A 56662-nucleotide genomic window follows, 5' to 3' on the forward strand; every position below is an offset into this window, starting at 1 on the left:
CGCCGAGTAAACCGAGCATCTGCCGCCGTGAAAGTGCCGCCATCACTGACCTCGATCCCATCGGCCCCTGATTCGACAAGATCCTGACGTTAACCCCAACTTGTGTCAACAGTCACATCTCGCCCGAACGGAATCAAGCTACCCGTTGTCGATAACGGCGACGTAGCAAATAAAAGGTGGGATGAAGGGGTCATTCGCGCTGGTCGACACGGTGTGCCGGAGTGGTGGACACGGTGTGCCGGAACGTGCATTTCGGTGTGTCGGAGTGGTGGACACGGTTCGGTGGGGTGGGGTGGGGTGTGGGGCTAGGGGGTGGTGGCGGTCCAGTGGTCTTCTAGGGGTTTTAGGGAGGTTGGTTTGCCGTAGAGGCGGAACCTTGCGATTCCGCCGTCGGGGTGGCTTTCCAGACGGACGTATGACACCTCTTGGTCGGTTTTGATTCGGAACCTGTGGTCGGTGTCTGGTTGGACTTTGGTCTCGGGCAGGAGTGGGGACCAGGATTTTCCGTCGGGGGAGCCTGAGAGGGCGATGCGGTCGGGTGAGTTGCCGCGATAGTGCTTCGTTGAGATCTCGGCGACGACGGGTACGGCGGGGCATGCGAGTTTGATGGTGGCCCAGTCGTGGGCGGGGGAGCGGCGTCGGGCGGTCTCCCAGCCGTCGGCCATGAATCGGGATTCGCCTGGTTGCAACATGTTGGACGGTGGTGAGAAGAAGCCATCGCTGCTGGAGATGACCGTTCCGCCGTTTCGCAGCGCCACTAGGTCGAACGGGATGTCCAGCAGATCCCGTGGATCTGGCACTACGTTGCCGAATACGCGAAGCCGGGCAACGCCGCCATCCGGGAAGATGTTCAACCGTACGTGTGTGACTCGCCACGGAACGTCCACATCGAACACGTTGTCCGAGCCGCCTTTCAGCGGCGACGGCTGAACCAAAGGGAACCATGACTTCAGGGAGTCCGGGCCGGGGTATCCGGAAGCGCAGGTTCCCTCGACGGAACAGGACTCCGGGTAGTTACCGAGGAAATGCGCTGTGTCCACGTTGATGGACCGTACGATCCCCGCGGAACCGAGCCGGACCAGCACCCAGTCGTGGCCTGGGGCGCGGCCGAAGCGGCGGCGGGTTTCCCAGCCGTCGTATTGCTGGCCCTTCGGGGTGAAGGTGTGCGGCTGGAAGGTCGCAGGCGCTGGGTTGAGCAGGTTTTCCTTGTCGGCGAAGAATTCGTCGCTCGCCGCCATCACTGTTCCGTTTGCTGCCAGGTCAGACATTCTTGCCCTTCTTCGATCGGTACAGCTCCCAGTCGCCATGGGCGGTTATGTCGATCAACGCGCCGGAGTAGCCGCGGCGCAGCAGCATCGCGAATGAGCTGCTGCCGTCGGCCATTTCGATGACGCCTAGTTCCAATGCCGGTGGTTCCGCGGGCAAGAGCTTGTCTCGCAAGACATCCAGCGGTACATCGTACAGTTCGCCCGCTACCGACGCGCCGCCGTGGGATACTGGGTGCAGGGCTGGGCAGACGTCGTCCACTGAGTAGAACCGGTATTTTGCGGCGGTTCTGGTTGAGGCGATCAGTGGGGATCCCGCCAGCAGGTGGTGTAAGAGGCCGCCGCGCATCGCGCCGCCGTTGAGGAACATGTGCGCCATGAGTGTCCTAACTGAACAGGGCTTCGATTCCGTTGATGCCGAAGTACACCGCGAACAGGGCCGCGAGGATCGTCAGCAGCCATCCGGCTTCGCGCCACCGGCCGGTGCAGGTCTTGATCAGGACAAAGGAGATCAGGCCCGCGCCGACACCGTTGGTGATCGAGTAGGTGAACGGGATGATCGCGGCGGTCAGGAAGACCGGGATCGTGTAATCGCTGTCGTTCCACGGGATTCCGCGACATTGCGCCATCATCATGCCGCCGATCACGACCAGAGCCGGAGCTGCGGCCTGCGCGGGTACGACCGTGGTCAACGGTGTGAACAACAGCGTGATGGCGAACAAGCCGCCGGTGACCACGCTGGCCAATCCGGTCCGTGCACCCTCACCGACACCGGCAGCTGACTCCAGGAACACTGTGTTGGGGGAGGAGCCGGTGATGCCGCCTGCGATCGCACCGGCGCCATCGACGAACAGGATCCGGCCCATGCCTGGAACTTTGCCGTCTTTGGACAGTCCGGCTTCCTGCGAGACGCTGGTGATCGTGCCCATCGCGTCGAAGAAACCTGAGAGTACCAACGTGAACAGGAATACTGTCGCCGCTATCGGTCCTGCTGAGACAAATCCGCCGAACAGGTCCACGTTGCCGAACAGACCGAAGTCGGGGGCACCAAGCACATGATCCGGCAGGGCTGGATCCGTGCGTCCCCACCCGGAGACTCCGAAGGCCTCGAACAGGATGACCGCGAACACGGTCGTGATCCCGATACTGATCAGCAATGCCCCGGCGACCTTACGAGCCACCAAGACAATCATCAGCAGCAAACCGAGGCAGAACACCACGATCGGCCATCCGGACAGGTGTCCTTCGCCGAGTCGGACAGGCACAGGCGAGTTCGCCGAGTCCGGCACGCGGGTCACGAAACCCGCGCTGACCAGGCCCACGAGGGCGATGTACAGCCCGATGCCAACCGTGATGGCCGTCTTCAACGGCATCGGGATGGCATTCATGATCCGTTCACGAACACCGCTGGCGGCCATCAGCACGATGCAGACGCCCTCCAGCACAACCAATCCGAAAGCCTCGGCCCACGTCATGGTCGGCGCCATTTGGAACGCCACCACGCCGTTGATTCCCAGACCCGCGGCCACAGCGAGCGGGGCGTTGCCGATCAGTCCCATGAGGACTGTCATCACCGCCGCGGATAACGCTGTCGCCGTCGTGATTTGTGCTGCGTCCAGGCGGGCGCCGGTGATGTCCGCCGACGCGCCGAGGATCAGGGGATTGAGCAGGACTATATATGCCATCGCGACGAAAGTGGTTATTCCGCCGCGTACTTCGCGGGCGATGGTGGTCCGCCGCCCGGTGATTTCGAAAAGACGATCGAGAGCAGGCGGCATCCGCCTGGTTAAACGGTCACCATTGTCCGTTTGCGTCATGAATCGTTCCCTTGCCGGTGGGTAACGGATTTACAGAAAGCGCGCTCCGGTCAGCGCCAGCGGCTCAGTACTCGACCCGGTCGGGCCGGTCGAGCCATGCGGTGAACGGCTTGAATCCGTCCACATCAGACACGTGGGTCACGGGTAGCGACCACGAGTCACGGGGTTGTTCGAAGAGCTCGTAGAACGCCAGGTCGTCGAACCCGGCTTTGGCGGCGTCATGCCGGTCCGCCGCGTAGATAATGCGGTCCACGCGGGCCCACAGCGCTGAACTGAGGCACATCGGGCAGGGTTCACAGGACGTCACGAGCACGCAACCGTCCAGTTTGAACGTCTGCAACTCCTGGCACGCGCGGCGAATCGCCACGACCTCCGCATGCGCCGTGGGGTCGAGGGTCGGCGTGACCAGGTTGACGCCGGTGCTGATGATCTGGCCGTCCTTGACGATGAAGGCGCCGAACGGGCCGCCGCCGTCGGCGACGTTGGACGTAGCCAGGTCGACACAGCGTTGCAGCCAAAGGGATTCCGACATTTTCAGTGTTCCTCGACAATGTGTTCGGGACGAATGGGAACGCGGGGCAGCTCAAGCCCGGTCGCGGCGCGGATCGCATTGGCGATCGCGGGTGTTGCCGAGATGGTCGGTGGCTCGCCGACGCCACGAACGCCGTACGGCGAATGAGGATCGGGCCGTTCGATCACGTCGATGTTCATCGGCGGCATGTCCAAAATGGTCGGAATCAGGTAGTCCGTGAACGACGGGTTGCGAATCTTGCCGTCCGCGACCTGGATTTCCTCCATCACCGCGAGCCCCAGCCCTTGCGCAGAGCCACCCTGGATCTGGCCGATGACCGCTTCCGGGTTGATCGCCTTGCCGACATCCTGTGCGCAGTCCAGCTGGACGACCTTGACCAGCCCCAGCTCAGTGTCCACATCGACCACTGCGCGGTGGGCCGAGAACCCGTACTGCACATGGGCATTGCCCTGGCCGTTCTCGGGATCGAGTGGATAAGTCCTGCGGTGATGGTATTCCCGGGTCTCCTCGATGACCGCAGACCCCAGCACGGCGGCGATCTGCTGAGAGGTGAGTTCCTCCGAGGTCCCGGCCATCTCCTGGAGCTTCGCACGAACGGCCCGGCACGCGTTACGCACGGCGCCACCGGTGATGTACGTCTGCCGTGACGCCGAGCTCGAACCGGCATCGCCGACATCGGTGTCCGTTGAATGCAGGATGACCTGCTGAACACCCAGTTCAGACCGGGCGATCTGCTGCTGCACGGTGTTCAGACCCTGCCCGACCTCGGCGGCCGCGGTATGCACGGTCGCCACCGGCTCGCCGTCGATGACCTCCAGCCGGACCCGGGCCGTGGAGTAGTCGTCGAGACCTTCGGCGTAGGAAATGTTCTTGATTGTCACGCCATAGCCGATCCCACGAACAACACCTTCGCCATGGGTCGTGTTCGAAGCGCCGCCAGGCAGCTGCAAAATGTTCGAAGTAGACGCATCAGGAAGCGGCATGTCCTTCACCCGCTGGAGCAACTCGGCAACTGGCGCAGGGAAGTCCACGACCTGACCGGTGACCGTGGTCGAACCCTCGCTCATCGCGTTGCGGATCCGGAGATCGGCGGGATCCATACCCAACGCGGCCGCGAGCTTGTCCATTTGGGACTCGTAGGCGTAGGTCGGCTGGACAGCGCCGAGCCCTCGCATCGCACCACAAGGAGGGTTGTTGGTGTAGACGCCCCAGCCCTCGATGTGCGCGTGGGGCACGTTGTACGGGCCGACACTCAGCGTGGTGCCGTTGCCGACAACGACCGGGGTCTTCGAAGCGTAGGCACCGCCATCGAAGTACAACCGAGCGCGGACATACACAAGGTCGCCCTCGGACGTGGCGCCGTGCTCGTAGTACATCTTCGCCGGGTGCCGGTGCACGTGCCCGAAGAACGATTCCAACCGGTTGTAGGCCATCTTCACTGGCCGCTGGGTACGCAAAGCCAACATGCAGGCGTGTACCTGGATCGAAAGGTCCTCGCGCCCGCCAAAAGCACCACCGACACCGGACATGGTCAGCTTGACCTTCGATACCGGCAGCCCCAGCGCCTTGGCTGCCTGCTTCTGGTCGACGTGCAACCACTGTGTCGCCAGCAACAGGTGCACACCGTCGTCCTCAGGAATGGCCAAGCCAGACTCCGGTCCAAGGAAAGCCTGGTCCTGCATGCCGATCTCGTAGACCCCGCTGACTACCACATCGGCCGTCGCGTCCGGGTCGCCCTTGACGATCCGCTGATACCGCACCAGGTTCCCGCCCGGGTGCAGAGGAGACACCTCAGGCGAGTGGGCCACCAGTTCACAGTCCAGCAAGGGATCGAAGACCTCGTACTCGACCTTGATGGCCTTCAATGCCTGTCTGGCGGTCTCAGGATGCTCAGCGGCCACCAAGGCGACCGGTTCACCCTGATACCGCACGATTTCCTCGGCCAGTACCGGCGTGTCCTGGAACTTGAGCCCGTAGACGTTCTCGCCGGGCACGTCTTTGTATGTAAGTACAGTGTGGACACCGGGCATCGCCAAAGCTGCCGACGTGTCGATGGACAGAATCCGCGCGGACGGATGAGGGCTGCGCAAGGTCGCGCCCCACAGCATGTTCTCCAGCCACAGATCCGAGGCATACGCGTACTGGCCGCGTACCTTCAGTGACCCATCCGGCCGAAGTGGACTTTCGCCGATACCGCCGGTGATCATACGACACCAGCCTTCTTCGCGGCTGCCGCGCGAACGGCGTCCATGATCTTCTCGTATCCCGTGCAGCGGCACAGGTTTCCGGCCAGCGCCTCGCGGATCTCGGCGTCCGTCGGCTCGGCCGTGCGCTCAAGCAGGTCGTGTGCGGCAACGATCAATCCAGGCGTGCAGAACCCGCACTGCACCGCGCCCTTGTCAACAAACGCTTGCTGTACAGGGTGAAGTTCATCGGAAGCCAACCCCTCGACCGTACGAACCTCGCGTCCCTCGGCCTGGCCAGCCGCGACAAGGCACGAGCAGACGGGAACATCGTCGAGGTAGACCGTGCACGAGCCGCACTCGCCCTGTTCGCACGCGTTCTTGGAACCGGGCAGCCCGAGCCGCTCACGCAGCACATACAACAAGCTTTCACCAGGCCAGACGTCGTCAGCCTCGCGTTGCACACCGTTGACGGTCACGTTCACGCGCATTGTGCTGACCTCCTGTACTCGTCCCACGTCCAGCCCAGAGTGCGGCGGGCCATCACAGCCAAAGCGTGCCGCCGATACGAAGCCGTGCCCCGGACGTCGTCGATCGGCGACGCCGCCCCAGCCACGAGTTCGCCGAATCTCCGGAGCATCGAGTCATAGAGCGCTTCCGAAGAACCCCAAGGAAGTTCGGCGTTCAGGAACTCCTCGGCCTCGTAGGCTCGCAGCGGAGTCGGCGCGGCCGAACCGATCCCGGTACCGACGCGTTTCTGCGCGGGATGCAAGGCGATGGCGAACGCGCACACCGCGATCACCATGGCGTTACGCGTGCCTACCTTGCTGAACTGCTGCGGCCCGGTCGCGGGTGGCACATGCACGGCCGTGATCAACTCATCCGGCGAAAGCACATTCCGTTTCACACCAACATAGAAATCCTTGACCGGAACCATTCGAACACCACGAGTCGACGCGATCTCCACGGTCGCATCCGTTGCCAACAAGGCAGGATGCGAGTCACCGGCGGGCGAAGCAGCGCCCAGATTGCCGCCAACGCTGCCGCGATTGCGGATCTGGGGCGAACCGACCGTCCGTGCGGCCATGGCCAGACCCGGCAGGCTGGACCCCAGCTCGGTGATGATCCGGCTGTACGGCATGCACGCGCCGATCCGCACCTGACCATCCACAGTGGAGTAGCCGTACAACGAAGAGACACGGTTGAGGTTCAGCAAAGCATCCGGCCGCCGGTGGTCGAAATTGAGCTCAACCATGACATCGGTACCACCAGCGATCGGCACGGCTGACGGCCGGGCGGCCTTGAGCTCCAATGCCTCTGCCAACGTGTCCGGGCTCAGGAAGTCCATCACGAATCCCGCTTCACGGTCGCTTCGATCAGGCCATATGGACGGTCACCGACGTGGAAAACCACACCGGGATTGTCAAGGCCGAACGGCGAAAGGTCGGTCAGGTAGTGGTGCTTGTTCGGCAAGCTCAGCCGGATCTCAGCGATCTCAGGCACGGTCTGCAAAACCCGCGAACCCATCGCGTAAAGCGTTTGCTGCAAGGAAAAGCTGTACGTATTGGCGAACGCCTCAAGCAACGAAACCCGCGCGGTGTCGTAAGCCTTGCCCCAGTCGACATCCGTGGACGAGAACAGCCACCGAGCATTCACCGCGGTCGCCAAGATCCGGTCCTTGGTCTCCGGCAACGTCGTGTACTCGTCTCGCGGATACCCCCAGAACTCGGAATCCGTCGTGTTCAGGACCGTCAGATCCTTGATCCCGCCCTCGACCGTTGCCGAGCCGTCGTACGTCACGGTCGCCAGCCGAGTGCCCTCGCCGGAACGCGAGAACGAATGCGGCCCGAGCCGAGTCCACGGATACTGCTCAATCTCGACGCGAGCACGGTGAATGCTCTCCAGTTGACCGACAAAATGCTTGGCCAGCCGCAGTCCGTAAACCTCGATCTGGCCGACGCCCTCGCGGGCGAACGCCAGTACGGTGTTTTTCTGCGTATCGGTGGCAAGGACCTTGTCGTTCGCGCCGGTCAGATGGGTGTCGGCGAGGTCGCCCGCGAGCGCGGTGCTGATGCTGAGGTCCACCAGACGATGCTCGTCTCCGTCACGCTCGACGCGGACCAGGCGGTTCTCCGCCTTGCCGTACTGGTTCTCGCCGAGAACGATCGCCATCTTCGGTCCTTTCAACTGCCTCGGTAGGTCGAGTACGCGAACGGGCTGAGCAGCAGCGGCACGTGGTAATGCTCGGATGCGTCGGTAACGCGGAAGGTCACGGCGACCTCGGGATAGAACGGCCCTTCGACCTCGAAGACCAGCCGATGCACGCCGACGGGTGCGTCCCACCCGGTGATCCGGCCGTCCGCATCGGTCTTGCCCGATTCGAGGACGGTCCCGTCCCTGCTTTCCAGGCGGACCACAACACCCCACGCGGGCTTGCCGGAAGCCGCATCGAGAACGTGGGTCGAAAGGCTCATTCGAGGCACCTCAGTAGACGTTTACGGACGATCGCTGCCAACTCCCTGCGCACCTCGGCGCGTTCGTCGACCTCGTTGTTCACGAGCCGTCTGCGCAGGTCAGCGAGTATTTCGGCGGCGCTCAACCCTTCCGCACTGATCAGGAAAACGCGGTCGAACTTGCGCTCGTAATCTTCGTTCGCGGCGGCCAGTTCGGCATCCGCACCAACGGCCGCGGACTGCTCGTGGCGTGACCATTCGGCCTCGCGGCTCGACCCGGCCATCCGGCTACCGATCCGCGGGTGCGCGGCGAGTGCCTCGGTGACGTCGCGCCAGGCCAGGGCGGCCAGCTCGGTGTCCGACGTGGCCAGCAGCTTCGCCACGTCCGGGTACGGCGCCTTGGCGTCCATGTGCAGCGCCCATCGACGCGACGCACAGCACGCCAGCAGTTCCGTAGTGGACAGTCGTCGAACCATGTGACCCAGTCAACAATCTGGCCAGCGCGGTCACCAGCGGCGAAAACCATGAAAAGCAGGTGAGCGGGGGAGTACCGTTTTGGAGGTTCCTCCAAACGGCGTTGGACTAGCGTGGCGGGCGCGATGAACCTCAAAACGTTGCTCAAGACCGCTGACCTTGGCCTTGACCTGCTGGTTGGCGCGGACGCGGTTGACCGGCCGATCACCAGGGTCTTCACCGCGACCCTGCGCGACCCGCGCCGGTTTCTGACCGGCGGCGAGCTCGTGCTCAGCGGGATGGAGTGGTGGCAGGCCCCGGAGGACTCCGAGGCGTTCGTGGCTGGCCTCGCCGAAGCCGGGGTCACCGCGCTGGGAGCGGGCACGGCCGAGTCCGGCGGCGTCCTGCCTGAGCACGTGGTCGAAGCGTGCAAACGGCACAACGTGCCGCTGCTCGTGGTGCCGGTGCACATTCCCTTCGCGACCATCAGCGAGCGCGTGATCCTTGGGCTCGCAGCGGAACGGTCGACGCCGAACCTTGACCGTCACAGGCGCCTGGTCGCGGTGGTGACGGCGGGCGGGGGACTCGATGCACTGGTCAAAGCAGGGGAGACGGAACTCGGCGCGGAATGCTGGGTACTGAGTGCGGCCGGGCGGGTCATCGCAGGCAAAGGGGAGTCGTCGGAGAAGCTGACCAAGAGATTCCTGCACGCTGAACGGCTGCCGATCGTGACCGGCGGGCTGTCGGTGTTCGCCACGACCGCGAAGGAACGAGCGCTTGGCTGGTTTCTGGTGGTGGCCGGGGACTACCGGACATGGGAGCGGGAACGCCAGGACGTGGCGAGCGAGTTCGCCACGCTGATCGGCCTTGAACGCTCGCGCATCGACGAGGCCCGCCGGATCGAGAACCGCGCGGCGAAACCCTTGCTACGACTACTGCTTTCGGAGCAGACGACCCAGAACGATATCCAGTCACAGCTCGCTGCCACCGAACTCGACGACACCGAAGTCGTTACAGTCTCGTCCACCAAGCACTCCGCTGCGGTGGTGGACGACCTACTGTCCGCATTCGACGGACCGGCGCTCGTCGGCACGGTCGACGACGAGGCATTCGGTTTGCTCGGCACGAACCAACCCATCACGGCCGAACTCAAAGCCATGGTCCGGACCATGGAACCTGCCCTTGGCCCAACGGGTCTTGTGCTCGGGCTTGGTCGCAGCACGGACGCCACAGGCCTGCGCACAGCGATTCTGCAAGCGCGGTACGCCCGTAAGCTCGCGGAACGATCACCGGGTCGTGTCACGGTGATGGCTGGCGACGAAGTGGCCTCGCATCTGTTGCTGCTCGCGGCCGTCCCGGATGAGCTTCGCCGGTCGTTCCGCAACCAGATCCTCGGCCCACTGTCCACATACGACGCGACACACAAGTCCGAACTGACGCGCACATTGCGCGTTTTCCTTGAGCACTCGGGTTCGTGGACGCTGGCCGCGGCCGAGCTGCACGTCCACGTGAACACGTTGCGCTACCGGATAACCCGGATCACCGAACTGACTGGGCGTGATCCCAATCGGTTCGGTGACCGGGTCGATCTATATCTGGCTCTGGCGAACGAAACCGAATGATCAGCCTTGGGGCGCGTTGAAGATCATCGACTCCGGGTTGATCTGCTTCGCCTTGTCCATCAGGCCGTACTGCGTCATCAGGTCGATCACCCGCTGCATGCGCACCGGGCTCATCGCGGTCGGCCACGTGCCGAGGTGCATCAGGCTGACGGTGTCCTTGTCCACCTTGGCGTACGTGGTCACGGTCTCCTCGACCAGCGAACGGTTGGCCGCGTCCCGCTGACCCTTGACGATCGCGCGCTGGAACGCGGCGGCCGTCTTCGGCTTCTCCTGTGCGAACTTTGCGCTTGTCGCCCAGACCGCGATCGGCACGTCCAGCGTCGCGCCGGTTGCCGCGTCCAGAACCGGCATCATCCCGGCCTTGCGCTGCGCCTGGGTGATGTACGGCTCCACCATGAACGCCGCGTCGACGTTCTTACGCTCCACCGCGGTCTGCATGTCCGGGAACGGGATCTCGGTGAAGGTCACCGACTTGCTGTCCACACCGCTCGCATCGAGCGCTGAGCGTGCGGTCAGCTCGACGATGTTCGCCTTGGTGTTGATCGCGATCCGCTTGCCTGCCAGGTCGGCGGGCTTGGTGATCGCGGATTCCTTGCCGGTCAGGATCAGGAACATGCCCTGCGCGGCCTGGTAGGCGTCCGCGACCAGCTTCACGTCGAGCACGTTCTTGTACTGCGCGTTGAAGAACGAGACGTAGTTGCCGAAGGCGAACTGCAGTTCACCGTTGGCGAGGCCGGGCACCGCGGCGGCGCCACCCGGCAGCGTCTTCAGTTCGACTTCGAGGCCTTCTTCCTTGAAGTAGCCCTTCTGCTGTGCGATCGCGAGCGGCACAGTGTCCACAATGGGCAACGTGCCGACGACTACTTTGGTCTGCTCCAAGCTGCCTGCGGGATTGGGCTTGGCAGGCTCGTCGCCACCGCCGAGCGCCGAGCAGCTGGCGGCGGCGAGAGCGAGAACGCAGGACAGGGCAATGCGCCACGGACGGGCGAGCGACATTCGGGGTCTCCTGGCAGACAGGGCAAAGATGATCTCGGCGGATCAGACCACATTGTGCCTGTTCAACGCCAGTCCGGGGACCCCACTTTTGACTGAAATATGTCAGAACTCACTAGTTAAGTCGACGAATCTGCTATGCATCCCATGCAACCGGCAGGGCCAAGACGCCGTACGCCGCGGGCTGCTCGCGCAGCTTGATCTCCTCTGCGGGCACGGCCAGCCGCGGGTTCGGAAACCTGGCGAACAAACAGGAAAACCCGATTCGCAACGCCACCCTGGCAAGGTGCTGGCCAAGGCATTGGTGTATACCACCGCCGAACGCGGCGTGCTTACGCGCGTCTTCCCTGTCCAGCTTGAGGATATCGGGTTCGCTGAACACGCTCGGATCCCGGTTCACCGCAGGCAGTCCGATCGCGACGGTGTCCGCTTTCCTGATCATCCGACCTTCCAGCTCGACATCCTCGAGCGCGGCCCGGTTGGGTGTTCCAAGGTGGACGATCGACAAATAGCGTAGTAACTCCTCAACTGCGTCTGGGCTGTCAAGAGTAGTGATCTGCTCCGGATGTTGTGACAACGCGAAAGTGTCTAACGCCAACATGTCGCGGTGGTCTCGTGCCGGCGACGAGCATCGGCAGCGCGGTTCGTCAACTCTTCATCGGTCAGATCGGTGTCCGTGATCAGACTGCCGAGCGGATCGTCCTTGGGCCGCAACCGTTTCCTGGTGACAAGACCACCGAGATAGCGGGAGAGTTCGCCAAGCGCCGCCATGGTTTCGTCCCGCGTGTTGTCCACACTGGCCATGATCGTGGTGTTCTGCTGGAAGAACGTGTGGTCCGCATAGGGCACGCCAAGCAGTTCACAGATAACCAGTGAGGGCACTGGCAATGTGAACGCCCATATGGACGAACCAGCCAGGCCTTGCCGGGTTGTGCTGGCCGCCCGGTTGTGGGACGGCACTGAACACGGGCCGCTTGATGTCGGGCCGAGTGCTGAAGCGCGGATCGACCATGACGGTCCGGGCTGCGGCATGGGCTCGTCACCAGCAGCCCGATGTGGCCGTCCGGCAGTCGCAGCGGGCTGACCGGCGGAAAGCTTTACCAGGTCAGGTGGTGGGTCGAGGCGGTAGTCCGCCGCTCGGTTCGATGGGGAGTGGCACTGGCTTAGTCATATTATCGGGCCGCGCGCTACGAACGTGACCTCGTGATGCTGACGATTCCTGAGGTGTGGGCGGCGAACCTGAGCCTGATCGCGAAGAGCCGCCGGATGCTCGCCGACTCGCTCGACAGCCGCGCGCCGGGCACACGGATCGTCGCGGACGCGGTTGTCGGAGTCGCCCTCGGTGCGCTGCTCGACTGGGCCCAAGATCCGCACGGCGATCCCGCCGAAACCCTTGACCAGGCTTTCGATCATCTTGCGGAATTCTTGTGACGATCCCAAATCGTCGTGCGAATGTGTGAGAATTCCCGGCGCAAGATCCATTCGGACGATTCCGGGAGACTCCACAATGAAGCGACTGGCAGCCGTTGCTGTGCCGACCGCACTACTCGCGCTTGCGCTGAGTGGCTGTGGCAGCAAGGAAAGCGGCACGCCCGTCCCTGTCGAGAACCAGCCGGGCACCTCGGCGCCCGCGGCCAAAGAGGACACATCCGCGTCGGCGGACGTGAAGATCACCCAGTGCGAGAACAAGGGGTACGGCCAGGACGTCACCCTCGAAGTCAAGAACAGCACTGTCCAGGATCAGCGGTACGTCGTGGGCGTGAACATCAAGGACGCCAGTGGTGGCACGAGTGAGGCTCGGTTCGCCAAGAACCGGATGACCCCTGGCCAGACCATCACCGAGAAGATCCCCGGTGACACCCCGTTGAAAGGCAAGGTCACCTGCGAAATCGGTGAAGCAAAGCGACTTCCGCCCAAGTGACCCCTCGTGAGTGTTTTCGCCGGTTAGAACCGGAGAAAACACTCACGAGGGGTGACCTGCGGCTTTGGTGAAGAGGTAGCGCTGCATGGGGAGGCTGGTGGTCGCTTCGGCTGCCATGAGGTAGGCCGAGCGGGCTCCGTCGAGGTCCCCGAGCATTTCCAGCAGGTGCGCTCGGACGGCGAAGAACCGGTGGTGCTTGCCGATGTCGTCAGCGAGCTTGTCCAGCAAGGGCAAGGCTTTCTCGGCGCCTTGGCTCATCGCGACCGCGGCAACGTGTCCGAGCGCGGTCATCGGGTTGTAGCTGATGCTCAGCAGAACCTCGTACAAGGCAACGATTTGAGCCCAGTCGGTCTCCGCGTACGACTGGGCTTCATCGTGCACAGCGGCGATCGCGGCCTGGATCTGGTACGGCCCAGCCTGCCCTTGCGGAAGGACAGCGCTGATCAGTGCCACGCCCTCGGCGATGAGCTCGCCGTTCCACAATGCACGGTCCTGTTCGGCCAGCAGCACCAACTCGCCGTCAGGCGAGGTTCGGGCAGGCCGCCGGGCGTCCGTGAGCAGCATCAACGCCAGCAGCCCGGTGACTTCGCAGTCATCTTTCAGCAGACCGTGCACGAGTCGGGCCAGCCGGATCGCCTCGGTCGCCAGATCGGCCCGTTGCAGGTCAGGGCCGTAGGTACTCGCGTAGCCTTCGTTGAAGATCAGGTAGAGCGTGTGCAGCACCGCCCCAAGCCGCTCAGCGCGCGCGGAACCCTGCGGCACGGCAAAGGGAACACCACTGTCCTTAATGCTCTGTTTGGCCCGGCTGATCCGCCTCGCCATGGTCGCCTCCGGCACCAGGAAAGCCCGGGCGATCTCGGCCGTGGTCAGACCTCCGACGGCCCGCAGGGTCAATGCGATCTGCGAGGGCACTGACAAGGCCGGATGACAACACATGAACAGCAGGATCAGGGTGTCGTCGGAGTCCGAGGCGGGCCGGTCGGCCGCCGGGGCGAGCCAGTCTTGGGGCAGAACCCATTGGGCGACAGTGTTTTCACGCCGTTGCCGGGCTTGCTCGTTACGCAACAGGTCCGTCAGCCGCCGGGAAGCGACCGTGATCAGCCAGCCCAAGGGATTGCTCGGCATCTGGGCGGGCCACTGGGTCGCCGCTGCCAGCAAAGCCTCCTGGACCGCGTCCTCGGCTGTGTCGAAGTGGCCGTAGCGGCGGACGACCGCGCCGAGGGCCTGCGGCGCGAGCGTCCGCAGCAGGCCCTCGAGCTCGGTTACGGGCATCAGATCTCCGGCTCGGGCGCGTGCTCGGCGATCGGCCGGATGTCCACGTACCACTCGTTGTCCAGTTGCGCGTGTTCCGGATGCGGCGTGTTGGCCAGCTGCGCGGCGATCTCAGTGGCGCGGTCGAGGCTCTCGCATTCGACGATCGTGTACCCGGCGAGCACCTCCTGGGTCTCCGGGTACGGCCCGTCGGTCACCACAGGCACGCCGTCCTTGGCGCTCACGCGGCGGGCGTGGGCGGGGTCGCTCAGGCCTCGGGCCTCGACGAACTCGCCGGACTCGACCAGTGCGTTGTTCCAGTCGCCCATGAACTTGTGCATGGTCTGGATCTCTTCGAGCGTCCACGGCTGACGGTCGCTCGGGGTGTTGCCGGTCAGGACGTCGTAGTCGCGCTGTGAACCCATCAGCATGATCATGTACTTCACGGTCGTGCTCCTCTCTGCGGCTGGTACGTCAGAGACGTCGAAGCCGAATTCGCGACCCGGACATGCCTCGCCAAAAAAATTCTCGCCGGAATCCTCATCGGCCGCACGCAGGCTCGGCCAAGCTGGACCTCATGCCAGTCACTATTGCCATCGTGGGTGCGGGTAGCCGTGGCACAACGTACGCGGCCAGCGCGGTCAAGGCAGGCGCGCAGATCGTCGCTGTCGCCGAACCACGCGCCGCGGCGCGCGCGCAGTTCACCGAAGCCGAGCACTTCGAGGACTGGCGTGAGCTGCTCGAGCGGCCACGCCTCGCCGACATCGCGGTGATCGCCACGCAGGACCAGTACCACGCGGAACCGGCCGTCGCGCTCGCTGGCAAGGGGTATCACCTGTTGCTGGAGAAGCCGATGGCCACGTCCGAAGCGGACTGTTCGCGGATCGTGCAGGCGGCCGAAGATGCCGGGGTCATGCTGGCGGTGTGTCATGTGCTGCGCTACACGCCGTACTCGCGGGCCCTCAAGCAGGTCGTCGACAGTGGACGGATCGGTGACATCGTCAGTGTCGAGCACCTGGAGCCGGTCGGCTGGTGGCATCAGGCGCATTCGTACGTCCGGGGCAACTGGCGCCGGGAAGACGAGTCGAGCTTCATGCTGATGACCAAGTCCTGCCACGACCTGGACTGGCTGGCGTACATCATCGGCAGGCCCGCCGAACGCGTCTCGTCTTTCGGCAGCCTGTACGAGTTCCGGCCGGAACGTAAGCCCGAGGGAGCCGCTGACCGTTGCCTCGACTGCGCGATCGAGCCGACCTGCGCGTACTCGGCGCCACGGATCTACACGCCGTTCCTGGACAAACCGCACAAGAAGTGGCCGTTGTCCATCGTGACTCTGGATCGCACGCCCGAAGGTCTCATGACTGCGTTGCGGGAAGGGCCGTACGGGCGCTGCGTCTACTCGTGCGACAACGATGTGGTCGACCACCAGGTCGTCAACATCGAGTACGAGGGCGGCGTGACGGCGTCGTTCACCATGACAGCGTTCGCCGCTTACTCGCACCGCAAGACAAGGATCTTCGGCACCCGAGGCTCGATCGACGGCGACGGGGAAACGATCGCCATCCATGACTTCCTCAACGGCCCGGACGTCGTGGATCTCGGCGCTGTCGACGGGGCGAGCGCGGCCGATGGACACGGCGGCGGCGACCAAGCGATCGTGGACGCGTTCGTCGAGGCTGTTCGCACTGGCGACACCGGGCTGATCTTGACCAACGGCAGGGAAAGCCTGGATTCGCACCGGCTTGTCTGGGCCGCCGAACATGCCCGCCGCACCGGCACGGTCGTCCGCCTCTAGCTTCAGGAAATCGGGCACAGCACTTCGGTGGTCTGTCGGCGTGTTAGGGAGGTGAACAGACTCACCGGGGAGGCGTCGATTGAGTTTTGACGAGTTCGTTGAAACCCGGTTACCGGCGCTGTTGCGGTATGCGACCGTGCTCACCGGCGACCCGCACCTGGCGGAGGACGTGGTCCAGGAGATGCTGGTCCGCGCGCATCGCAGGTGGCGCCGGATCGGCTCGCTCGACCTGCCGGAACGCTACGTCCGGAAGATGATCACCAACCAGTTCCTGTCCTGGCGTCGCCGCAAGTCCGGTTCGGATACCCCGATACCGCCGGGTGAACTGCTTGAGCACGACCGGGTCGTTGCCGACCCGGCGTGGCGCCTCGCCGAACGGCAAGCGCTGTCCGCCCAGCTAGACCGATTGCCGCGGACCCAACAAACCGTACTGGTACTGCGGTACTTCTACGACCTCCCGGACGCGGAGATCGCCGAGACGATGGGCTGCCGTCCCGCCACAGTCCGGGCCTACGCGTCACGCGCGCTGGCGACGCTACGAACCACGGTGCCGATGGAGGGGACGGGGAGCCGATGAACATCGAAGAAGCGTTGAAGGATGTGTACGAGCGGCGCGCCGAACTCACGCCGAGCGCCGAGCGCGTGCGTGCGGCGGTGGCAGCGCGAACTCCGGTGCGGGCTCGACCGTCGGGTCGCCGGATCGCGTTGCTGGCGGCTGCCGCGGCGTTGCTGGTGGCGGTACCCGTAGTCGTCGCTGTGTCGCTTTCGGACAGTGGACGGACGAGCCAGGTCACCCCCGCCACCACGTCGGCGGAACCGACCAAGAGCGCTCCGGTGATGCGGCTCCAGTCGACCTGGCTGCCGGACGGCTTCGTCGAAACCAAGCGAGGGTTCGGGCCTCAGGACACCGGCATGCACCGGTCGTGGACGAACAAGACCGATCAGGGCAGTGTGAGCGTGGCGTTTGTTCCAGGGGGAGAGTTCTCCGCCGCGGTGAACGTGAAGCCGATACAGGTCAACGGCACAGAAGGCCAGATGATCGAGTTCGGGGTGACGACTCATGCCGCGATTACCTGGCGGGTGTCGCCCAACGAGATGGCACGCGTGGACATTCAGCTGGTTCCGGACGCGATGGCGGTCGCCCAGCGGGTGGCAGCCTCGATCAAGCCGGTCGAGTTCGAGGCATCGCTGCCGGTCCAATTCGGCTGGCTGCCTGCTGGTGTCAAGTTCGACGGCGGCCAGTCGGAGTCCACCAACGGCAAGGACGTGTACACGTCCATGGGTTTGAGCGCGACCAACGCTCCGGCGCTCGCGGCTTTGACGATAGCTCCCAGACGTCTGGACGAGCCGGGGATGCCGAGCGAGCCGGTCACCGTACTCGGCAAGCCAGGGTCATACCTGACCTCACCGAACCGAATCGTGGCACAAATCAATGAGACCTACTGGTTGTCCATCTTCGTCAGGCCCTACCCGGAGGCGGCCTTGAGCAAGGATGACCTTGTCCGGATCGTCGACTCGCTGAAGCTCGGCGACCTCAATTTCGGCTGGGTGGGCCAGCGCGGGTTACCAATCAAGTAAGGACAAGGGCTAGGCGGGGTTGGTGCGGCCCCAGCGGAGCATGGCATGCAGGACGTTGCGCAGGCTCAGGCCCTGTTCGGTGAGTTCGTAGACCACTCGTGGCGGGACTTCGGGGTAGATCGTGCGTGTGATGATGCCCTGGTGTTCCAGCGCGCGCAGCCGATCGGTCAAGGTTTTCGCGCTGACCGGGCCGATCCCTGCGCGCAGTTCGGTGAACCGCAGCGGCCCGGCCAGCAGTTCGCGCACGATCAACGTGGTCCATTTGCCATCGAGCACCTGCAGGGTTCGGGAGATGGCACATTCGCGGTCGTTCCGCGCGTCCATCAGCTCAGCATGAACCCGCTGGTCAAGCTCGGTTTCCATAATGAAACTATGGCACTTTCTGGGTACTAGTTCAATGCGGGAACTAACTTCGCCGGTATGACTTCGTTGAAGATCGCCGTGTACGGCGCGACCGGCGCCCAAGGGTCTGCTGTCGTCCAGAACCTCCTCGACGTTGGACACGTGGTCCGTGCGGTGGCGCGGAAACCCGGGACCATCGCTGGTGTGGAATCGGTCGCGGCCGATCTGGCCGACGTCGACGCTCTGGTCGAGGGGTACACCGGCGTGGACGGTGTCGTTCTCCAACTTCCGATGGTCTTCGACGAGACCGCGTTCATCCAGGCGAGGACAGTTCTCGCGGCGCTTGGCAAGGCGAAGGTGCCCAGGGTCGTGTTCAACCAGGGCGGGGCCTTGCCGGATGAGCCGGTCGGTATGCCCTATGTAGACGCGCGCGTGTTGATGAGCGCGGGGTTGCCGGACGTTGTCGAGACGGTCGCGATCACCGGGCCTGTCCTGACATATATGGAGAACCTCGCGGCGCCGTGGTCGACGCCGTTGATTGACGCGGGCGAGGTCGTGTATCCGTTGCCCGGCGAGTTGCCGGTGCCGTGGGTGGCGGCGAGTGATGTCGCCGCTGTGATCGTCGATCTGCTCGTCCAGGATGCGCCGCCTTCGGTGCGAGTCGTTGCGGGGCCGGAGGATCTGACAGGCGATCAGGTCGCGGCCGTGCTGGGTTCGTCCGTTCGTTGGCGCACGATTACTCCGGCCGAATATGGGGAATTGCTCCGCCCGATCGCCGGTTCCGAGGCGGCTGAAGGGATCGCGGCGTTGTACGCGAACCCGGTGGCACCGCCTGACCAGGCCATAGTCCTGCGTGGCACAACAACCTTGAAACAATGGGCTGACCGGCAGATCTGGCGCTGATAATCTCCGCCCAAGCCGCTTGGTGCCGTGCGACGAATCCGGTACGGCACAGGCGGAGGAGGGGCGTTGAGTGGTTTAGCGCGTATTGGGTTGGCGGTCGCGGCCGCGTTGCTGCTTGGTGTGATCGTGGTGATCGGTTCGGACAACGGCGAGTCCGCGCGTGACGTGCGGCTGCTGTCCGGCGCGGCCTGGCTGACCTCGTCGAAGGTCGGCCAGGTGACGTTGCTGGACGGCAGCAACGTCGAAGTCGCGGCCCAAGTCCAAGTCGCACCCGCTGGCAACAGTCTTGAAGTGGCACAACAGGGCTCGACCGCGTATGCCGTCGACCAAACGGCGGGCACCGTGCGCCGGGTCGACGGCGGAACGTTCGATCTCACTGAACCACGGTCACCGATTCCCGACGCGACAGTGGGTCTCACGGCCGTTCCCGGCCGGGACACTGTGTACACAGTGGACAAACGCAGAGGCATGCTTGCCTACACCGATCCCAAGAACCTGACCCCACGTGGTGACGCCGTTACGTTCGCCGCGGGCACGGCCACGGTCGACGACAATGGCATCCTGTGGGCGATCGACGCCCGCACCGGTGACTTATCCCATGTGCGGGACGGAAAACTGAACATTCGCCGCCAGGTCGCTCAGCCCGGCAACTCCGAGCTGGTCATGGTCAATGGGCAGCCGGTGGTGGTGGATATCGCCGCGCGTAAGGCAATAAGTATCGACAGTGCCACCGGCCGACCCGCTGATCCCGTCGAATTGCCGTTCACGCCTGCGGATACCGTGCATGTTTCCGGATCGCGGCATTCCGAGCGGCTGTACCTGGTGGTCAACCGTGGCCTGCTGATCGTGTGCGATGTCGCCGCGAGTGGTTGCAGCAAGGCGATTTCGTTGAGCGAGGGCAACGCTTTCGGTCCCGCGGTCGAGTCGGGCGACCAGGTTTTCATCCCCGACTACACGACCGGGCAGGTCTGGATCATCGACGTGCCGGGCTCGCGCGTGCTCGCCAAACCGGCCGTGCTGACGCCGGATGTCCGGTTCGAGTTGCTGGTCCGGGACAAGGTCGTGTTCTACAACGACACGAACTCCGAGCGCGCGGGCGTGATCCAGCTTGACGGGAAAGTCATCAACGCGGCCAAATACGACGCCAACGACCCTGGGCGTGGCTTGAACGGGTCGGCCACGCCGTCCCCGCCAGCACAGCAAACCCCCGGGTCAAGTTCCGCTGTGCCCAGCTCAACCGCTGTGCAGCCGTCTCGCGGCGGTAGTGCGGTTGAGCCTACTCAGGTCGTCCAGCAAACGTCCGCCGGTCATGCGCCGCCTGCGCCGACACCGCTGTCTTCAGAATCACCGCCTCCGCCCCGGGCTCCCTCCGAGTCGAGCGTGCCTTCAGCGAGCACTACGCCACCGCCTCCACCTGCGGAGCCGCGGCTGGAGATCACGATGAGCACCACGACCCCGACGGCGAACCAAACGGTCACCTTGCGGGTCAACAACCTCAACGGCGAAGCACCTGTCGATGCACAGTGGACATTCGGTGAAGGTACGACAGGTGGCGGCGTGACGACGACCCACCGATGGTCAACCCCCGGTTCCTACTTCGTCACCGTGACCGCGACTTTGTCCGACGGACGGCAGGCGATGACGTCGAACACCGTCAACGTGTCCGCGGTCCCCACCGTGCGGCTTGCGGTCAGCATTCCCGGTGGCGGTGGAAGTGTGAGCGGCGGCGGCATCAACTGCCCGCCGACGTGTTCAGTTGACCTGCAGCCGAACACCCAGGTCACACTCACCGCGCAGCCAGACGCGACGCATCAGCTCGGCAGTTGGGGCGGGGCTTGTGCCGGAAGCTCTGGGGCGTCGTGTGACGTGACCGTTGATACCGCGAAGAACGTCACGTACTCGTTCGAGGCCAAGCCCACGCCGCAGGCCACTCTCACGATCAGCTCGCCGACGGGCGGCCGGATTCTCATTGGTGGCGGGGGTTCTTGTCCTTCGACGTGCACCGTGACCCGGAACGCCGGGTCTCCCATCCAGCTGACCGCCGATCCGGACAACGACCGGACTTTCACTTCGTGGGGCGGAGCTTGTGCCGGTCAGGACGCCACGTGCTCGCTGACCATGACCGGCCAACAGAGCGTCTCGGCCACGTTCACCCTGATCGAGGCGCCAAGGATCACGGGACTGACCTGTGAACCGTTGGGGCCTGGCACTTTCTCGTGTGACTTGAGCGCGACACCGGCGCAGCTGCAGATCCGCTGGGTGGTCGACGGGTTCGCGGTGAATTCCCAGAACGACAGGACGTTCATGACCCACCGCTGTGGGCCGGACAGGTTCGCCAACATCACGGTCACGGTGACGAACGCGCGGGCGAGCGCTAGTCGCGAGAGCAACTCGATCTGCGAGCCCGGGGGCTGAATTCCCAGCGTGGGTCTCGTGAGTGGTTATGCGTGTTCTAACACGCATAACCACTCACGAGCTCTGAGCTGGGGAATCACCAGCTTGACTTTCGAACCCCGGGCAGCTCGCCATTGTGCACCATTTCCCGGAGCCTGACCCGGGACAAGCCGAAAGCGCGAAAATATCCGCGCGGGCGCCCGTCGACGACATCACGGTTGCGCAGCCGGGTCGCGCTGGCATTCCGCGGCTGCTTCTGAAGCTCGGCCGACGCGGCGGATCGGTCCTCTTCGGACGACGAAGGCGACCGCAGGATCTTCTTCAACTCAGCCCGCCGTTCGGCGTAGCGGGCCACGACCTCCCGGCGCTGCGCATCCCTCGCGATCTTCGACTTCTTCGCCACGGTTCCTCCTGAAAACGACAACCATTGCCAACAAGGGTATAGTGCTGGCCATGAAGCCAGGCATCCACCCCGACTACCATCCGGTCGTGATCAAGGACGGCTCCACCGGAAAGTCGTTCCTGACCAGGTCAACGGTTACATCCGACAAGACGATCGAGTGGGAGGACGGCAATACGTACCCCTTGATCGTGGTCGACGTGACGGCCGACTCGCACCCGTTCTGGACCGGCAAGCAGCGGCTTGTCGACAGTGCGGGCCGGGTTGAGAAGTTCCGTCAGCGCTATGGCGACAGGAGGGGCTGATGGCCGTCCCCAAACGGAAGAAGTCGCGGAGCAACACCAGGCACCGGCGCGCGCAGTGGAAGGCGAGCGCCGTCGACCTCGTCGTAGTGACGACTCCCGATGGTCGAAAACTATCGGTTCCCCGTCGGTTTTTCGAAGCCTATCGTCGGGGCCTGGTCAATTAACTCTGCGCAGCTGTCGATTCACTGTCGCACTTAACACGGTTTTTGCTTCGCGGGTTTTTCGGCCTTTCCTGCTGCAATAGTGGTCCTTAGCCCAGGTGTTTCACGCGGATAGCCGCGACACGAGCCGTAGATAGAACGAAGTGCCTGCCCTGTAAGGGAAACTGGGACTTGTCTAGGGTCCAGGTTCTCGAACGGGAAGGCACTTCGCGGATGAAGCGTATCGAACGGTCCCGCCGGGTCAAGGTCAGCGCGGACGGTACGGGTGTCGTGTCGCATGCCGGGGTCGGAATGCTGCGGGAACTGGCCTGGGATACCGGGCTGGTGAGCGGGATCAGCACTGCGCTGGCCGACACCTATGCCGGACGGTGGCAGCACGCGCCAGGCCGGGTGTTCACCGACCTGGCGGTCGCGATCGCAGATGGCGGCGACTGTGTCTCCCACATCGAGGTGTTCGGCGACCGGCACGAGGTATGCTGTCGGCGTATCCGGTGATGTGTCCAGGTGAGTACGAACTGATGTGTCCAGGTGTCAAGCGACGGTGGCGGTGTCCGTGATGGCGGCGAGTCGGTTCTTCAGCCGGTAGCTGGGGCCGTTGATGGGGATGACGTCGCAGTGGTGCAGGAGCCGGTCGAGGATCGCGGTGGCGAGGACCTCGTCGCTGAAGACTTGGGCCCATTCCCCGAAGTTCTTATTCGAGGTCAGAATGACGGAGCCTTTCTCGTAGCGCTTCGAAATAACCTGGAAGACCAGGTTGGCTTCGGCGCGTTCGAGGGGCTGATAGCCCACCTCGTCGATCACGAGGACGTTGGGCCGTAGGTAGGTGCGCAGAGTGCTGGTGAGCCGTCCGATCGCGTCGGCGGCTTTCAGGCGGCGGACCATGTCGTCCAGGGTGGTGAAGTAGACGGTGTAGCCGGCGCGGCAGGCAGCGACCGCGAGAGCGACGGCGATGTGTGTTTTCCCGACTCCGGGCGGCCCGAGCAGAGCGGCGTTGCCTTTGTCCTCAATGAACGAGAGCGTGGCCAAGTCTTTGATCTTCCGCGGATCCAGCTCGGGCTGGAAGGAGAAGTCGTAGTCGTCCAGGGTCTTGTGGTGCGGCAGTTTCGACAGGCGCAGGGCGCTGCGGAAGCGGCGTTCGTCGCGGACGGCGGCTTCCTCTTCCAGGACCAGGTCGAGGAACTCGAGGTATCCCATCTGGTTGTCCTCGGCGCGGCGGGCGAAGGTGTCGAGCTGGCTGGGCAGGTGGTTCAGGCCGAGCCGGGTGGCGGTGGAGCGGATGCGGGTGGTGACCAGCTCGTTCAACGGTGATCCTTCGTCTGCGGTAGTGCTGTGGTCCTGCTGGGTCCGGTGCCGGTGAGTTGTTCATAGACCGACAGCGGGCGGTGTTCGACCTTGATCTGTGCGGCGGCGGTGCGGGTGAGCAGCGCCTCCAGTGACCGGGGCCACGACTGTTCAGGCGCGGTATTGGGCCGCAGCGGGATGACCTTCCCGTCGTGGTCGTCGTCCTCGATGCTGGTGGTAACCGCGCGGGTGTGGCCGTCGGGCAGACCGTCCCAATGGGTTTCGTCGACGACCCGCTGGCCTCTGGTCGTGGCCCGGGGATGGACGGCCAGCAGGGTGCCGTCGGCTAGGTTGCCGGTCGTGGCCGCGTCGATGGATGTGGCATGCAGGCTGATGGTGTCGGCGGTGGCGCGGATCTCGACCAGCTGGCGGTGACGGACCTTGCGGGCAGGAACTGAGTAAAGGCTGGCGTCGAACGCGACCAGGCAGTCCTTGCCGACGTGCCGCAGATGCCGCTGCGTGACCAGATACGGACTGACTGGGATTGGGTGCAGGGCCGAGTGGTCACGGGCGGCGCGGTGGCCGATGACCTCGCCGTGCGTGCTGTGGACGCGCTTGCGCCGCAACGGGACCCAGGCGGTGAACGCCGAGTCCATCTCCTCCAGGCTGGCGAACCCACGACCGGCCAGGACGTGATCGCGCACGATCGCGACTTGGCGCTCGACCCGGCCCTTGCCGGTCGGGCGGTATGCGGCCAGCACGTCGATGTCGAAGTCGTAGTGCCCGGCGAACGCCACGGCTTCCGGATGCAACGGAACGGCCTTGCCTGGGGCGACATGCCGACGCACCACGGTCTTGGTGCGGTCGTAGACGATCGCCCGAGGCACCCCGCCGAAGTGCTCGAACGCCCGGCGATGGCAGGCGAAGAAGGTCTCCAGGTCCTGACTGGTGGTAAAGCAGCAGAACGGGTCGCGTGAATAGGACAAGGTCATGTGGAACGAGTAGACCTTCGGAATGCCGACATGCGCGAGGATCTGACCCTCGTCCCCCCAGTCCACTTGGGCCTGCGCGCCTGGGATCACCTCGAACCGGCGGTGCAGGAGCCCCAGCTCGTCCGGGGCGATACCCAGCTCGGCCGCGATCCTGGGACGGGCCTCCTGCAAATACAGCTTGACGCGCTGATAGTTGCCGGTGAACCCGTACTGCTCGACCAGCCGCTCGTGAATAACCGTGCCTTTCAGCAGCAGCTCTGAGCGCAGCCACGCATCGATCACCGGCGCCATCGCGGCGATCACCGGCGTGCGGGTCCCCTTGCGGCTGCTGCCTCGCGGCGGTCCTGGCCGCGCGTCGCTGGCCAGGTATTTGCGGACAGTCTGCCGGTGCAGCCCGGTCTCCCGCGCGATCGCAGAGATGCTCATCGCGCCGGACTCATACAAGCCACGGAAGCGACGCAGCTCCGCCCACCGCTCCTCGTCCAAGATCACCAGTGCCGTCCCTATACACACCCGCCAGGTCGCACGACAGCTTGACGATCACCAGCGCGTACCGACACCCCGACACGCTACAAAGTGGACACATTAACCCGTACGTGGCTGGTCACATGAGTCCGTACGCCGACATATGCGGGCCGGTCGCGTCGATGCCGACCACCTGGCGGATGCTGGACCGCGTTGACCCGGCCCATCTGTCCAGGGTGCGTGCCGCGCGGGCAGCGGCACGGGAACGGGCCTGGGCCGCCGGCGCCACCCCGGACCTGACACAGCTGCTGCGGATCGATTTCGACGCCACAGTCACGATCTCGCACGCGGAGACCAAGCAAAACGCGGCGAAAACCTGGAAACGCACGTTCGGGTTTCACCCGTTGCTGGCGTTTCTGGACCGCCCGGAGGTCTCCGGCGGCGAGGCCCTGGCCGGGTTGCTGCGTCCGGGCAACGCGGGCAGCAACACCGCCGCCGATCATGTCACCGTGCTGGAGCAGGCGTTGGCCGCCCTGCCCGAGCACGCCCGGCCTCGGCCGGGTGACCCGGACACGGTGCGGGTGGTGGCCCGCTCGGACTCCGCCGGCGCCACCCACGCCTTCGCGACGGCGTGCCGGGATCGTGGGGTGTGGTTCTCCTTCGGGTTCCCCGTGGACGCCCGCATCCAGGCCATCGTGGATGAGGTGCCCGACCAGTGCTGGCAATCCGCGATCGAGTCGGATGGCGGGATCCGGGACGGCGCCTGGGTCGCCGAGGTCACCGGCCTGCTGGACCTGACAGCCTGGCCGGAAGGCTCCCGGGTGCTGCTGCGCGCCGAACGTCCCCATCCCGGTGCGCAGTTGCGGTTCACCGACGTCGACGGGCACCGGATCACCGCGTTCATCACCGACATTCCCGAGCGGGTGATCCCCGGTCAGAACGCCGGGCTGGAGCTTGACCACCGCCAGCACGCCCGGGTCGAAGACCGCATCCGGGAAGGCAAAGCCGCCGGGCTGCGTAACCTTCCCTGCCGGGGGTGGGATGAGAACGTCGCCTGGCTGGAAACCCTGCTGGCAGCCACGGATCTGGTGTGCTGGGCCAAACTGCTCGGGTTCACCGGCACACCGGAGTTGGCGCATGCCGAGATCGCCACCTTCCGCAATCTGGTGTTGCACGTGGCCGCCCGCATCACCCGCAGCGCCCGGCAGGTCCGCCTCCGTATCGACCGGACCTGGAAATACGCCGATGCCATCGCCGAGGCGTGGTTGAGGATCCGTGCCGCGTTCACCTGACCCGTCCACCCTGTCCCGACGACCCGAAAGACCCCGGAGCGGCCGACACGACAGCAGGTCGGCGGCATGCTCGCGCCTATCTCTCGAATCGCTCGCCGCGAGATCAACCAGACTCAACACAAGATCATCCCGGGATCACATGAAACACCTGGGTTAGCGTGAAATCACGGAAGGGATCAGCAGATGAGGAAGAGGACCGTAGGACTGCTCGTTGCTGGGGCGGCCGTGATGGCGGGAACCGTCGGCGGCGTCGCGTGGGCGAGCACCGCTGACGAGCCAACGCCGAGCGTGCGGATCGTTCAGCAGGAACAGCCCACGCAGCCGGACCAGGGCCAGACACAGCCGGACCAGCAGCAGCAACAGCCGCGTTCCGGGCGTGACTGCCCTGAGAAGAACGGCGGCAACCCGGCCCCGGCGCCTAGGAGGCCGCTGAATAATCGGCGTGTCGCCCCAGGATGTGGGTTTGAGCTGGGAGAATCGTTTCATGCAGGGTGTGGAGCGTGGTGATCGGGAGCTGCTGGACGCGGAGGCGCTGGTCGGTCATCTGGTCCCGGCGGGGAGCATGTTCGCGTTCCTGGCCGGGCATCGCCGGAATCTGTTCCCCGATGGAGAGTTCGAGGATCTGTTCCCCTCGGGCAAGGGACGGCCCTCGATCCCGGCGTCGGTGATGGCCTCCATCCTGGTGTTGCAGACCCTGCATGATCTCTCGGATCGGGAGACCGCTGAGGCGGCCCGGTGTGACCTGCGGTGGAAGGTCGCGACCGGGATGGCATTGGACGACAAGGGATTCGACCCCTCGACGCTGGTGTACTGGCGCAAACGACTGGCCACCTCGGGGCGGCCGCATCGGATCAACGACGCGGTGCGCACGGTCGTCGAGGAGACCGGGATCCTGCGTGGCCGCCGCAAGCGGGCGGTGGATTCCACGATCCTGGCCGACGCGGTCGCCACCCAGGACACCATCACCCAGCTGATCTCGGCGATCCGGCGGGTGGATCGGCAGGTGCCCGGCGCGGCGGAGCAGATCGCGAAGGTGTGTACCGGCCATGACTACAGTCGGCCGGACAAGCCGAGGATCGACTGGGACGACCCGGCCGCCAGGGACGCGCTGGTCTCCGCGCTGGTCAACGATGCGAACGCGCTGGTGGCGGCGCTGGCCGATACCGAACTGGAAGGCGACGCGGAGTTCGCGTTGGCGTTGCTGGCGTTGGTCGCCGGTCAGGATGCCGAGCCCGCCGAGGGCAGTGACGGCACTGATGGGCGGTGGCGGATCGCCCGCAAGGTCGCCCCGGACCGGGTGGTGTCCACAGTGGATCCGGATGCGCGGCATACCCGCAAGTCCCCGGAGAACCGGCGGGACGGGTATCGGGCGCACGTGGCGGCCGAGCCCGAGACCGGGATCGTCACCGACGAGAAGGTGACCACGGCCGCCGGCACGGAGAACTCCGACCCCGCTGTGGCCGAGGAGTTCCTCGACGCCGAGGACGGCAAGCGCGCGTGGTACGGCGATTCCGCCTATGGCACAGGGGATCTACGCGGTGGGATCGACGATGCCGGGCATGAGGCGGTGATCAAGCCCAAGCCGCTGCGGGCTCCGGTCGAGGGCGACTTCACCGTGGACGACTTCACCGTGGACGAGCAAGCGGGCACGGTCACCTGCCCCAACGACATCACCCGCCCGATCAGCCGGACCCGGGTCGCCACCTTTGGCGCTCTCTGTCGTGCCTGCTCACTGCGTGCACAGTGCACCACGTCCAAGACCGGCCGTAAAATCGTTCTGCACCCACGAGATGACCTGCTGCGCCAAGCCCGACGCGACTGGGCGGACAAGCCCGAACTGCGCGAGAGCTACAGGACGTTCCGCCCCAACGTGGAACGGGTCATCTCCCAGATCGCCAGCCGCGGTGGCCGACGTCTCAAACTCCGATATCTAGGCACCGGCAAGAACAACGCCTGGCTCAAACGCCGCACCGCAGCCTTGAACCTCCGCAACCTCATCGGTCGCGGCCTGACCCATACGGCGGGCGCTTGGACCCTGGCTACCTGAGGGAAACCACGGCCCAACCCCCAGTCTTGGGAGTTGTGAACCTCGTCGAGCAACCGCCCTGGGCTCCCTGAACGCCCAGCATCGCCCATGAATCAGCAAGGCCCAGGTCCTCGCCTGCCATCACTCGGTGACAACCAACCCGCAAACCACCCTAATTCAGCGGCCTCCTAGGCCGTGTTTCATAAGTGCGGTCGTAGCCAGATGTTGATCGCAGCGATGTGGATGGTCGCTTCGTAGCGCACGGCCAGCTTGTCGTAGCGCGTGGCCACGGCCCGGTGCTGTTTGAGTTGGCTGATGCCGCACTCCACGGCATGCCGCCGCTTGTAGGCCTGTGGGTCGAATGCCGGTGGCCGCCCACCTCGCGAGCCCTTCTTGCGGCGGTGGGCGGCCTGGTCGTCCTTGACCGGGATGACTGCGGTGATCCCACGTCGCCGCAGATAGGCCCGATTGCCCTTCGAGCTGTAGGCCTTGTCCGCCAGCACCCGGTCGGGGCGGGTGCGCGCCCGTCCCGGACCCAGACGGGGTACCCGGATCCGGCCGAGCACCGCCATGAACTGCGGGCTGTCGCCACGCTGGCCCGCGGTGACCACCAATGACAGCAGCTTGCGGCCCTGCTCACAGGCCAGGTGCACCTTGGTGGTCCACCCACCTCGTGAGCGGCCCAGCCCGTGATCGTCCGGCTCGGCGCCACCGGTCTCGGTGCTCGGCGGTTCGGCCTGCAGATCGCCTCTTGTCCGCGCACCTGCAGCATGCTGATGCGCCCGCGCGACCGTGGAATCGACGCTCACATCCCAGACGATCTCGCCCTCGGCGTCCGCGATGGCCTGCAACGCGGTCAGGATGCGCTGCCACACTCCGGCGCGCTGCCAACGCCGGAACAACCCGTACACGGTCTGCCACGAGCCATACGCCGGTGGCACATCCCGCCACGGTGCACCAACCCGGATCCGCCACCGAATCCCGTCGATGAGCTGTCGTTTCGTCCATTTCGGCGGGCGACCAGGCTTACGTCCAACGGGCAACAGCACTGCCAGCACGGCCCACTGAGCGTCAGTCAAGTCCGCTCGCCCCGTCACCGCTAGGGTGGCCACGAGGTCTCCGGTGTCATCGATTGTCTTGGTCGAGAATCGATCTACCGGAGACCTCGCCTATTCGATCAACGACACGCCGCGACAGCGATCACCCAGCAACGCACCAGCTCCCAGCTTTGAAACACGGCCTAGTACGGCAGCAGCCATTCGTTAGCTGACCTGGGTGATCTTGATGTCGCGGGCGAGTCTGGCGCGTTTGTGGAACCAGCGTGATCGTGCTTGATGCCTGCGGCGCCAGTTCACCCAGTGGGTTGCGTGTCCAGGTGGTCGGGGTGTGGTGGTGCCGGCGATCAGATGCTTGATTTCGGGGATGGTGAGCGGGATCAGGCCGGGATCAGCGGGTGGGAGCTGGTCGGGGTGTAGGGGTTCGGGGGCTTGACTGTCGGTGCGGTCGCGGAGCAGTGCGGCGGTGACCGCGCAGACCGCAAGAGCGGCGCATACAAGCACGGCGTGTCGGGCGATCGCGGTGTAGAGCCTGACCTGAGCCTGGTCCAGGCCGAAACAGTCTTTGCCGAACTCGAATCCTTCCTCGACAGGCCAACGCAGCCCGGCGGCGCGGATCAGCCGGGTCTTGGTGAGCAGTGCGCTTTCGGGCACGTAGCAGTAGTGGAAGGCCAACTCGCCGGTGCGCAGGTGTTTGCGGATGAGGAGGTAGTGGCGGGCCGAGTTGGTGGCGATCCAGGCCCAGGCATACCACCGGTCGCCTTTGGAGCCCTTGCCGGCCGAGCGGATTTCCCACTGTCGCTCGCGTTTCAGCAATGTCTTCGTGGCCTGGTCGCAGGACAGCTCCATGCCGCTGGACAGGATGATCCGGAAGTTCTTCTGAACCCGCAGCACATAGGCTTGCTTGTCGGCCTCGAAGTGGGCCCGCAACTCGGTGCAGCTGCCGTAAACCTCGTCCCCGCAGTAGAAATCAGGCCGGAACCCGTCCGCGGCCACCGTCGTGCAGATGTCGATGGCCAACTGTCCTTTGGTGCGGAACGTCAGATCCAGGGGAAGCGCCGAGCGCAGCGACGTCACCGGGTCGCTGATGTGCTCTTCGGGAATCCACTGTTGGAACCCGATCAACGCATGCCCGACACCTTCGCGCACATAGGACAGGTGCACCGTGTTGATCCCGTTCTCCACCCGACCCGCGCAGCCCAGATGCTGCCGTTTGACACCCGCGGTGGCTTCACCTTTCTTCTGCTGCCCCGTCTCATCCAGCGCCCCGATCACCAACTTCCCGCGCCGGCGCCCGCCCTTGCGGGCCGCTTCCTCCAACCCGGACACCGCGAACCGCCGGATCTGCGCCATCGCCTCGGCCTCGTCCCACACCGCCCGGTTCAGCAGCCGCTGCGTCCGATCCGGTGTCCGGTCCCCGACATACTCAGCGATGGTCCAGCCGTTCCGTTTCGGCAGCTCGCTTGTCACCGCCCGCACGTACTTACGCGCCTGCACGAACGGCTCGATCCGCCGAAAACACGAACGCAGCCGTTCGGACAGCTCACCCAGTTTCCGCCCAGCCAACCGAGCACCTATCCTGGCAGCCGCAGCCGCCTGCGATCCTGTAGTTCTCACAAACACATGATCAACAGGCGGCTGCCCCATGTCGCCACCGGCCCCAGCTACACATCCCCACAGGTCACAACCCGAATGGCTGCTGCCGTACTAGCGCAGGTCGGCTCGATTCGCCGCGAGATCGGCCAGAAGGTCGCCATGCAGTCCGACGCGTTCGAGGACCGTGTCCGTGACGAACGTCAGGTCCTGCGGCGTCTGGCACTCGCGGACCTCGTCCCACGTGATCGGCGTCGCCACCGTGGGCTGCGCCCGGCCACGCAGCGAATACGGGCTGATCGTGGTCTTGGACGGGTTGTTCTGGCTCCAGTCGATGAAAACCCGGTTCGTTCGAACAGCCTTGGTCATCTTGGCTGTGACGCGCTCTGGGGTTTGCATGGCGAGATGTTCGGCCAGCGTCTTGGCATAGGCCGCCGGAGCTTTCGCATTCGTGGTGCGGATACCCGCGTAGAGCTGCATTCCTTTGGAACCAGAGGTTGTCGCCAGCGGCGTGAGCCCGTCGGTGATCAGCAGCTCGCGCAGGCGCAGGGCAACCTGTGCGCAGTCCACAATTGTGGTGCCCTCACCCGGATCCAGGTCGAACACCAGCCGGTCAGGCAGGCCCTTCGCTCCCTGTGAGACTGTCCACTGTGGTGTGTGCAGCTCCAGTGCGGCGAGATTGGCTGCCCAGACCAACGCGGGCAGGTCGTCGATCAGTGGATAGTTGATGATCTCGCCGCTGCCACGAGATCCACTGCTTGGCAACGACGCCGTACGCAGCCACTCGGGAGCGCCGTTGGCGACGTTCTTCTCGAAGAACCGTTCTCCGTCAACGCCATCGGGAAAGCGGATGAAGGTGACCGGCCGGTCGGCGATGTGCGGGAGCAACACCGGTGCGATCTGCGTGTAGTAGCTGATCACGTGGGCCTTGGTGAATCCACTCGGATACAACGGCTTGTCCAAATTAGACAGTCGCAGCTGTCTGTCGCCGACTCGCACGGTCACGCGTTGCGGCTGCGGTGGTTCGGGCTCGTCGCGAGGCTGGGCGTGCGGGGCGATCACCTCGGCTGGGGATTTGTCGTGGCGCAGGCCGCGCCAGCTGGTGTGCCGCAGCCTGCCGTCGCCGCGGGTGAATTGCCGGTACTCGACCTCGCCGACCAGCATGGGTTCGACCCAGCGGGCACGTACGACATCCTCACGAGGCGGCGCGGTGGCGAACGGGTGCGTTCCGCGTTCGAGCTGCTGGAGCTGTGCTTTCAGCTCGACACGGGCATGCTGGGTGAAGCCAGTGCCGACGTCGCCGAGGTAAACAAGGTCGCCGCTGCCGGGATCGTGCGCACCGAGCAGCAACCCACCGAGGGTGTTGTCGAAGCCGCGCTGGCCGGGCCGCCAGCCGCAGATGATGACTTCCTGGAAGTGGGTGAGCGCGTGCTTGAGCCAGGCATCGGTCCGGCGGCCTGGCGTGTAGGGCGCCGAGCGGTGTTTGGCGATCAGCCCCTCTTGGCCTTCGGTGGCGACGCGGCTGAGTAGCTGCTGTGGTGTGAGCCGGTCGGCGGCCAGCGCGGCGAACGTGATCGAGGGGACGATCGAGATGCGGTACGGGTCCGGCATCGGGATCTGGGTGAGCTGCGCCCGGCGCTGCTCGTACGGCTGGCCGAGCAGGCTCTGGTCACCGAGTCGCAGCAGGTCGAACACCAGATACCGGACCGGAATGCCCTCGAACTGGTCGACCCGGCCCGCGGTCTGGTGTTTGCGGAACCGGCCGCGGCGGTCCTGCAGCAACCCGAAGTCGACGTTCCCGGCTTCGTTGTAGACCACGATCTCGCCGTCGAACACGGCCGTCCGCCCGGCCAGATCGAGCACCCCGGTCAGTGTCGGGAACTCCTCGGTGAAGTCGATGCCGTTGCGGCTGGTCAGAATGGTGGTGCCGTCCGGTCCGACGCGCATCGCGGCCCGGTAGCCGTCCAACTTGTACTCGTAGGCCCAGTCCGGGCCGCTCGGCAGGCGGCCACGGTCCGGTTTGGCCAGCATCGGCTCGACCCAGTCAGGCACGCCAGCCTGTCCGCGAGCCGATCGCGCCATCGCCGTCATCCTCGCCTAAGTCGCTGACCTGGAGTTTCCTCCAAGCGACCGTAACCCGGCCGGTCCAACCCTGCCGGGTTACGCACGAACCACGCCCCTCACATGGGGGACACGGTGCCTACGTCCCGCGTGACTACGAAACGTAGGAGCAGGCTCGCCGGCCGCGACCCTGCTGTGCTGCGAACGGAACCGGAACCGGTTCGCCGTTCGCGCCGGAGGGATCTGAAATGAGTTCTCGCGCCCGTGGCCGCACGCACTACCTGTACCTTGCCGTGATTGTCGCCGTGGTGCTGGGCGTTGTGGTGGGACTCGCCTGGCCAGGGGTAGGCAAGCAGTTGGCACCGCTGGGGACCGGGTTCGTGAACCTGATCAAAATGATGATCGCGCCGGTCATCTTCTGCACGATCGTGCTCGGCATCGGATCAGTCGCCAACGCGGCGAAGGTCGGCAAGGTCGGCGTCACGGCGCTGGTCTACTTCCTGGTGATGTCGACGTTCTCGCTCGCTCTTGGGCTCGTGGTCGGCAACCTCCTGCAGCCGGGTTCCGGGCTGCACCTCAACCCCGCCGACGTGTCCGTAGCGCACACACAGGCGAGCCGTGCCGAAGGCGGAGTCGCCTTCCTGCTGGGCATCATCCCGACCTCGTTCGTGTCGGCACTGACCGAGGGACAGGTGCTGCAGACGCTGCTCGTGGCGCTGCTGACAGGTTTCGCGTTGCAGAAAATGGGCGACCGCGGTCTCGGGATCCGCCGGGGGATCGAACACGTGCAGGGGCTGGTGTTCCGCATCCTGTCGATGATCCTGTGGGCCGCGCCGGTTGGCGCGTTCGGCGCGATCGCGGCCGTCGTCGGCGCGACGGGGTGGAACGCCGTGCGCAGCCTGCTGATGATCATGTTCGGCTTCTACCTGACGTGCCTGGTGTTCGTGTTCGGCGTGCTGGGGCCCGTGCTGCGGTTCGCCGCGGGGGTGAGCATCTTCAAGCTGCTCAAGTACTTCGGCCGGGAGTTCCTGCTGATCCTGTCGACGGCGTCGTCGGAACTGGTGCTGCCACGGCTGATCGCCAAGATGGAGCACCTTGGGGTCAGCAAGCCGGTGGTTGGCATCGCCGTGCCGACGGGCTACTCGTTCAACCTCGATGGCACGGCCATTTACCTGACGATGGCGACGCTGTTCATCGCGACCGCCCAAGGCGCGCCACTCAGCCTTGGATCCCAGATCTCACTGCTGCTTTTCATGATCATCTCGTCGAAGGGGGGGCGCGGGCGTCAGCGGCGCGGGGCTCGCCACCTTGGCTGGCAGCCTGCAGTCGCATCGACCGGACCTCGTCGACGGCATCGGCCTCATCGTCGGGATCGACCGGTTCATGTCCGAGGCCCGCGCCTTGACCAGCTTCGCGGGCAACGCCGTCGCGGTCGTCCTCATTGGATCGTGGATGAAGGAGTTCGACCACGCCAAGGCCGAGGCGGTGTTCGCGGGTACGGCCCCGTTCGACGAGCTGTCACTGGCAGGCGCGTCTGAGCAACCGGCGAAGGCTTCAGCGTCGGATGGTTCCAGGCAAGGGTGATCCGATCAGCCCAATCCGGGAACGGCGTACTGCGACCGTTCGGGGGTGCCATTCGTGCTTTCCAGTGTTATGGATCTCCATATCGAAAGCGAAACACATTCGGCTGAATGGTCAGTGCTCAAACAATTGCTACGGTTCGCGGATCGAGAAACATCCCGGACGAATCGATGACATTCGTCACGCGGCGAAGGAGTGGCGCAGGTGCACCCCACGTTCGAACCCGTGAAACCGAGCAGTGGAACAACGATCGACGCTTTGCTGATGGACAGCGGATCCGTGACAGCTATTGTCGACAAAAGTCAGTGGCCTGCCCTCGCGCCGGTGTTGCAGGGCATCTTCCTGCCTATTCAGCAGGAGATCGAAGATCTGGACGAACGGGCGGAGTACGTCGTCAACCTCTGCACGGTCTACTACGCGCACGGCAGGCAGCGGGTGATCTGGACGCGCGACACCCAGGAAGACGCCGACCAGCTTGGCAAGGACAATCTGGAGAAGCTTGTCGACTTCCTTGAGAAGTTCATGGAAGGAAACGGGCAGTGGGCGTACATCAAGCGGCGGAAATGGTACACCAGTGGTGAATTCGCCATCGGTATCGATGTGAATTACTACCCGGACAGGTCCGAGTTCAAGACATTTCTGGCGTTTCACAAGGACACCGGCGGGAACAACATCTTCGTCAACCTCGTCTTCGACAATCAGACGATGATCGAGGCGACGGAGTGGTACGTCGACCTCGCCGACCCGAGCAAGCAGCGCAAGGAATGGCAGATAGGTCTCCTGCCGGAGTCCTATCTGGAAGAGCTGGCGCACGCACGGGAGACCCTCAGGGCCAAACTCGGCGGCAAAGAGCTCGACGTCGCAGGCGGTGTGAGCGACAACCTCTACACCTATGTGTCATGGGTGGACGACCTGATCTGGCATTCGACGCCGAACGGGGACCTGCGCGTCGAATACGGTGTCGCCCACGCCGAACGCGCGTGGACCGCGTTGGAAGCGTCGGTCGGCGGAGCATTCAGGTACGAGGACGAGAAGCTCGGCATGACGATACTCGGCGCGGAGATACTCGGCACGATCGCCGAGTCTTCGCACACCCGCCTCTTCAAATGGTTGCAGGGCAAGGGTTTGAACAGTCCGGATCTCGGTTATAAACGGTGCTGCGAGGCGTGGCAGGCCTTGTACAGCGACACTGCCGGCAAGGACGTCTTCGTTCAGGACGCGCAGATCCGGGGTCGCACGCCATGGCGGATTACCGGGACGCGCTCGGAAGCCAACGCGTACGACAAGCGGCTGGAGGAGAGCGAGAGCATCGACGAGCCGCCTGTCCGCCTCTCGCAGCTGCGCCGCACCAACAGCCGGGAGGACGTCCGGAAGAAGCTCGAGGAGGCGCGGAAGGCCAGCGCGGGCCAGGCACGTGCGTTCATCCGGACGTGGGTCCGCATTCTGAAGGCCAATGACGCCGAACTGACCGGGCTGTGGGATCAGGTTTGACCACGCCTCGCGGGTGGCCGACAGATCACCCGGGATTTTTCTTGCCTTCGGTGTCGATGCGCCGTCGTCACGTTCGACGCGTGGGTATGACAAACGAACCAGTTGCCACCCGTAACCTCGACCAGTACGGCCACGCGGAGCTGCCGTGGAGCCGTGCGCGCGACATCCTCGCCACCGACAGTCCTACCGCTGACCTCACGTTCTTCGTGTCGACCGTGCGCCAAGACGGGCGACCGCACTCCGCGGGCGTCGGCGCCGTATGGGTGGATGACGCGCTGTACTTCACCGGCGGGCCGGGTACCCGCAGGTCACGCAACCTGGCCGCGAACCCGGCGTGCAGTATCTCGGTCCGCCTGCGCGGGCTCGACCTCGTGCTTGAGGGCGACGCTCACCGCGTGACTGGTGCCGCGACTTTGGAGCGCGTGGCATCTGTGTATCGCCACGCTGGCTGGCCCGCGACCGTTGAGGGCGAGGCTCTCACGGCTTCGTTCACCGCGCCCAGCGCTGGCCCGCCTCCTTGGTACCTGTACCGCGTCACGCTGCACAGGGCTTTCGGTGTGGCCGGTGCCGAGCCGCATGGCGCTACCCGCTGGGACTTTGCGTACTAATGAAACCCCAGGTCAAAGGTCGTGAGTGGTTGGCCGTGTTAGAGCACGGCTAACCACTCACGAGGGTCTTTTAGACCATGCCTGCCTCGATCAACTGGTCCCAGATCACGCCTTGGTCGACGACCTCGACGCCGAGTTTCTCTGCCTTGGTGAGTTTGCTTGCGCCGACCCCGGCGCCGGTGATCAGCATGTCTGTGTTCGCTGAGACGGAGGAGGCGGCTGTCGCGCCTGCTTTTTCGCACAGTCGTTGGAAGGTGGGGCGGGCGATCTTCTCGCCGGAGCGTGGGTCGCTGATCGCGCCGGTGATCACCACTGTCTTTCCTGCCAGCGGTGCGTTGGATGCTACGACTGGTGGGAGGTCTTCCTCGCGCACATCCAGGGAGACGCCACGTTCCCGCAGCCGTTCGAGCTCCGGGCGCAACCGGGCCAGGTGTGCCGACAGCGAGGCCGCGACTTTGGGGCCGATGTCTTCTACCGCAACGAGTTTCTCTTCGCCCGCGTCGGCGACTTCTTCCAGTGAGGTGAACCCGGCGCGGCACATTCGGGTGGCTGTGCCCTCGGAGGCCATCGGGATCGCGAATCCGATCAACGCCCGGCGCAGGCCCACTTGGCGGCTGGCGTCGATCGATTCGATCATGCGGGCGGCCGAGACTTCACCGATCCGGTCGAACTCCAGCAGCGTTTCCTTTGTCAGCTGGTAGAAGTCCGATGGGTGCTCGAGCAGGCCCGCTTCGGCGAGTCGTTCGATCCACATCGGACCGATCGCTTCGATGTCGGCCGCCGCACGCGAGGCCCAGTGCACCAGCCGCCGCACGGTCTGTGCGGGGCAGGCGACGTTGGTGCAGAACAGTTCGCGGCTGTTGCCCTGCTCGGTCAGCGGCTGCTCGCAGGACGGGCACGTGCTGGGTGGCACGATTTCGCGCTCGGCGCCCGTCCGTTTCGACGCGTCGAGCACGCCTGCGACGAACGGGATCACGTCGCCTGCCCGGCGTACCAGAACTGTGTCGCCGATCTTGATGTCGCGGGCGCGGATGACTTCCTGATTGGCCAGGGTCGCGCGGGTGACCGTTGTCCCGCCGACGAACACCGGCTCCAAATGGGCGACCGGGGCGATCTTGCCTGTCTTGCCCACGTCCCAGACCACGTCGGCCAGGATCGTGGTCTTCTCCTCGGCGGCGAACTTGTAGGCCAGCGCCCCGCGGGGCGAACTCGACCGGGTGCCTGCGGCCTTGTAGGCGTCACGGTTGGCCAGGCGAAGTACCGCGCCGTCGAGGTCGTAGTCCAGGTCGTTTCGCTGCTGCTCGATCTGTTCGATCACCGCTTGCGCGGCGGCCGCGTCGTCGCAATGCCGCATGTCGGCGGCGGTGAACCCGAGCGTGCTCAGCCCCTCGGCGAGGTCGGCGCTGGCCTCGGCGGTCGTGTAGAGATCGAAGGCGAAGAACTGCAGGCGTCGCTCAGCGACTGTCGCCGGATCCTTCGCCCGGAGGGTGCCAGCGGCGGCGTTACGCGGGTTGATCAGGGGTTTGTCGGGGTGTGCGGTGTTGTACGCGGCGAACGTGGTCCGCAGCATCACCGCCTCGCCCCGCACCTCGACCTGGCCTTCGGCCGGGATCCGCTCGGGCACGCCATCGGTCAGCGCCTTGACCAGGACCGTTACGTCGTCGCCCGTTGTGCCGTCGCCACGGGTGACCGCCCTGGCCAATCGGCCGTCTTCGTAGACAAGCGCCAGGGACAGGCCGTCGAGCTTCGGCATGACCACCACCGGCTGGCCGGGGAAGCGCTCGAAGAACGCCGCGACCTGCTCGGGCTTGGTCGCCTTCTCCAGCGAGAGCATCGGTCTCGAGTGGCGGATCGGCGCGTGCAGGACCGCGGGCGCGCCGACCTGGTCGAGCGGATTCGGATCAGGCGCCAACTCCGGGTTGGCTTCGATCAGCGTCCGCAGCTCGTCCTCGACCGCGTCGTACTCGGCGTCCGCCACCAGCGGCGAGCCCCGGTAGTAGGCGTCACGCAGCACCATCACGCGGTCGGCGAGTTCCTGAATCCGTTCCCCAGTGTTCACGACGGACAAGCTACCGGTGCCCACCGACAATTTCTTCGACGCTGATCGCCTAGGGCATGCTTGCTGTGTGTCACCAGGCGAGCCGATCCACCACACGACGTTCCAGAGCGGCAGTTTCGACCCGAGCGAGCGCAGGGACGCCTGGGTCGATCACCTTTCGCGGATGCACGCGCCGATCGGGATGCGTGTCACGGCGCCGAGTGATTTCCCTGCCCACCAAGAGGTTCTCCAGCTCGGTGACGTCGTGGTGGCTGCCTCGCAGCACATGCCGATGACAGTCGAGCGGACCCCGCGGATGGTCCGCCAGTCCGATCCGGACATCGTCTACCTCGGGCTTCCGCTGCACGGAACGATGACCATCGAGCAGGCCGGGTGGTCGATCGTGCATCGTCGGGACCGGTTCACGTTCCACGACAGCGCCCAGCCCTGCCTGGTGCAGAGCGGTGCCGAGTCGCGTTATCGGGGCCTGGCCCTGCATCTGCCCAAGAGCCTGCTGCCCAGGCCGGTGTACAAGCCACATGAGCTCATGGACGGGCGTCTGCGCGCCGACGCGGGAATCGGTGGCCTGCTGGCGGGCACGCTCGACAGGCTGATGGCGGACGTCGACGGGTTCCGTATCGCGGACGGGCCAAGGCTGGGCGCGGTCGTGTCGGACCTGGTCGTTGCCCTGTTCGCGCACGTCATGGACAGTCCAGTGGCGCCCGCGCCGGACGGGCTGTTGTTCCGTATCAAGGCATTCATTCAGCAGCGCCTGGGTGACGACACCCTCAGGCCCGGTGACATCGCGGCCGCGCATCACATCTCGACCAGCTACCTTCACCGGCTTTTCAAGGCGGATGGCATGTCCGTCGCCAAGTTCATCCGGCGTCAACGGCTGGAGCGGATCAGCCGGGACCTGGCGAATCCAGCATCGCGTGGCGTGCCGATCTCGGTGATCGCCGCACAGTGGGGTTTCCCGCGGGCAGCGGAGTTCAGCCGCGCGTTCCGGGCCGCGAAGGGCCTGACCGCGCGCGACTACCGCCAGCAGGCGCTAACGAGGTTCCAGCATCGGGACCAGGAAACGCCTGGCCACCGCACGTAACTGGTCCTCGTCGTCAAGGTCGACGACATGGCTGGGCACGAGCAAGAACGACGCGGAGACCCTGGCCATCATCTCGGCCGCGAGCTCGACGTCCACATCAGCGGCCAGGTTGCCAGCGGCCTGCTCCCGGCGCAGCTGACCTGCGACGAACCGCTGAACGGTGGACAGCGTTCGTCCGTCGTCGCTGACCATGGACGGCACGAGCACGTCCGGCTCGACGGCGAGCAGGCCACCGATCAGCGGATTGCGCCGGATGGCTTGCAGTGAGCTCACGAAGCCGAGAACGACGCGGTCGGCGAGGGTTCTGGCTTGTTCGATCTCGACAAGGAACTGGTCGAAGTATCGCCGGAACTCTCGTCGCACCACCTGCTCGACGAGGGCGTCCTTCGTGGCGAAGCGGCGGTAGACGGTGATGCGGGAAACTCCGGCTCGACGGGCCACGTCTTCCATGGTTGACCGGCGGATACCCACGCGGCAGAACTGGTCGTGGGCGCCGTCGAGCACGCGTGTGGTGATCTCGTCGCTGTCGTCCGCGCGTTCGATGGCTTCGGCCAACGCGCGCTCTAGCAACGAATCCGAGTCCGCTGTCATCGCCTTTCCTGATCTGTCGCGGGGCTGGTGCCCGGCCTCGTTCTATCATCTCCTGATGATACGCGGTTACACGTTTTGTATCACGGTATCAGCCACGGTCCACGGGACTCAAGGAGGAGTCGTGGAGGGTTTCAGCCGACGCAAGATGTTGATCGTGAGTGGCGGAGTGCTCGGCGGGTTGGGGATGGCCGGTCCGGCCGAGGCGAGTGGGTCTGGCCTGGGGGCGGGCGAATCTGGCCATGGGGCAGGCGTTTCCGAGGCGGATGGGTCCGATCCGCGCTGGGTGTGGGATCCCGATGCCGATCCGGTCGCCGCCGGGATCCTCGATCGCGGCCAGGTGCCCGAGGTCAATCGCCTGTTGCGGACATGGACCCGCAACGACCAGCCGTTGCCTGCCGGGCTGCCTGCGGATCTGCGCGCGTTCGTGGAACAGGCGAGAAACCTGCCAACATGGGCCGAGCAGTCCACGTTGGACCGTGCCGCCGGTTTCGTTGAGAACAAAGGAACCTATCTGATCCTGTTGTACGGACTGGGCGGCGGGATGCTGAGCTGCGCGATCCCCAACGAGGCCAGGGCCGTCTACTACTCGAAGGGCGGCGCGGACCTGAAGGACCGTGCCGCGAAGACGGGCAAACTCGGCTACGACATCCAAGAGCCCAACGCCTTCCGGCCCGACGGTCACCTGCTGGTGACCGCGGTCAAGACCAGGCTGGTGCACGCGGCGGTCCGGCACCTGCTGCCGCAATCGCCGTACTGGAAACAGGGAATCCCGATCAGCCAGAACGACATGCTGGTCACGTGGCACACCTTGCCGACCTTCGTGATGCGCAAGCTGACCGAATGGCGAGTGCGGATCACCCCCGCGGAATCCGCGGCCTTCCTGCACGTCTGGCGAGTGACCGCGCACATGCTCGGCATACAGGACCACTTCATTCCCGCGACCTGGGAAGCGGTCAACGCGCAGTCCAAGCAAGTGCTTGATCCGGCGTTGGCGCGGACGCGCGAAGGCGTCGACCTGGCCGATCAGATCCTGACCATCTCCGCCAAGGGAATCACGCCAAGCGGAAGCACCCGGCCGCTGCTGAACGCGCTCGCCCGCTACCTGGTCGGCGATCACGTCGCCGATCTGGCCGCGATTCCTCGTGAGCCGGTCTGGGGCCCGCTGGTCCGCACCGGTTTTCCCGCTTGGGTGGCGTTGCGGGAGAACCTGACGCTGTTACCGTTGGTGCCCAAGATCGCATGGACGATCGACGAGGCCGTCCGCAAGTACATCCTGTTCTATCTGTCCGGCGGGAAGCAGATCGACATCGAGATACCGGACACCAACCGGCCTTCCTGATTTGGTAGAAGGGTGCTGTGGCAGCAACGCTTGAGCGGGCAGAGCAACTCGACACCGACGATGAACTCGCCGTGTACCGTGACCGGTTCGTCCCGATCATGGACCCCGGCGTGGTGGCCTACCTCGACGGGAACTCCCTCGGTCGCCCGCTGCTGGCCACGGCCGAGCGGCTGCAGCACCTCGTGCGGCACGAATGGGGCACGCGCCTGATCAGGTCATGGGAAGAGGGCTGGCTGACCCTGCCGGAGCGAATCGGCGACGAAATCGGCAGGGTCGCCGTCGGTGCGACGCCCGGTCAGGTGATTGTCGCCGACTCGACGACGGTATGCCTGTACAAGGCGATCCGGGCGGCACTGGCGCTGCGGCCAGGCCGCACCGAGATCATCACGGACACCTCGAACTTCCCGACCGACCGGTTCATTGTGGACGGTATAGCGGACCAGTTCGGCCTGACGGTCAACCGAATCGACTCCATTGACGAGATCGCGGAGGCCGTCGGCGACAACACCGCGGTGGTCACGCTGTCCCATGTGGACTATCGGTCGGCCGCGATCGCGGATATGGCTGCGATCACTCGAATCACGCATGATCGCGGCGCGCTTGTGGTGTGGGACCTGTGCCACAGCGCGGGCGTGTTGCCGGTCCAGTTGGATGCCAACGATGTCGACTTCGCGGTCGGCTGCACGTACAAGTTTCTCAACGCGGGGCCTGGCGCGCCCGCTTTTCTCTACGTGAACTCCCGGCACCACAACGACTTCCGTCAGCCGATCACCGGGTGGATGGGGGCGGACGACATCTTCGCCATGGCCGACGAGTTCAAGCCGGCGCTGGGAATCCGCCGTGCTTTGTCTGGCACACCGTCGATCGCCGCGATGGCCGGTGTCGAAATGGGCATTGCGCTGCTGGCCGAGGCCAGGATCGGCCGTGTGCGGGCAAAAGCGCAAGGGTTGGGGCGCTGGGTGATCGAGTTGGCGGACGTATGGCTTGCCCCGCTGGGGTTCGTGGTCGCGTCACCGCGGTCCGACGAGCAGCGGGGCGGGCACGTCCTGCTCCGGCATCCCGATGCGGAGCGCATTTCCCGCGAACTCATCGACAATGGCGTTATCATTGACTTCCGTAACCCCGATGGGATCCGGATCGGCCTGAGTCCGCTGACCACCAGCTATGTCGAGGTGTGGCACGCGATGAACGTGGTCAAGAGCCAGTACTCGCGAACTCCTTCATAAACCGGCCAGCCCGGTCAGACCAGTTGTCATAGCCAAGGCCGCGGTAGAAGGCGTGCGCGTCCGTCCGCCAGTTGGAGCTCGTCACCTCCATCTTGCTACAGCCGTACTCCTTGGCGATTCGCTCGGCGTGCGCCATCAGTTCCTTGCCGACTCCTTGCCCGCGGACGACATCCGAGGTCACGATCGCGACGACTCGACCCGTCTTGCCCGGGCGCTCGAAACAGGGCATCGCGGCGACCGCGACAACACCGACAACTTGACCGTCGCGCTCCGCGACCAATGCGGTCGCCGCCGGTTCCGCGGCCCAGTTTTCCAAGCGTTGCCGGACACTGTCCACGTCGTTGTCGTCCGGATAGCCCAGTTGTCCGAGCAGATCCCGCACGGCGGCGGCATCCGAAGGTTCGGCAAGACGCACAGTCATCACTCGAACTTATCGCAACTTCGTTCCGGGCGCGCGCAACAGGCACACCAGTGGTTGCGATCGTGACCACTAGGCTCTGCGGCCGTGGAGATCCGGACGCTGATCGACCGTCTCGCCGATGAGGACACGCGGCTGGAGGCGGAGAAGTTCCTTGCCGAGCGCGGAACCGAGGTTCTCGGCGTGTTGCTGGCCGAACTGGCCGACCCCGCCTCCCAACTGGACTGCGTGCCAGCGTTGAGAAAGATAGGAAATGCCGCTTTCGACCCGTTGGCCGAACTGATCGCGTCGGCACAGGACGGTGATGTCGTACGACGTGCGTGCCGTGCGTTCACAGGATTGGACGTCAGCGCCGAGCGGTATTTGAACGCGATTCAGCATCCACATACGACAGTGCGCACGCATGCTGTCTCGATGTTGCATGGACAAACTGCCTTGGCCCACGCGCGGGAGTTGTTGCCCGCCTTGGCTGACGAGGACTACTACGTGCGACGGCAGACAGCGTGGGTGTTCGCGAGTATGGGACCGGATGTCCTGCCGTTGCTGCAGGAGACGCGTCGTACAGCCAAAGGCGACATCCGGCGGGGTGCATTGGTTGGGCTGCTGGAGGTCGGTGGACCCGATGTCATCTCGGCCAAGGACCGTGTGGTGATCGAGCGGTTCCTCCGGCTTCAGGTCCAGGACGACTGGTGGACGTTCGAGCCGATGCACCTGTGCGGCGGCTGGTTCGCGCTGCGCACCGAGGACCAAGCCGCCGTGCTTGGCGTGTTCGGGCTGTCGGATCCCGTTCCGGTGACCAAGGAATTGGGCGCTGACGCGTGGAACAGCGACCATCATCAGTGGGCGAAAGAAGATGAGCACGTGCAGTGCGCCCGGGCGTACTGCACGGCTGTCTTCGACGGCTGGACGCTCGTGTTCGGTGAGCCGTTCAAGCACAGCCCGCGACCCGTGCCGGAGCTGTGTGCTGTGTTGAGCAAGGTGTTCGGCGAGGCCCACTACTACGGCATGAGCTGCGGCGACGGCTGGACCGCGTGGTGTATCGCCGAGGACGGCGAAGTGATCCGGTACTACGACGCCTTCTTACCGGAAAAGCAGATCGGCGAGCCACTTGAGGCAGAGGAAGGACTCTGTGTCTGCCGCACGACTTCAAGGACGACATGGACGGGTGCTGGGGCACCCACGTCGCCGAACAGCTGTCGGTCAACCCGGCGTCGACGGACTGGGAAGGCGAGATGGAAGGCCACGGGGTGCTCGCGCTCACGCAATGTGGGCGCACGCACGGATCACCCCGTGGCGCGATTTCCTACTAGAGACAGGGAGGCTGGTAGCCGTCAATGCTCAGTCCGCGGAAGTCGAGCTTGTTCGGCGTCTTGCCGACGAAAACAAAGCCGCGCGCCTCACGCAGCGCGGAAGCGAAGGAGTACGACGGAGTGCCCAGTTCAGGCAGGGTCGTCCACGCCTTGGGGGAGAAGCTGAAGAACTTCCGGACGAGCTTGCCGCCGGTCGACGGCACCAGCGTGAGCCACTTGTCGCCGCCACTCCAGTGCGACGCGGGCCGCAGTTGGACGTAGAGATCGTCGGTCGCGCTGTAGGTCATCCAGAAGCCGCGCGACTTGCCGAGATCGGCCTGCGCCTCGAACTGGTTGGCCAGCCAGACCACGACCACGTGCCACTCGACGTTGAGGAACTCCACCTTGGCCGCGTACCGCTTGCCCTCGCGGACGAGCAGGCTGCCGGTCGCGGGCACGGTCGTGCCCTCGCCGCTGGCGATCCACTGCTGCAGCCGGTCGATCGACGGCGTCGCGCATTCACAGTTTCGCTCGGATGTCGCCTGTGCGGCCGGTGCTGTCAGGCCGAGCATCAGTAATGCCGCGATTATCCCGATGACTGGGACCCTTTTCCGGTTTTGCTTGGAGGCTAAGCGCATTCCAGCGAACCTAGCAGGGCTGCTCCGGTGGGACTACTGCTCTTGACGTAGCAAGACTGTCCGTGCGACAGACGCAATGCGACCATCCGATTCGTACGGTTTCCCTAATGGTCCATTTCGGACCGGGTTTCGTGGTCCACCGGCCCGAATGGGGCAACTGCCCGCTGTAGTAGGGGCATGACCGTCCAGGAACTCGCCGAGATCGGCGCGAACGTCGAAGTACTCACCGACCGCTGGGGTATCCCGCACATCTACGCGGCCAACGAGCACGATCTGTTCGTGGCGCAGGGTTTCATCGCCGCACGCGAACGTCTGTTCCAAATGGACCGATGGCGACGTAAGGGATTAGGCCTGACGGGTGAGGCTTCCTGCGGCCCGGATGTGCGGCGGTGTACCGAGGCCTTCGTGCTTGGTGTGAACGCGTTCATTGATCTGGACCAACTGCCCTACGAGTTTCGGGAACTGGGGTACCGGCCGGAGCGCTGGCGGGCCGAGGACATCGTCCGCATCCAGACGCCCGGCTATGACAGCAATAACTGGGTGATCGGCCCGAGGCGCACGCGCAGCGGACGGCCTATCCTGGCGCACGAGCCGCACCTCGACATGACCTTGCCGTCACCGCGGTTCGTCACTCACCTGGCCGCTCCTGGGTTGAACGTGATCGGTGCCGGTGAACCGAGCTTGCCGGGAATTTCCGTGGGACACAACGGTTCCGTAGCGTTCGCCGGGTTGGATCTTCGTGCCGTGCAGCTGATGCGGGCGAAGGACCCGCTTGAGTTCCGCGACCATGTACACGCGATGCCGACTGGAAGCGACGACCTGATCGTGGTCGCGAACGAGCAGAACACCAACCGGATCCGTGAGGTGCTCAGCGGCGGATCGGGCTGGACTGTCGCGGACAGCCTGGCCTTGCAGGTCGACGAGCTCAACCCGCTGGCACGCACGGTTGTGCCGACGCTGCTGGCCGCAGTGGGCAAGCCAACCGATCCGGCTGAGCGTAAGGCGCTGGAATTGTTGCGGGCATGGGATTTCGTCGAGTCTGCGGATTCGTCCGCGGCTGTCGTGTTCCACACGTGGTACCGCAAACATTTGGACTCGCGCTCACGTCGACCCGAACGTACGACGTTCGCGAACGCGGTGGCCGAACTGGTCGCGGCCCACGGCAGGCGGCCGGAGGCATGGCGGTGGGGTGATCTGCACACGTTGACCTTCGCGCACCCGTTGCCGGAGCTCGCTGGGTTGCCGCCCATTCCTCGTGGCGGCAGCGGCGACACCGTGAGCTACTCGCCCTTCGACGAGTCGTTCCGCCAGGTGCAAGGCGCGTCGTTCCGGATCGTCATCGACGTCGGCGCGTGGAACGAGTCGATGGTGGTCAACGCCCCTGGTCAGTCCGGTCGCCCGGACAACAAGCATTACGACGATCACCTCGACGCGTGGTTGCAGGGAGAAGCGTTTCCGCTGTCGTATTCGCGGGCCGCGGTGGAGAAGGTGGCGGAGTCACGTTTGCTGCTGCGGCCTGTCACGAACGAGCGTCCTAGCCTGTCATAGCTGGTCGATACCACCGTCGGAGAAAAGGTGAGGTACCTCGGTGACTGGTGTCGACCTGCACCTGGACGTGCGAGGGCCGGGTGTGCTGGCTGGGCTGACCGACGCGCTGCGGGACGCGGTGCGGACCGGTCGGCTCACGCCGGGCACCAGGCTGCCGTCCAGCCGCAATCTCGCCGTTGACCTCGGCGTCGCCCGCAATACCGTGGTCGCGGCCTACGCCGAGTTGATCGAAGAAGGCTGGCTGACGGCCAGACAGGGTGCGGGTACGCAGGTCGCGGACGCGTGCCAGCCGGTCGTCGAGCCGCAGCCGCCCGTCTCGAAACCCGCATACGAGGACCGTCCGCTATACGACCTACGCCCGGGTTGGCCGGACGTGTCGTCGTTCCCTCGCGCCGAGTGGATCAAGGCAACCCGGCGCGCGGTCGAGCAGGCTTCGAGCGTCGCGTTCTCGGAGCAAGCACTGACCGGGCGGATCGAGCTGCGACGCGCCTTGTCGGACTACCTTGCCCGCGCCCGGGGCGTGTACTCCGCGCCAGAGCGGATCGTGATCTCCTCCGGCGCATCCCACGGCCTTGCGTTGCTCGCCGCGGCATTGCGGACCCGGCGAGTGGACACTGTTGCTGTTGAGGCCTATGGCCTGCCGCTGCATCGGGAACTGTTTGCCCGCGTTGGATTGCGCACGCCGCCGTTGCCGATGGATCAGCACGGCGCCCGTACCGATCGGTTGGCGGGTCACGGTGCGGTGCTGCTGACCCCGGCGCACCAGTTCCCGACCGGCGCCGCGTTGGATCCGCAGCGTCGGTCCACAGTGGTCGATTGGGCGCGGTCGACCGGCGGCCTGGTCATCGAGGACGACTACGACGGCGAATTCCGTTACGACCGTAAGCCCGTCGGCGCCCTGCAAGGGCTCGATCCGGAGCACGTCGTCTACCTCGGCACAGCGAGCAAGGCCATCGCGCCCGGCCTGCGCCTCGGCTGGATGGTCGTGCCCGAGGGATTGATCGGCGACATCAACCGCGTGATCGGCGGCTTGAGCGTGACCGGGACCGTCGAGCAGCTTGCCATGGCCGAACTGCTCGACTCAGGGGCCTACGACCGGCACGTGCGGGTGATGCGGGCGCGGTACCGGCAACGTCGCGACGAGCTCGTCACCATGCTTGCCAGCCGTAACGAGAGCGTCCGTCTGCCCGGCATCGCCGCAGGCCTGCACGCGCTCGTCGAGCTGCCTTGGGACACCGAGGAAGCGACCGTGAAAAGCGCCGCCGCGCGTCGCCTGGCCGTGCACGGACTCGACGAATTCCGGCACCCGGCCGTCCCTCGGGACCGGCACGCCCTCGTGGTCGGATTCGGCACGCCGTCACCCAGTGGCTGGCCCAGCGCCCTCAACGCGCTGCGTCGAGTCCTGCCGTCCTGATCAAATCGGCGACGACCTGCGGCTGAGACAGGAATGGCGAATGCGACGAGTCCACCTCGTGCACGGTCCCGCACCGCTGCGCCATCTGCCGCTGCACGACGGCCGGGATCGCGTTGTCGGCCGTGGCGACGAGGTAGGTCGACGGGGTGTCACGCCAGGCTGCCACGGACAACGGGTCCTTGAACGCCGCGTAAGACTGTGGCCTGAGCTGGGCAATGGCCTCCTGAGCCTGGGCCGCGGGCAGATCGTTGAAGAAGATCTCGGCCGGGGTGTCGGGATCGACCAGACCGTCGTCGCGAACCAGCCACCACTCCAGCGGCACCCCACCAGCCGCCTGGAGCAGCGACTCCCCAACATCGAGCACGAAGGCAGCGACATACAGGATGTGCTTGACGTTGGACAGCCCCGCCAAACCCTCCGTAGCGACGATGCCACCGAACGAATGCGCCACCGCGACAACCGGACCGTCGATGGCGGCCGCAGCGTCCCGGACAACCTGGGCGTCCGCAGCGAGCCCAACCGATGCGTCGTCGACTGACTTCAGGTCGACCGTGACCACTTGACGGTCGTTCAGCAACGAGACCACTGTGTCCCAGCACCACGATCCGTGCCAGGCACCATGAATGAGCAGGACTGTTGGCTTCGCGTCGTCGGTCATGGCCGGTCCTTACCTCAGGTGAGAACGTCCAAGATAGACCGTGAACATCGTCCGCGCAGGTCCCAACGGGCAGAATGGATGTGTTGCACCACGCTGCGAGTTGCAAGGGGGCACGATGCGCCGGTTGCGAACGTGGTGGCATCGCCTGCGCGGTTGGTGGTTCCTGGTTGTCGCGGCGGCGGTGACGGGCGTGATGTCCGCAGTGAGCAAGCAGTACACAGGCCTGGTCGCGGCGATCGTTGTCGCTGTCGGTGGGGCTTGCGCGGCCGTCTTGTCGGAACGCGGCCGTGCCCAGTTGGCTTCGCCGGCCGCGAAAAAGCGGTCGCCGTTCTATCTGTCCCGGGTCGACCGGATCACCGACCCGATTCGGCTGGGTGTGCACCCCGCAGCCACGGTCGAGCGCACCGACGGCACAAGCGATCGGGTGCCACCGTTCATCGAACGTGATCGTTCGCCCGAACTCGCCGCGGCCTTGCAAGCCGGCGGATTCGTTCTGGTGGTCGGCGATTCGACGGCTGGCAAGACCCGCCTTGCCTACGAGACCATGCGAGTGTGCCTGCCTCGGCACGTGTGCGTCGTACCGGACAACCCAGCGGCGTTCGGCGCTGCTGTCGCTGCCGTGAAGCAGAACCGGCCTAGCGTGCTCTGGCTGGACGATCTTGAACGGTACCTTGGCGCGGACGGTCTTCACCGGGCTGAAATCGATGATGTGCTGGATGGCAAGCGGGGGCGGACGATCGTCTTGGCGACGTTGCGGGCCCATGAACGTGAGTGGTTCAGCGAGCGCAACGACTCCGGGCGTGAGCACGGTGAGCGTCAGTGGGCTGGTACCGCGCGGGCTGTGCTCAACGCCGTGACTAGCGAGATCCACCTTGAACGCCGGTGGTCTGATCGGGAACTGGCGTCCGCGCAAGCTTTTCACGGCGATGTGCGCGTGCGGCGTGCGCTGGCCAGCGCCGACCGATACGGCCTCGCCGAGCACCTGGCGGCCGGTCCGGAGCTGTTGCGTGAGCTGACGAACGCGTGGTCGGTGCGGACGGGCCGGGCACGGGGTGCCGCGTTGGTCACCGCGGCAGTCGACATCCGGCGGATCAAATACCACCGCCCCGTGCCGTTGTCGCTGTTACGGGATCTCCACGAGGCATACCTGACTGACCGGGGTGGCGTCGCGCTGCGTCCGGAGGACTGGGACGAGGCACTGGACTGGGCGACACAACCGTTGCACGCGACGAGCAGCCTTCTTGAACCACATCCGGGTGACGAGTACCTCGCCTTCGACTACCTGGTCGATGCCGCAGCGAAGGCGTCTGCGCCCGCCCGAGTGCTCGACGCCACATGGCAAGCCGTGGTCGACGTCGCCGCTGCCGCTGAGCTGTTCGACGTGGGCCGAGCGGCGGCGTTCGAAGGTCGTTTCGACTACGTGCAGCAGGCTTTGACGAAGGCGACCTCGTCGAACGAGTTCAGGATCGCGGCCGATCTCGCAGCGTGCCTTGGCGATGGGGGATACGAGGACACCGCCTCCACTCAGCTCGAAACGATCATCGCGGCTGCTCGGGAGAGCGGTGCGGTCTCCGCTGCCGAACTGTTGGACATGATGTCCGATCTGGCGTGGATGATCGGTGAGAAAGTCGCGGGTCGTGGGGATCCCGAACGTGCGCTGCGCATCACCGATCAGATCGTGCGGGACACGACCGCCTTGCTCGGCAGCGATCACCCGCAGACTCTGCATGCCCGGCTTGTGCACGCGCGTCAACTCGGAGCGACGGGCGCGGAGCGTGAAGCGCTTGCGCTCGCCACCGAAACGGCCGCGGCGGCTGTGGCACGCTATGGCCGAAGCCATCGGCAGGTGTTGAGTGCGCGATTCGAGATAGCGGTATGGGTGCATGGGATCGAAGGGCCGCTGGCATCGGTTCAGCACTTCACCGATCTGATGGCGGACGCTGAGCGTTCGACGCCGGTGGACCGAGCGTTGATCGTCGACTGTCGGTGGAATCTGGGCGGAGCGCTACTCGCGTGCGGCGATGCGGCTGCGGTCGAGGTGCTCGCGACCACCGTCGTAGAGGCCCAGAACGTCTACGGTGCCGACCACAGGCGCACCTTGGACAAGCGACTGTCGCATGCTGAGGCGGTAGGCGTCATGGGAGATCCAGGGCGTGCGGCGGCGCTCGCGGCTCAGTTGGTTGACGACTGTGTTCGCCACCTCGGCGAGGACAATCCGGTAACCGTCGAGGCTCGGGCGCTGGCCGAGCGATTCAGTAGTGCCGTCTGAAGTGGAGATACCCTGATGGCTATGGCTGTCGGCGTTGGCATTGTCGGGCTCAGCGCGAATGGTGGTTGGGCCGCTATGGCCCATGTTCCCGCGTTGAGGGCACTTCCTGGTTACGAGATTCGGGCGTTGAGCGCGAGTTCCGCGGAATCAGCGAGGGCGGCGGGGGAGGCGCACGGCGTGCCACTCGCGTTCGGGTCGGTGGATGAGCTCGTGAGCCGGGACGAGGTCGACCTGGTTGTCGTCACGGTCAAGACCCCGCGTCACCACGAGCTCGTCACGGCTGCGGTGCAGGCGAACAAGATGGTCCTGTGCGAGTGGCCGTTGGGCAACGGGCTCGCCGAGGCCGAGGAACTGGCCGCGTTGGCGCGATCACGTGGTGTCAGGACGGCCATTGGATTGCAGGGGCGGGCGGTTCCGGCGATCCGGTGGTTGCGTGATCTGATTGCCGACGGTTATGTCGGAGATGTCCTGTCGACCACGGTCGTGGGATCGGGGATGGCTTGGGGCGCCGAGGTTCCCGCGCCGAGTAGCCGGTATCTCTTCGACGCGGCCAACGGCGCGACCATGCTGACCATCCCGGTTGCGCATGCCGTCGACAGCCTTGCGTTGGTACTGGGGGAGTTTGCTGAGATTCGCGCTGTCGTCGCGAATCGGCGTACCACAGTGCGTGATGGGGATGGCGAGATTCCGATGACCGCGCCGGATCAGGTTGTCGTCGCGGGACAGTTGGACAGTGGTGCGGTTGCGACTGTCCATTATCGAGGCGGCATGTGCCGTGGCACGAACTTCCAGTGGGAGATCAACGGTACCGACGGCGACCTCGTGATCACGGGACCGTTCGGCAATCCACAGTTCGCGCCGCTGCGGATCCGCGGCGGCCACGGCAGCGACACCGAACTGGCCGACTTGCAGGTGCCCGCCGAGTATCACCGCGTCCCCGGTCTCGTCGACGGTATGCCAGGTTACGGAGTCGCGCACGCGTACGTGCAGCTGCTTGAGGACATCGAGAACGGCACGACTACCGTTCCTGACTTCGATCACGCGGTCATGCGACAGCGCATGGTCGCCGCGGTACAGGCGGCGTCTTGACTATATGCATTTCACTGTGTCGGAATGGTGGACACGGTGTGCTGCAAAGGTGGACACGGCGCGGAGAGGGCTAGCGCCAGGATGGGAGCCAGAGTTCGGCTTGCCAGCGGGCGTTGGTGATCGAGTCGCCGTTCAGGATCGGCCACAGCCACACGAAGTTGGCCACGACCAATCCCACGTACAGTGCCACAACGAGCAGGCCTGTCCCGCGTCTTTCGTAGCTGTCGCTGGCTTTGCCGAGGATCTGGCCGAGCGGCAGCACCAGGCCGAGGATCAGGAAGGCCGAGACCGGCGTCATGTAGAAGAAGTACATCTGCCGGTCGAGGTTGAGGAACCACGGCAGCAGGCCTGCCAGGTAGGCCACGATGACGGCCGCGTAGCGCGAGTCCAGCTTGCCGATCATCCGCCACAGGCCCCACGCCAGCATCGGGAACGCCAGCCACCACATCGCGGGCGTGCCGATCAGCATCGTGGCGCTCACACAGGACGACTCGCCGCAGGCCTTCGTCGTGCTGTCCCAGGAGAACAGCATCGGCCGCAGACCCATCGGCCACGTCCACGGCTTGGACTCCCACGGGTGTTGCTGGCCAGGCTTCGTCACCAGGTTCTCGTGGAAGTTCAGGACGTTCGCGGAATAGTCGAACAGTGACCGCAGTGCCGGACCGAACGGCCCCCACCAACCAGTCACGAGATGACGATCGATGGCGGTCTCGCTCGCGAACCACGCCCACCATGTGCCCAGGTACACCAGGACCGGAATGATCAACAGCGCCCACAGGCCGGGCAGCAGGTCGCGGCGGAGGGCGCCGACCCACGGGTTCGCGACGCCCGCGGAGCGGCGGGCGGTGGCGTCCCAGATCACGGTCATCAGGCCGAACGCGGCCACCCAATACAGGCCGCCCCACTTCGTCGCACACGCCAAACCAAGGCTGATACCCGCGGCGAAACGCCACCAGCGGAAGCCAATGCGCGGCCCGTACACGGAGTCGTTGACCCAGCCCTCGCGCATCGCGATGGCCAGGCGTTGCCGCATCTGGTCACGGTCAAGCAGCACGCAGCCGAACGCGGCGAGGATGAAGAAGGCGATGAAGATGTCCAGCATCGCCATCCGGCTCATCAGGTGCAGCACGCCGTCGCTGATCAGCAGGATTCCGGCGACCGCGCCGAGCAGGGGCGACCGGGTCAGCCTGCGCGCGATCCGCACGATCATCAGGACCATCAACGTGCCGAGGATGGCGCCGACAAAGCGCCATCCCCAGCCCGTGTAGCCGAAAAGCCATTCACCGATCCCGATCAGCTGCTTGGCCAGCGGCGGATGGACCGTGTACTCGTAGCCAGGGTTGTCCTCGTACCAGCCGTTACGCAGCATCTGCCACGCCTGCGCGGCGTAGTACTTCTCGTCGAAGACCGGGGTGCCGTTGTGGGTCGGGATGCCGAGGTTCTGCAGCCGGACGATCCCGCCGATGACCGCGAGCACGCCCGCGACCAGCCAGCCACGCAGCCGGTCCGTCGGCATCGGTCTGACGAGCAGGCTCTCGGCCGGATCGGCACCCGGAGCTGATGTCCGGTGGTCCTCCTCCGCATGGTTGCCCGACTTGTGGTCGGACCCGGTCACGACGGCTGTCACGACACCCGATGTTAGGGGGTCGGCTGTGCGCGCCCGGTATCCGGTTCGTCCGCGCCGGCCACGTAGAGGGTGAAGTCTTCGCGGGCCTTCGCGTCAAGGGCCATGGGCAGGCGGATCCGCCCCGAGCCGACCATGCCGCGCACGGCGGACCGGCTCAGGCCGAACCCGCTCGTCAGCAGCTTCTCGACCCGGATGGGCGCCGGGAGCTCGAACCTGACCAGGACCTCGAGTGCCGGATCATCGGGCGCGAGCTCGTAGAACGGCATGTCGGTGTGCAGCTGCCAGGTACCGGTCCAGTCGAGCCGGTGTCCCGCCCCCAGCACCAGCTCACGCACCATGGCCGGGTCGTTGTTCTCGAACGTCAGCAGCCGGTCGTGGTCGAGCGCGTGCACGTGGATGCGCTCGTGGACGGCGATTTTCGACGTGCGGCCGCACTGCTCACAGCCGATCAGCAGCCAGACGTCGAGGAGCTTGCCGTTCGCGTTCATCCGGATCTTTCCGGTGGGATGGTGCCGGGTCGAGCGGCACGACACGCATGGTTTGACGATGGCTGGCAGGCCGAGCTCGCTGATCACCCACAGCGATTTCCAGTCGACGTCCGCGGGCACACGGGTACTACTCATGACGCGTTCCAGGGGTCTATGGCGGAGGCAGCGGGGTGCCTCCGCAAGCCAGTGGCGGATGGCCAGCGCGCGAATGCGGAGCACGCCGGCTGGCACGACGTGGCACGTCACGTCGCGTGAAGGGCAATGAGAAGCACGCCTGAGGGCGTGCGCCACTGGTTACCGACCCATGCGCGTCATGGTGGTGACCGCCGGGCGGTCCGGCAACCGATTTTCCTAGGGACCAAGGTCGGTCGTTGCCGCTTGTTCGCTGTCATTTTCCTGTGGTTTTCACAACCGCGGGAGAGGTTGCAATACCGGCATTTCTCGCCGCTATTTCAGTGAATTCAGGCGTCCGGCGCACATGAGACTGTGTGATGTGTTCGAGTGCGCGGAAATTGTCGCGACTTCGCGCAGGTCAACGCGCGCGAAGTGGCCTCGCTCGCCGCTTGGCGGAGCACTCCCTCTGGCCGAACTTCTCCGAGGTACCGGCAGGCTTGCGGACCGTGCACGGCCCCGATACCCGCCAATCCTGCCTCGACTACGTAGAAACCAACTGGACGGACATGCGGCCGAAAAGCCTGGCCCAAGAAATGAAGGTAAGTAAAGGGCAGCCGAGTTCCTTATGCTCGCCGGAGCTGGGCGGTCGACGGGGGCTCGGTGGTCGGCGCAGGAGGCTCGGCGTGCCGCTCGCGCTCGGCGGGCCCAAGGCCCGAGCCTCGAGCCCGAGTACCGAGCACTCAGCCTCGAATCTCGAGGCCTCAGCGGGCGGAGGCTTGAGGCGAGCGTCGAGTGGCTATCCCGGGAGTATGGCTGACTTGGATGACCTCAGTGCCTTCGTGCTTGCTCGGCTTGATGAGGATGAGCGGCGGTTTGATGCGGGCGAGCTGCCTCACCTTGATGAGGCCGAGCGGCACGGCCGCATTCGGATCATGTATGCCGAGCAGGGCGAAGGGCTGCTGGTGGCGGCTGATCCGGTCGAGGCACGGGAAGAACGCGTCCCTGTCCCGTTTCCGGACAAGGTCGCGTTCCTGCGTGCCGAGGCTAGGGTGATGCGGGATCCCGACGTGCTGAAACTGGTCGCATCTGTGTACAACGCTCACCCGGATTGGGGGCGTGTTAGCTGAGGCGGTGACGGGCGAGGGCGTCGTAGAACGGTTGGTGATGGGCGGCGACGCGGCGCAAGTGCTCGTTGTTGTCCGGTGTCGCGCGTTCCTTGGGCGCCTGCGCCACCAGACCGCTGCTGCCTGCTACTTCCGCATGCCACTGGTTTGTTCGATGCCAGTTTGTTTGTTCGCCTGGGTTCCAGTGCATTGCCTCGGGTTTGAACGATAGGCCGACTCGTTCGCAGTACGCCTTCACCGTTGCCTCTGGATTGGCTACGAGGTCGTCGCCGTCGATCACCACAGGGACCTCCCCTGTGACTGACCGGACGGCCGAGAAGATGTCGTGCAGATACTCGAATCCGTATTCGTCCATGGTCGCAGAGGCGTTCATCGCGTAGTGCGACGAGATCGCGCCATGGGGCTCCCGGATCATGAACGTATTGATCACCTCGGTGAACAAGCGCTTGTCCGACAGCAGTGACGTGTACTTGTAGTCCGATGTGTCCTTCACGAACACCCGGCGCTCGTTGGCATTCACGTCCAGGATCGCGTCGAGCAGCTCGATCGGGGATGTCGCGTGCCGACCGGCGAGGGTGAAGTGGCCGTCCACCTGCAGATACGAGAATGGTTCGTGTGCCACTTCGAGGTCGCCGCGTTCGAGCATGATGCGCAGGAACGCCGTCGACCGCGACCGGGGAACGGCCCACAGCACGATCGGCTTCACTGCGACCACTCCGTGGGCTGGCGGTCCCAACGATGATCACGCAACTGTGCCATGAGTTCCTCGCTCAAGGGTTCGGCGTCACTGGTCGAAATGTTGCTACGCACGTGTTTTACGTTGCGCATGCCCGGGATCACGGTCGTCACATCCGGGTTCTGGAGGATGAAGCGCAAC

At 65.1% G+C, this 56662-nt stretch carries 54 protein-coding genes and 4 pseudogenes (2 of these 58 cut by a window edge); 25 read left to right on the forward strand and 33 right to left on the reverse strand.

The features are described 5' to 3' along the window. From LWC34_RS09055 to LWC34_RS09105, 11 genes are all read right to left on the reverse strand, one after another. Positions 1–43: the beginning of an ABC transporter substrate-binding protein gene (locus LWC34_RS09055; protein WP_233724550.1), read on the reverse strand. The gene continues 1175 nt to the left of window position 1, outside the view; 43 of the gene's 1218 nt are visible here — the first part of the coding sequence; the start codon lies at positions 41–43; its stop codon lies beyond the left edge, outside the window. Between the two features lie 262 nt (positions 44–305). Beyond that, positions 306–1268 (reverse strand): allantoicase, encoded by a 963-nt coding sequence (gene alc, locus LWC34_RS09060; protein ID WP_233724551.1) that lies wholly within the window; start codon positions 1266–1268, stop codon positions 306–308. Further along, complete coding sequence (locus tag LWC34_RS09065; RefSeq protein ID WP_233724552.1) at positions 1261–1644, reverse strand: allophanate hydrolase-related protein; 384 nt, start codon at positions 1642–1644, stop codon at positions 1261–1263. Before LWC34_RS09065 ends, alc begins: the two co-directional genes overlap by 8 nt. Positions 1645–1651: 7 nt before the next feature. Next, a complete protein-coding gene (locus tag LWC34_RS09070; RefSeq protein WP_233724553.1) occupies positions 1652–3082 on the reverse strand; it encodes an NCS2 family permease in 1431 nt (476 codons plus the stop codon). 64 nt (positions 3083–3146) lie between these two features. Continuing rightward, entirely contained in the window at positions 3147–3614 is a 468-nt protein-coding gene (locus tag LWC34_RS09075; RefSeq protein WP_233724554.1) for a nucleoside deaminase, read from the reverse strand. 2 nt (positions 3615–3616) lie between these two features. Then, entirely contained in the window at positions 3617–5821 is a 2205-nt protein-coding gene (locus LWC34_RS09080) for a xanthine dehydrogenase family protein molybdopterin-binding subunit (protein WP_233724555.1), read from the reverse strand. Beyond that, a complete protein-coding gene (locus tag LWC34_RS09085) occupies positions 5818–6288 on the reverse strand; it encodes a (2Fe-2S)-binding protein (protein ID WP_233724556.1) in 471 nt (156 codons plus the stop codon). The genes LWC34_RS09080 and LWC34_RS09085 overlap by 4 nt, the downstream gene beginning before the upstream one ends. Continuing rightward, positions 6279–7145, reverse strand: coding sequence for an FAD binding domain-containing protein (locus tag LWC34_RS09090; protein WP_233724557.1), 867 nt, complete (start codon positions 7143–7145; stop codon positions 6279–6281). Before LWC34_RS09090 ends, LWC34_RS09085 begins: the two co-directional genes overlap by 10 nt. Further along, the gene (gene pucL, locus LWC34_RS09095) at positions 7145–7969 is read right to left on the reverse strand and encodes a factor-independent urate hydroxylase (RefSeq protein WP_233724558.1); all 825 of its coding nucleotides are present in this window, start codon (positions 7967–7969) and stop codon (positions 7145–7147) included. The genes LWC34_RS09090 and pucL overlap by 1 nt, the downstream gene beginning before the upstream one ends. A gap of 11 nt (positions 7970–7980) precedes the next feature. Then, positions 7981–8271, reverse strand: a complete 291-nt coding sequence (gene uraH, locus LWC34_RS09100; protein WP_233724559.1) for a hydroxyisourate hydrolase — start codon at positions 8269–8271, stop codon at positions 7981–7983. After that, positions 8268–8726 (reverse strand): 2-oxo-4-hydroxy-4-carboxy-5-ureidoimidazoline decarboxylase, encoded by a 459-nt coding sequence (locus tag LWC34_RS09105; RefSeq protein ID WP_233724560.1) that lies wholly within the window; start codon positions 8724–8726, stop codon positions 8268–8270. The genes uraH and LWC34_RS09105 overlap by 4 nt, the downstream gene beginning before the upstream one ends. Positions 8727–8849: 123 nt before the next feature. On the opposite strand from LWC34_RS09105, the gene LWC34_RS09110 reads away from it, so the two are divergent. Continuing rightward, the gene (locus LWC34_RS09110; RefSeq protein WP_233724561.1) at positions 8850–10325 is read left to right on the forward strand and encodes a PucR family transcriptional regulator; all 1476 of its coding nucleotides are present in this window, start codon (positions 8850–8852) and stop codon (positions 10323–10325) included. Here LWC34_RS09110 and LWC34_RS09115 read toward each other — a convergent pair whose 3' ends face one another. The 3 genes from LWC34_RS09115 to LWC34_RS09125 form a co-directional block, all read right to left on the reverse strand. After that, positions 10326–11321: an ABC transporter substrate-binding protein gene (locus tag LWC34_RS09115; RefSeq protein ID WP_233724562.1), complete on the reverse strand. Its 996-nt coding sequence runs from the start codon at positions 11319–11321 to the stop codon at positions 10326–10328. It lies immediately after the preceding gene. Positions 11322–11454: 133 nt separating this feature from the next. Continuing rightward, positions 11455–11919, reverse strand: coding sequence for a cytochrome P450 (locus tag LWC34_RS09120; protein ID WP_233724563.1), 465 nt, complete (start codon positions 11917–11919; stop codon positions 11455–11457). Next, a complete protein-coding gene (locus tag LWC34_RS09125; RefSeq protein WP_233724564.1) occupies positions 11907–12200 on the reverse strand; it encodes a cytochrome P450 family protein in 294 nt (97 codons plus the stop codon). The genes LWC34_RS09120 and LWC34_RS09125 overlap by 13 nt, the downstream gene beginning before the upstream one ends. Positions 12201–12521: 321 nt before the next feature. On the opposite strand from LWC34_RS09125, the gene LWC34_RS09130 reads away from it, so the two are divergent. Together LWC34_RS09130 and LWC34_RS09135 are read left to right on the forward strand one after the other, a co-directional pair. Then, positions 12522–12749 (forward strand): acyl-CoA-like ligand-binding transcription factor, encoded by a 228-nt coding sequence (locus LWC34_RS09130; RefSeq protein WP_308199997.1) that lies wholly within the window; start codon positions 12522–12524, stop codon positions 12747–12749. 76 nt (positions 12750–12825) lie between these two features. Continuing rightward, the gene (locus LWC34_RS09135) at positions 12826–13239 is read left to right on the forward strand and encodes a hypothetical protein (RefSeq protein ID WP_233724565.1); all 414 of its coding nucleotides are present in this window, start codon (positions 12826–12828) and stop codon (positions 13237–13239) included. Positions 13240–13281: 42 nt separating this feature from the next. Here the strand turns inward: LWC34_RS09135 and LWC34_RS09140 are convergent, their stop codons facing one another. Together LWC34_RS09140 and LWC34_RS09145 are read right to left on the reverse strand one after the other, a co-directional pair. Beyond that, positions 13282–14511: an RNA polymerase sigma factor gene (locus LWC34_RS09140; RefSeq protein WP_233724566.1), complete on the reverse strand. Its 1230-nt coding sequence runs from the start codon at positions 14509–14511 to the stop codon at positions 13282–13284. Then, positions 14511–14927 carry a YciI family protein gene (locus LWC34_RS09145; RefSeq protein ID WP_233726392.1) on the reverse strand — a complete coding sequence of 139 codons (417 nt, stop codon included), beginning with the start codon at positions 14925–14927 and terminating at the stop codon, positions 14511–14513. The genes LWC34_RS09140 and LWC34_RS09145 overlap by 1 nt, the downstream gene beginning before the upstream one ends. Before the next feature lie 140 nt (positions 14928–15067). Here LWC34_RS09145 and LWC34_RS09150 point away from each other — a divergent pair, with 140 nt between their 5' ends. The 3 genes from LWC34_RS09150 (at position 15068) to LWC34_RS09160 (ending at position 17863) form a co-directional block, all read left to right on the forward strand. Next, entirely contained in the window at positions 15068–16285 is a 1218-nt protein-coding gene (locus tag LWC34_RS09150) for a Gfo/Idh/MocA family protein (protein ID WP_233724567.1), read from the forward strand. A 79-nt stretch (positions 16286–16364) separates the two neighbouring features. After that, positions 16365–16862 (forward strand): SigE family RNA polymerase sigma factor, encoded by a 498-nt coding sequence (locus LWC34_RS09155; protein ID WP_233724568.1) that lies wholly within the window; start codon positions 16365–16367, stop codon positions 16860–16862. Beyond that, a complete protein-coding gene (locus LWC34_RS09160) occupies positions 16859–17863 on the forward strand; it encodes a hypothetical protein (RefSeq protein ID WP_233724569.1) in 1005 nt (334 codons plus the stop codon). The genes LWC34_RS09155 and LWC34_RS09160 overlap by 4 nt, the downstream gene beginning before the upstream one ends. Before the next feature lie 9 nt (positions 17864–17872). Here LWC34_RS09160 and LWC34_RS09165 read toward each other — a convergent pair whose 3' ends face one another. Continuing rightward, positions 17873–18226, reverse strand: coding sequence for a winged helix-turn-helix transcriptional regulator (locus LWC34_RS09165; RefSeq protein WP_233724570.1), 354 nt, complete (start codon positions 18224–18226; stop codon positions 17873–17875). A 57-nt stretch (positions 18227–18283) separates the two neighbouring features. On the opposite strand from LWC34_RS09165, the gene LWC34_RS09170 reads away from it, so the two are divergent. Then, positions 18284–19108, forward strand: a complete 825-nt coding sequence (locus LWC34_RS09170; protein ID WP_233724571.1) for an SDR family oxidoreductase — start codon at positions 18284–18286, stop codon at positions 19106–19108. A gap of 66 nt (positions 19109–19174) precedes the next feature. Further along, positions 19175–21523 carry an InlB B-repeat-containing protein gene (locus LWC34_RS09175; RefSeq protein ID WP_233724572.1) on the forward strand — a complete coding sequence of 783 codons (2349 nt, stop codon included), beginning with the start codon at positions 19175–19177 and terminating at the stop codon, positions 21521–21523. 76 nt (positions 21524–21599) lie between these two features. Here LWC34_RS09175 and rpsN read toward each other — a convergent pair whose 3' ends face one another. After that, positions 21600–21905, reverse strand: a complete 306-nt coding sequence (gene rpsN, locus LWC34_RS09180; protein WP_233724573.1) for a 30S ribosomal protein S14 — start codon at positions 21903–21905, stop codon at positions 21600–21602. 50 nt (positions 21906–21955) lie between these two features. Between rpsN and LWC34_RS09185 the strand changes: the two genes are divergently transcribed. The 3 genes and pseudogenes from LWC34_RS09185 to LWC34_RS09195 all read left to right on the forward strand — a co-directional run. Further along, complete coding sequence (locus LWC34_RS09185; RefSeq protein WP_233724574.1) at positions 21956–22207, forward strand: type B 50S ribosomal protein L31; 252 nt, start codon at positions 21956–21958, stop codon at positions 22205–22207. Next, complete coding sequence (gene rpmF / locus LWC34_RS09190) at positions 22207–22371, forward strand: 50S ribosomal protein L32 (RefSeq protein WP_233724575.1); 165 nt, start codon at positions 22207–22209, stop codon at positions 22369–22371. The genes LWC34_RS09185 and rpmF overlap by 1 nt, the downstream gene beginning before the upstream one ends. A gap of 210 nt (positions 22372–22581) precedes the next feature. After that, positions 22582–22842 (forward strand): annotated as a pseudogene (locus LWC34_RS09195) (transposase); the annotation flags it as partial. A 57-nt stretch (positions 22843–22899) separates the two neighbouring features. Here the strand turns inward: LWC34_RS09195 and istB are convergent. Both istB and istA read right to left on the reverse strand, forming a co-directional pair. Further along, positions 22900–23670, reverse strand: coding sequence for an IS21-like element helper ATPase IstB (gene istB / locus LWC34_RS09200; RefSeq protein WP_233723025.1), 771 nt, complete (start codon positions 23668–23670; stop codon positions 22900–22902). Next, entirely contained in the window at positions 23667–25133 is a 1467-nt protein-coding gene (istA, locus tag LWC34_RS09205; protein WP_233723026.1) for an IS21 family transposase, read from the reverse strand. The genes istB and istA overlap by 4 nt, the downstream gene beginning before the upstream one ends. 134 nt (positions 25134–25267) lie before the next feature. Between istA and LWC34_RS09210 the strand changes: the two are divergent. Then, positions 25268–26398 (forward strand): annotated as a pseudogene (locus tag LWC34_RS09210) (IS1380 family transposase); the annotation flags it as partial. Positions 26399–26551: 153 nt separating this feature from the next. Here the strand turns inward: LWC34_RS09210 and LWC34_RS09215 are convergent. Next, a complete protein-coding gene (locus tag LWC34_RS09215; protein ID WP_233724576.1) occupies positions 26552–26884 on the reverse strand; it encodes a hypothetical protein in 333 nt (110 codons plus the stop codon). On the opposite strand from LWC34_RS09215, the gene LWC34_RS09220 reads away from it, so the two are divergent. Further along, entirely contained in the window at positions 26883–28445 is a 1563-nt protein-coding gene (locus LWC34_RS09220; protein ID WP_233724577.1) for an IS1182 family transposase, read from the forward strand. The two genes, LWC34_RS09215 and LWC34_RS09220, sit on opposite strands and share 2 nt — an antisense overlap. A gap of 179 nt (positions 28446–28624) precedes the next feature. Here LWC34_RS09220 and LWC34_RS09225 read toward each other — a convergent pair whose 3' ends face one another. The 3 genes from LWC34_RS09225 to ligD all read right to left on the reverse strand — a co-directional run bounded on the left by LWC34_RS09225 (position 28625) and on the right by ligD (position 33154). Further along, positions 28625–29521, reverse strand: coding sequence for an IS5 family transposase (locus LWC34_RS09225; protein ID WP_233726357.1), 897 nt, complete (start codon positions 29519–29521; stop codon positions 28625–28627). Positions 29522–29686: 165 nt separating this feature from the next. Continuing rightward, entirely contained in the window at positions 29687–31030 is a 1344-nt protein-coding gene (locus LWC34_RS09230) for an IS701 family transposase (RefSeq protein WP_443667751.1), read from the reverse strand. A 156-nt stretch (positions 31031–31186) separates the two neighbouring features. Next, positions 31187–33154: a DNA ligase D gene (gene ligD / locus LWC34_RS09235; RefSeq protein ID WP_233724578.1), complete on the reverse strand. Its 1968-nt coding sequence runs from the start codon at positions 33152–33154 to the stop codon at positions 31187–31189. Between the two features lie 227 nt (positions 33155–33381). On the opposite strand from ligD, the pseudogene LWC34_RS09240 reads away from it, so the two are divergent. The 3 genes and pseudogenes from LWC34_RS09240 (at position 33382) to LWC34_RS09250 (ending at position 36813) form a co-directional block, all read left to right on the forward strand. Further along, a pseudogene (locus tag LWC34_RS09240) lies at positions 33382–34717 on the forward strand (cation:dicarboxylate symporter family transporter). Positions 34718–34918: 201 nt separating this feature from the next. Continuing rightward, entirely contained in the window at positions 34919–36205 is a 1287-nt protein-coding gene (locus LWC34_RS09245; protein ID WP_233724579.1) for a hypothetical protein, read from the forward strand. A gap of 86 nt (positions 36206–36291) precedes the next feature. After that, positions 36292–36813, forward strand: coding sequence for a pyridoxamine 5'-phosphate oxidase family protein (locus LWC34_RS09250; RefSeq protein WP_233726393.1), 522 nt, complete (start codon positions 36292–36294; stop codon positions 36811–36813). Between the two features lie 70 nt (positions 36814–36883). Here the strand turns inward: LWC34_RS09250 and ligA are convergent, their stop codons facing one another. Continuing rightward, the gene (gene ligA / locus LWC34_RS09255) at positions 36884–38872 is read right to left on the reverse strand and encodes an NAD-dependent DNA ligase LigA (protein ID WP_233724580.1); all 1989 of its coding nucleotides are present in this window, start codon (positions 38870–38872) and stop codon (positions 36884–36886) included. Positions 38873–38939: 67 nt separating this feature from the next. On the opposite strand from ligA, the gene LWC34_RS57955 reads away from it, so the two are divergent. Then, the gene (locus LWC34_RS57955) at positions 38940–39953 is read left to right on the forward strand and encodes an AraC-like ligand-binding domain-containing protein (RefSeq protein WP_233724581.1); all 1014 of its coding nucleotides are present in this window, start codon (positions 38940–38942) and stop codon (positions 39951–39953) included. Here the strand turns inward: LWC34_RS57955 and LWC34_RS09265 are convergent. Next, a complete protein-coding gene (locus LWC34_RS09265) occupies positions 39903–40544 on the reverse strand; it encodes a TetR/AcrR family transcriptional regulator (RefSeq protein ID WP_233724582.1) in 642 nt (213 codons plus the stop codon). The two genes, LWC34_RS57955 and LWC34_RS09265, sit on opposite strands and share 51 nt — an antisense overlap. Before the next feature lie 121 nt (positions 40545–40665). On the opposite strand from LWC34_RS09265, the gene LWC34_RS09270 reads away from it, so the two are divergent. Further along, positions 40666–41883, forward strand: a complete 1218-nt coding sequence (locus LWC34_RS09270) for an oxygenase MpaB family protein (protein WP_233724583.1) — start codon at positions 40666–40668, stop codon at positions 41881–41883. Positions 41884–41900: 17 nt separating this feature from the next. Beyond that, a complete protein-coding gene (gene kynU / locus LWC34_RS09275) occupies positions 41901–43109 on the forward strand; it encodes a kynureninase (RefSeq protein ID WP_233724584.1) in 1209 nt (402 codons plus the stop codon). On the opposite strand, the gene LWC34_RS09280 is transcribed toward kynU, so the two are convergent. Next, on the reverse strand, positions 43078–43530 hold the full coding sequence (locus LWC34_RS09280) for a GNAT family N-acetyltransferase (RefSeq protein ID WP_233724585.1): 453 nt from the start codon (positions 43528–43530) through the stop codon (positions 43078–43080). The genes kynU and LWC34_RS09280 overlap by 32 nt on opposite strands. Before the next feature lie 1303 nt (positions 43531–44833). Further along, entirely contained in the window at positions 44834–45388 is a 555-nt protein-coding gene (locus LWC34_RS09290) for a hypothetical protein (protein ID WP_372496526.1), read from the reverse strand. A 243-nt stretch (positions 45389–45631) separates the two neighbouring features. Between LWC34_RS09290 and LWC34_RS09295 the strand changes: the two genes are divergently transcribed. Both LWC34_RS09295 and pdxR read left to right on the forward strand, forming a co-directional pair. Continuing rightward, positions 45632–47002, forward strand: coding sequence for a penicillin acylase family protein (locus tag LWC34_RS09295; protein ID WP_233724587.1), 1371 nt, complete (start codon positions 45632–45634; stop codon positions 47000–47002). Between the two features lie 40 nt (positions 47003–47042). Continuing rightward, the gene (gene pdxR / locus LWC34_RS09300; RefSeq protein WP_233724588.1) at positions 47043–48416 is read left to right on the forward strand and encodes a MocR-like pyridoxine biosynthesis transcription factor PdxR; all 1374 of its coding nucleotides are present in this window, start codon (positions 47043–47045) and stop codon (positions 48414–48416) included. On the opposite strand, the gene LWC34_RS09305 is transcribed toward pdxR, so the two are convergent. Continuing rightward, a complete protein-coding gene (locus LWC34_RS09305) occupies positions 48385–49074 on the reverse strand; it encodes an alpha/beta fold hydrolase (protein ID WP_233724589.1) in 690 nt (229 codons plus the stop codon). The two genes, pdxR and LWC34_RS09305, sit on opposite strands and share 32 nt — an antisense overlap. A gap of 115 nt (positions 49075–49189) precedes the next feature. Here LWC34_RS09305 and LWC34_RS09310 point away from each other — a divergent pair, with 115 nt between their 5' ends. Both LWC34_RS09310 and LWC34_RS09315 read left to right on the forward strand, forming a co-directional pair. Further along, a complete protein-coding gene (locus LWC34_RS09310) occupies positions 49190–51343 on the forward strand; it encodes a tetratricopeptide repeat-containing protein (protein WP_233724590.1) in 2154 nt (717 codons plus the stop codon). 21 nt (positions 51344–51364) lie between these two features. Beyond that, positions 51365–52432, forward strand: a complete 1068-nt coding sequence (locus LWC34_RS09315) for a Gfo/Idh/MocA family protein (protein WP_233724591.1) — start codon at positions 51365–51367, stop codon at positions 52430–52432. A gap of 70 nt (positions 52433–52502) precedes the next feature. On the opposite strand, the gene LWC34_RS09320 is transcribed toward LWC34_RS09315, so the two are convergent. Together LWC34_RS09320 and LWC34_RS09325 are read right to left on the reverse strand one after the other, a co-directional pair. Then, complete coding sequence (locus LWC34_RS09320) at positions 52503–54059, reverse strand: dolichyl-phosphate-mannose--protein mannosyltransferase (RefSeq protein ID WP_372496450.1); 1557 nt, start codon at positions 54057–54059, stop codon at positions 52503–52505. A gap of 11 nt (positions 54060–54070) precedes the next feature. Continuing rightward, positions 54071–54682 (reverse strand): DUF1062 domain-containing protein, encoded by a 612-nt coding sequence (locus LWC34_RS09325; RefSeq protein WP_233724592.1) that lies wholly within the window; start codon positions 54680–54682, stop codon positions 54071–54073. A gap of 377 nt (positions 54683–55059) precedes the next feature. Between LWC34_RS09325 and LWC34_RS09330 the strand changes: the two are divergent. Both LWC34_RS09330 and LWC34_RS09335 read left to right on the forward strand, forming a co-directional pair. Then, positions 55060–55257 (forward strand): annotated as a pseudogene (locus LWC34_RS09330) (MbtH family protein); the annotation flags it as partial. Positions 55258–55470: 213 nt separating this feature from the next. Continuing rightward, positions 55471–55788, forward strand: a complete 318-nt coding sequence (locus tag LWC34_RS09335) for a hypothetical protein (protein WP_233726395.1) — start codon at positions 55471–55473, stop codon at positions 55786–55788. Here LWC34_RS09335 and LWC34_RS09340 read toward each other — a convergent pair. Together LWC34_RS09340 and LWC34_RS09345 are read right to left on the reverse strand one after the other, a co-directional pair. Then, positions 55781–56491: a sulfotransferase-like domain-containing protein gene (locus LWC34_RS09340; protein ID WP_233724593.1), complete on the reverse strand. Its 711-nt coding sequence runs from the start codon at positions 56489–56491 to the stop codon at positions 55781–55783. The genes LWC34_RS09335 and LWC34_RS09340 overlap by 8 nt on opposite strands. Next, positions 56488–56662, reverse strand: partial view of an aldo/keto reductase gene (locus LWC34_RS09345; RefSeq protein WP_233724594.1) — the 3' portion only. The gene runs 809 nt beyond the window's last position; the window shows 175 of its 984 coding nt (coding positions 810–984); its start codon lies beyond the right edge, outside the window — the gene reads right to left on this strand; its stop codon occupies positions 56488–56490. Before LWC34_RS09345 ends, LWC34_RS09340 begins: the two co-directional genes overlap by 4 nt.

Origin of the sequence: Kibdelosporangium philippinense (assembly GCF_021390435.2) — a bacterium.
In the GTDB taxonomy this organism is placed as follows: domain Bacteria; phylum Actinomycetota; class Actinomycetes; order Mycobacteriales; family Pseudonocardiaceae; genus Kibdelosporangium; species Kibdelosporangium philippinense.

Excerpts from the sequence above, each read along its gene's own strand:
- LWC34_RS09150 (WP_233724567.1), top strand. The coding sequence starts at position 15,068 with ATGCCAGTCACTATTGCCATCGTGGGTGCGGGTAGCCGTGGCACAACG.
- LWC34_RS09165 (WP_233724570.1), bottom strand. The coding sequence starts at position 18,226 with ATGGAAACCGAGCTTGACCAGCGGGTTCATGCTGAGCTGATGGACGCG.
- LWC34_RS09310 (WP_233724590.1), top strand. The coding sequence starts at position 49,190 with ATGCGCCGGTTGCGAACGTGGTGGCATCGCCTGCGCGGTTGGTGGTTC.
- LWC34_RS09080 (WP_233724555.1), bottom strand. The coding sequence starts at position 5,821 with ATGATCACCGGCGGTATCGGCGAAAGTCCACTTCGGCCGGATGGGTCA.
- LWC34_RS09115 (WP_233724562.1), bottom strand. The coding sequence starts at position 11,321 with ATGTCGCTCGCCCGTCCGTGGCGCATTGCCCTGTCCTGCGTTCTCGCT.
- ligD (WP_233724578.1), bottom strand. The coding sequence starts at position 33,154 with ATGGCGCGATCGGCTCGCGGACAGGCTGGCGTGCCTGACTGGGTCGAG.
- LWC34_RS09145 (WP_233726392.1), bottom strand. The coding sequence starts at position 14,927 with ATGATCATGCTGATGGGTTCACAGCGCGACTACGACGTCCTGACCGGC.
- LWC34_RS09335 (WP_233726395.1), top strand. The coding sequence starts at position 55,471 with ATGGCTGACTTGGATGACCTCAGTGCCTTCGTGCTTGCTCGGCTTGAT.
- LWC34_RS09265 (WP_233724582.1), bottom strand. The coding sequence starts at position 40,544 with ATGACAGCGGACTCGGATTCGTTGCTAGAGCGCGCGTTGGCCGAAGCC.
- LWC34_RS09250 (WP_233726393.1), top strand. The coding sequence starts at position 36,292 with ATGACAAACGAACCAGTTGCCACCCGTAACCTCGACCAGTACGGCCAC.
- LWC34_RS09120 (WP_233724563.1), bottom strand. The coding sequence starts at position 11,919 with ATGTTGGCGTTAGACACTTTCGCGTTGTCACAACATCCGGAGCAGATC.
- uraH (WP_233724559.1), bottom strand. The coding sequence starts at position 8,271 with ATGAGCCTTTCGACCCACGTTCTCGATGCGGCTTCCGGCAAGCCCGCG.
- LWC34_RS09295 (WP_233724587.1), top strand. The coding sequence starts at position 45,632 with ATGACCGTCCAGGAACTCGCCGAGATCGGCGCGAACGTCGAAGTACTC.
- LWC34_RS09325 (WP_233724592.1), bottom strand. The coding sequence starts at position 54,682 with ATGAGTAGTACCCGTGTGCCCGCGGACGTCGACTGGAAATCGCTGTGG.
- LWC34_RS09090 (WP_233724557.1), bottom strand. The coding sequence starts at position 7,145 with ATGGACTTCCTGAGCCCGGACACGTTGGCAGAGGCATTGGAGCTCAAG.
- rpmF (WP_233724575.1), top strand. The coding sequence starts at position 22,207 with ATGGCCGTCCCCAAACGGAAGAAGTCGCGGAGCAACACCAGGCACCGG.
- LWC34_RS09315 (WP_233724591.1), top strand. The coding sequence starts at position 51,365 with ATGGCTGTCGGCGTTGGCATTGTCGGGCTCAGCGCGAATGGTGGTTGG.
- LWC34_RS09305 (WP_233724589.1), bottom strand. The coding sequence starts at position 49,074 with ATGACCGACGACGCGAAGCCAACAGTCCTGCTCATTCATGGTGCCTGG.
- pucL (WP_233724558.1), bottom strand. The coding sequence starts at position 7,969 with ATGGCGATCGTTCTCGGCGAGAACCAGTACGGCAAGGCGGAGAACCGC.
- LWC34_RS09215 (WP_233724576.1), bottom strand. The coding sequence starts at position 26,884 with ATGAAACGATTCTCCCAGCTCAAACCCACATCCTGGGGCGACACGCCG.
- LWC34_RS09075 (WP_233724554.1), bottom strand. The coding sequence starts at position 3,614 with ATGTCGGAATCCCTTTGGCTGCAACGCTGTGTCGACCTGGCTACGTCC.
- LWC34_RS09160 (WP_233724569.1), top strand. The coding sequence starts at position 16,859 with ATGAACATCGAAGAAGCGTTGAAGGATGTGTACGAGCGGCGCGCCGAA.
- LWC34_RS09105 (WP_233724560.1), bottom strand. The coding sequence starts at position 8,726 with ATGGTTCGACGACTGTCCACTACGGAACTGCTGGCGTGCTGTGCGTCG.
- alc (WP_233724551.1), bottom strand. The coding sequence starts at position 1,268 with ATGTCTGACCTGGCAGCAAACGGAACAGTGATGGCGGCGAGCGACGAA.
- LWC34_RS09140 (WP_233724566.1), bottom strand. The coding sequence starts at position 14,511 with ATGCCCGTAACCGAGCTCGAGGGCCTGCTGCGGACGCTCGCGCCGCAG.
- LWC34_RS09065 (WP_233724552.1), bottom strand. The coding sequence starts at position 1,644 with ATGGCGCACATGTTCCTCAACGGCGGCGCGATGCGCGGCGGCCTCTTA.
- LWC34_RS09280 (WP_233724585.1), bottom strand. The coding sequence starts at position 43,530 with ATGACTGTGCGTCTTGCCGAACCTTCGGATGCCGCCGCCGTGCGGGAT.
- LWC34_RS09170 (WP_233724571.1), top strand. The coding sequence starts at position 18,284 with ATGACTTCGTTGAAGATCGCCGTGTACGGCGCGACCGGCGCCCAAGGG.
- LWC34_RS09290 (WP_372496526.1), bottom strand. The coding sequence starts at position 45,388 with ATGCTCGGCCTGACAGCACCGGCCGCACAGGCGACATCCGAGCGAAAC.
- LWC34_RS09110 (WP_233724561.1), top strand. The coding sequence starts at position 8,850 with ATGAACCTCAAAACGTTGCTCAAGACCGCTGACCTTGGCCTTGACCTG.
- LWC34_RS09070 (WP_233724553.1), bottom strand. The coding sequence starts at position 3,082 with ATGACGCAAACGGACAATGGTGACCGTTTAACCAGGCGGATGCCGCCT.
- LWC34_RS09085 (WP_233724556.1), bottom strand. The coding sequence starts at position 6,288 with ATGCGCGTGAACGTGACCGTCAACGGTGTGCAACGCGAGGCTGACGAC.
- LWC34_RS09135 (WP_233724565.1), top strand. The coding sequence starts at position 12,826 with ATGAAGCGACTGGCAGCCGTTGCTGTGCCGACCGCACTACTCGCGCTT.
- LWC34_RS09220 (WP_233724577.1), top strand. The coding sequence starts at position 26,883 with ATGCAGGGTGTGGAGCGTGGTGATCGGGAGCTGCTGGACGCGGAGGCG.
- LWC34_RS09185 (WP_233724574.1), top strand. The coding sequence starts at position 21,956 with ATGAAGCCAGGCATCCACCCCGACTACCATCCGGTCGTGATCAAGGAC.